The sequence below is a fragment of the Arthrobacter sp. 001422645 genome (genome assembly GCF_059816125.1).
Genome location: NZ_JCBANT010000021.1, coordinates 1 through 51,538, shown reverse-complemented (window position 1 = coordinate 51,538; position 51,538 = coordinate 1). Strand labels below are relative to the sequence as shown.

The 51,538-nt window shown below is 68.0% G+C and carries 45 protein-coding genes and 2 pseudogenes; 31 read left to right on the top strand and 16 right to left on the bottom strand.

Annotated elements, in window-relative coordinates; translation table 11 throughout:
- Window positions 1-237 precede the first annotated feature (237 nt).
- The 4 genes from AC6EUH_RS17275 to AC6EUH_RS17260 are packed head-to-tail and all read right to left on the bottom strand — an operon-like array spanning window position 238 to window position 3,559.
- The gene (locus AC6EUH_RS17275) at window positions 238-699 is read right to left on the bottom strand and encodes an AAA family ATPase (RefSeq protein ID WP_499739404.1); all 462 of its coding nucleotides are present in this window, start codon (window positions 697-699) and stop codon (window positions 238-240) included.
- A gap of 15 nt (window positions 700-714) precedes the next feature.
- The gene (locus tag AC6EUH_RS17270) at window positions 715-1,497 is read right to left on the bottom strand and encodes a spermidine synthase (RefSeq protein ID WP_499739403.1); all 783 of its coding nucleotides are present in this window, start codon (window positions 1,495-1,497) and stop codon (window positions 715-717) included.
- Window positions 1,497-2,705, bottom strand: a complete 1,209-nt coding sequence (locus tag AC6EUH_RS17265) for an aminotransferase class I/II-fold pyridoxal phosphate-dependent enzyme (RefSeq protein ID WP_499739402.1) — start codon at window positions 2,703-2,705, stop codon at window positions 1,497-1,499. The genes AC6EUH_RS17270 and AC6EUH_RS17265 overlap by 1 nt, the downstream gene beginning before the upstream one ends.
- The gene (locus AC6EUH_RS17260) at window positions 2,702-3,559 is read right to left on the bottom strand and encodes an SDR family NAD(P)-dependent oxidoreductase (protein ID WP_499739401.1); all 858 of its coding nucleotides are present in this window, start codon (window positions 3,557-3,559) and stop codon (window positions 2,702-2,704) included. Before AC6EUH_RS17260 ends, AC6EUH_RS17265 begins: the two co-directional genes overlap by 4 nt.
- 48 nt (window positions 3,560-3,607) lie before the next feature.
- Between AC6EUH_RS17260 and coaD the strand changes: the two genes are divergently transcribed.
- From coaD to AC6EUH_RS17220, 8 genes are all read left to right on the top strand, one after another.
- Window positions 3,608-4,108, top strand: a complete 501-nt coding sequence (coaD, locus tag AC6EUH_RS17255; RefSeq protein WP_499739400.1) for a pantetheine-phosphate adenylyltransferase — start codon at window positions 3,608-3,610, stop codon at window positions 4,106-4,108.
- A gap of 173 nt (window positions 4,109-4,281) precedes the next feature.
- On the top strand, window positions 4,282-4,806 hold the full coding sequence (locus AC6EUH_RS17250) for a YceD family protein (protein WP_499739399.1): 525 nt from the start codon (window positions 4,282-4,284) through the stop codon (window positions 4,804-4,806).
- A gap of 36 nt (window positions 4,807-4,842) precedes the next feature.
- A complete protein-coding gene (gene rpmF / locus AC6EUH_RS17245; protein ID WP_009356569.1) occupies window positions 4,843-5,046 on the top strand; it encodes a 50S ribosomal protein L32 in 204 nt (67 codons plus the stop codon).
- 21 nt (window positions 5,047-5,067) lie between these two features.
- Window positions 5,068-5,901 (top strand): ribonuclease III, encoded by an 834-nt coding sequence (gene rnc / locus AC6EUH_RS17240; protein WP_056426793.1) that lies wholly within the window; start codon window positions 5,068-5,070, stop codon window positions 5,899-5,901.
- 9 nt (window positions 5,902-5,910) lie between these two features.
- Window positions 5,911-6,891: a bifunctional DNA-formamidopyrimidine glycosylase/DNA-(apurinic or apyrimidinic site) lyase gene (mutM, locus tag AC6EUH_RS17235; RefSeq protein WP_499739398.1), complete on the top strand. Its 981-nt coding sequence runs from the start codon at window positions 5,911-5,913 to the stop codon at window positions 6,889-6,891.
- 131 nt (window positions 6,892-7,022) lie between these two features.
- Window positions 7,023-7,706, top strand: coding sequence for a hypothetical protein (locus AC6EUH_RS17230; RefSeq protein WP_499739397.1), 684 nt, complete (start codon window positions 7,023-7,025; stop codon window positions 7,704-7,706).
- A gap of 4 nt (window positions 7,707-7,710) precedes the next feature.
- Entirely contained in the window at window positions 7,711-9,063 is a 1,353-nt protein-coding gene (locus tag AC6EUH_RS17225) for an MFS transporter (RefSeq protein ID WP_499739396.1), read from the top strand.
- A 47-nt stretch (window positions 9,064-9,110) separates the two neighbouring features.
- Window positions 9,111-10,088 carry a TolB-like translocation protein gene (locus tag AC6EUH_RS17220; protein WP_499739405.1) on the top strand — a complete coding sequence of 326 codons (978 nt, stop codon included), beginning with the start codon at window positions 9,111-9,113 and terminating at the stop codon, window positions 10,086-10,088.
- 92 nt (window positions 10,089-10,180) lie between these two features.
- Here AC6EUH_RS17220 and AC6EUH_RS17215 read toward each other — a convergent pair whose 3' ends face one another.
- A complete protein-coding gene (locus tag AC6EUH_RS17215; RefSeq protein WP_499739395.1) occupies window positions 10,181-10,909 on the bottom strand; it encodes an SDR family NAD(P)-dependent oxidoreductase in 729 nt (242 codons plus the stop codon).
- A gap of 128 nt (window positions 10,910-11,037) precedes the next feature.
- Window positions 11,038-15,783 carry a DUF4082 domain-containing protein gene (locus AC6EUH_RS17210; protein WP_499739394.1) on the bottom strand — a complete coding sequence of 1,582 codons (4,746 nt, stop codon included), beginning with the start codon at window positions 15,781-15,783 and terminating at the stop codon, window positions 11,038-11,040.
- Between the two features lie 355 nt (window positions 15,784-16,138).
- On the opposite strand from AC6EUH_RS17210, the gene smc reads away from it, so the two are divergent.
- Both smc and ftsY read left to right on the top strand, forming a co-directional pair.
- A complete protein-coding gene (gene smc, locus AC6EUH_RS17205; protein ID WP_499739393.1) occupies window positions 16,139-19,777 on the top strand; it encodes a chromosome segregation protein SMC in 3,639 nt (1,212 codons plus the stop codon).
- 75 nt (window positions 19,778-19,852) lie between these two features.
- Window positions 19,853-21,076: a signal recognition particle-docking protein FtsY gene (gene ftsY / locus AC6EUH_RS17200; RefSeq protein WP_499739392.1), complete on the top strand. Its 1,224-nt coding sequence runs from the start codon at window positions 19,853-19,855 to the stop codon at window positions 21,074-21,076.
- Between the two features lie 119 nt (window positions 21,077-21,195).
- Here the strand turns inward: ftsY and AC6EUH_RS17195 are convergent, their stop codons facing one another.
- Together AC6EUH_RS17195 and AC6EUH_RS17190 are read right to left on the bottom strand one after the other, a co-directional pair.
- Window positions 21,196-22,884, bottom strand: a complete 1,689-nt coding sequence (locus AC6EUH_RS17195; protein ID WP_499739391.1) for a hypothetical protein — start codon at window positions 22,882-22,884, stop codon at window positions 21,196-21,198.
- A gap of 72 nt (window positions 22,885-22,956) precedes the next feature.
- Window positions 22,957-24,195: an MFS transporter gene (locus tag AC6EUH_RS17190; protein WP_499739390.1), complete on the bottom strand. Its 1,239-nt coding sequence runs from the start codon at window positions 24,193-24,195 to the stop codon at window positions 22,957-22,959.
- Window positions 24,196-24,443: 248 nt separating this feature from the next.
- On the opposite strand from AC6EUH_RS17190, the gene AC6EUH_RS17185 reads away from it, so the two are divergent.
- Complete coding sequence (locus AC6EUH_RS17185; RefSeq protein ID WP_056426777.1) at window positions 24,444-25,817, top strand: ammonium transporter; 1,374 nt, start codon at window positions 24,444-24,446, stop codon at window positions 25,815-25,817.
- Window positions 25,814-26,152 (top strand): P-II family nitrogen regulator, encoded by a 339-nt coding sequence (locus AC6EUH_RS17180; protein WP_024366371.1) that lies wholly within the window; start codon window positions 25,814-25,816, stop codon window positions 26,150-26,152. The genes AC6EUH_RS17185 and AC6EUH_RS17180 overlap by 4 nt, the downstream gene beginning before the upstream one ends.
- 641 nt (window positions 26,153-26,793) lie before the next feature.
- On the opposite strand, the gene AC6EUH_RS17175 is transcribed toward AC6EUH_RS17180, so the two are convergent.
- On the bottom strand, window positions 26,794-28,185 hold the full coding sequence (locus AC6EUH_RS17175; RefSeq protein WP_056426774.1) for a glucose-6-phosphate dehydrogenase: 1,392 nt from the start codon (window positions 28,183-28,185) through the stop codon (window positions 26,794-26,796).
- Between the two features lie 152 nt (window positions 28,186-28,337).
- Between AC6EUH_RS17175 and ffh the strand changes: the two genes are divergently transcribed.
- Together ffh and AC6EUH_RS17165 are read left to right on the top strand one after the other, a co-directional pair.
- The gene (gene ffh / locus AC6EUH_RS17170; RefSeq protein WP_056426771.1) at window positions 28,338-29,927 is read left to right on the top strand and encodes a signal recognition particle protein; all 1,590 of its coding nucleotides are present in this window, start codon (window positions 28,338-28,340) and stop codon (window positions 29,925-29,927) included.
- Between the two features lie 59 nt (window positions 29,928-29,986).
- Entirely contained in the window at window positions 29,987-30,736 is a 750-nt protein-coding gene (locus AC6EUH_RS17165) for an alpha/beta fold hydrolase (RefSeq protein WP_056426768.1), read from the top strand.
- On the opposite strand, the pseudogene AC6EUH_RS17160 reads toward AC6EUH_RS17165, so the two are convergent.
- A pseudogene (locus tag AC6EUH_RS17160) lies at window positions 30,733-31,272 on the bottom strand (phosphomethylpyrimidine synthase ThiC); the annotation flags it as partial. The gene AC6EUH_RS17165 and the pseudogene AC6EUH_RS17160 overlap by 4 nt on opposite strands.
- On the opposite strand from AC6EUH_RS17160, the pseudogene AC6EUH_RS17155 reads away from it, so the two are divergent.
- The 17 genes and pseudogenes from AC6EUH_RS17155 to AC6EUH_RS17075 all read left to right on the top strand — a co-directional run.
- Window positions 31,264-31,695 (top strand): annotated as a pseudogene (locus tag AC6EUH_RS17155) (amidohydrolase family protein); the annotation flags it as partial. The pseudogenes AC6EUH_RS17160 and AC6EUH_RS17155 overlap by 9 nt on opposite strands.
- 101 nt (window positions 31,696-31,796) lie before the next feature.
- Window positions 31,797-32,672: a VOC family protein gene (locus AC6EUH_RS17150; protein WP_499739389.1), complete on the top strand. Its 876-nt coding sequence runs from the start codon at window positions 31,797-31,799 to the stop codon at window positions 32,670-32,672.
- 495 nt (window positions 32,673-33,167) lie between these two features.
- Window positions 33,168-33,605, top strand: coding sequence for a hypothetical protein (locus AC6EUH_RS17145; protein ID WP_499739388.1), 438 nt, complete (start codon window positions 33,168-33,170; stop codon window positions 33,603-33,605).
- 215 nt (window positions 33,606-33,820) lie between these two features.
- Window positions 33,821-34,243 (top strand): 30S ribosomal protein S16, encoded by a 423-nt coding sequence (gene rpsP / locus AC6EUH_RS17140; protein WP_056426859.1) that lies wholly within the window; start codon window positions 33,821-33,823, stop codon window positions 34,241-34,243.
- Between the two features lies 1 nt (window position 34,244).
- Window positions 34,245-34,487 (top strand): RNA-binding protein, encoded by a 243-nt coding sequence (locus AC6EUH_RS17135; protein WP_056426755.1) that lies wholly within the window; start codon window positions 34,245-34,247, stop codon window positions 34,485-34,487.
- Window positions 34,488-34,616: 129 nt separating this feature from the next.
- Complete coding sequence (gene rimM, locus AC6EUH_RS17130; RefSeq protein ID WP_499739387.1) at window positions 34,617-35,213, top strand: ribosome maturation factor RimM; 597 nt, start codon at window positions 34,617-34,619, stop codon at window positions 35,211-35,213.
- Window positions 35,214-36,095 (top strand): tRNA (guanosine(37)-N1)-methyltransferase TrmD, encoded by an 882-nt coding sequence (trmD, locus tag AC6EUH_RS17125; RefSeq protein WP_499739386.1) that lies wholly within the window; start codon window positions 35,214-35,216, stop codon window positions 36,093-36,095.
- 230 nt (window positions 36,096-36,325) lie between these two features.
- On the top strand, window positions 36,326-36,685 hold the full coding sequence (rplS, locus tag AC6EUH_RS17120) for a 50S ribosomal protein L19 (RefSeq protein ID WP_056426746.1): 360 nt from the start codon (window positions 36,326-36,328) through the stop codon (window positions 36,683-36,685).
- Window positions 36,686-36,803: 118 nt separating this feature from the next.
- A complete protein-coding gene (gene lepB / locus AC6EUH_RS17115; protein ID WP_056426745.1) occupies window positions 36,804-37,484 on the top strand; it encodes a signal peptidase I in 681 nt (226 codons plus the stop codon).
- Window positions 37,485-38,474: a signal peptidase I gene (gene lepB, locus AC6EUH_RS17110; protein WP_499739385.1), complete on the top strand. Its 990-nt coding sequence runs from the start codon at window positions 37,485-37,487 to the stop codon at window positions 38,472-38,474.
- An 11-nt stretch (window positions 38,475-38,485) separates the two neighbouring features.
- A complete protein-coding gene (gene rnhB / locus AC6EUH_RS17105) occupies window positions 38,486-39,157 on the top strand; it encodes a ribonuclease HII (RefSeq protein WP_056426739.1) in 672 nt (223 codons plus the stop codon).
- Window positions 39,158-39,238: 81 nt separating this feature from the next.
- Window positions 39,239-39,565, top strand: coding sequence for a DUF2469 domain-containing protein (locus AC6EUH_RS17100; protein ID WP_056426737.1), 327 nt, complete (start codon window positions 39,239-39,241; stop codon window positions 39,563-39,565).
- Window positions 39,566-39,687: 122 nt separating this feature from the next.
- Window positions 39,688-40,044, top strand: coding sequence for a YraN family protein (locus AC6EUH_RS17095; RefSeq protein WP_056426734.1), 357 nt, complete (start codon window positions 39,688-39,690; stop codon window positions 40,042-40,044).
- Window positions 40,045-41,592: a YifB family Mg chelatase-like AAA ATPase gene (locus AC6EUH_RS17090; RefSeq protein ID WP_499739384.1), complete on the top strand. Its 1,548-nt coding sequence runs from the start codon at window positions 40,045-40,047 to the stop codon at window positions 41,590-41,592. It abuts the gene before it with no gap.
- A 77-nt stretch (window positions 41,593-41,669) separates the two neighbouring features.
- Entirely contained in the window at window positions 41,670-42,860 is a 1,191-nt protein-coding gene (dprA, locus tag AC6EUH_RS17085; protein WP_499739383.1) for a DNA-processing protein DprA, read from the top strand.
- Between the two features lie 118 nt (window positions 42,861-42,978).
- Window positions 42,979-43,905, top strand: a complete 927-nt coding sequence (locus tag AC6EUH_RS17080; protein WP_499739382.1) for a tyrosine recombinase XerC — start codon at window positions 42,979-42,981, stop codon at window positions 43,903-43,905.
- A 300-nt stretch (window positions 43,906-44,205) separates the two neighbouring features.
- Window positions 44,206-44,709 carry a DUF3145 domain-containing protein gene (locus AC6EUH_RS17075; RefSeq protein ID WP_056426723.1) on the top strand — a complete coding sequence of 168 codons (504 nt, stop codon included), beginning with the start codon at window positions 44,206-44,208 and terminating at the stop codon, window positions 44,707-44,709.
- Window positions 44,710-44,827: 118 nt separating this feature from the next.
- On the opposite strand, the gene fabF is transcribed toward AC6EUH_RS17075, so the two are convergent.
- From fabF to AC6EUH_RS17045, 6 genes are all read right to left on the bottom strand, one after another.
- Window positions 44,828-46,063, bottom strand: coding sequence for a beta-ketoacyl-ACP synthase II (gene fabF, locus AC6EUH_RS17070; RefSeq protein ID WP_056426721.1), 1,236 nt, complete (start codon window positions 46,061-46,063; stop codon window positions 44,828-44,830).
- Window positions 46,064-46,218: 155 nt separating this feature from the next.
- A complete protein-coding gene (locus tag AC6EUH_RS17065) occupies window positions 46,219-46,464 on the bottom strand; it encodes an acyl carrier protein (RefSeq protein WP_056426718.1) in 246 nt (81 codons plus the stop codon).
- A gap of 122 nt (window positions 46,465-46,586) precedes the next feature.
- Window positions 46,587-47,648 (bottom strand): beta-ketoacyl-ACP synthase III, encoded by a 1,062-nt coding sequence (locus AC6EUH_RS17060; protein ID WP_499739381.1) that lies wholly within the window; start codon window positions 47,646-47,648, stop codon window positions 46,587-46,589.
- Window positions 47,645-48,574 (bottom strand): ACP S-malonyltransferase, encoded by a 930-nt coding sequence (locus AC6EUH_RS17055; protein ID WP_499739380.1) that lies wholly within the window; start codon window positions 48,572-48,574, stop codon window positions 47,645-47,647. The genes AC6EUH_RS17060 and AC6EUH_RS17055 overlap by 4 nt, the downstream gene beginning before the upstream one ends.
- A gap of 87 nt (window positions 48,575-48,661) precedes the next feature.
- Complete coding sequence (locus tag AC6EUH_RS17050; RefSeq protein WP_056426711.1) at window positions 48,662-49,906, bottom strand: PucR family transcriptional regulator; 1,245 nt, start codon at window positions 49,904-49,906, stop codon at window positions 48,662-48,664.
- A gap of 252 nt (window positions 49,907-50,158) precedes the next feature.
- A partial coding sequence (locus AC6EUH_RS17045; protein WP_499739379.1) for a transketolase-like TK C-terminal-containing protein occupies window positions 50,159-51,538 on the bottom strand: 1,380 nt, incomplete at its 5' end.

Here is a 51,538-nt window from a genome sequence, read left to right as displayed (position 1 = left end):
GCCAGCGCAGCAACGGACGCGGTAACGGCGTCCACCGCCTCCCGGCATTCCGCACTCCACCCTGCCCTGCTTTCCACTCTCTTATGATCCCGCGAGCCACCGACAATAAAGGGGCCGCTGCGGTATTGCACTGGATGAATGATCCGCCGGACCCCGCGAGTGGTGCACTGAAAGGTACGACGGCCGTAACGCCGACGAACGGCCTCAAACGTGCAGACGCGCCTCGCGCCAGGCCGGTCACTTCAGTGCGGCAATCGCGATCAACGCAACCACCGTCTCGTCGAGCGGCCGCCTCGTGTCGAGTTCGTGCGTGGAACTGGCACGCAGCAGCGGCTCCACTTCCGCGACGTCGCGCATAATTTTCGCCCGCTCACCAGCAGACTTCCCGAAATCGTTGGTGGTCCGCGTGCGCAGGCATTCCAGGATCACTTCGCGGGGCGCGCTTAGGAGCACCACGGCGTTGAACCGGTCATAGAAGTGCCCTTGGTTTGCGACGGTGCCTTGCACAAATAGGGGACGCTGCCGCGGAGTGGACAGCAACGCCTCCATCAGGGGCTCATGCCACAACGGCTCGCCACGGTCCCACCGGATCCAGCCGCCGTCGTCCGTGTCCACCGTGTCAAAGCCGCGCCGGGCGAGTTCTGCCAGCACCGAAGACTTGCCGACGCCGGACATGCCGGTCAGGAGGATCGCAACCATCAGATCTCAGCCGGGCTAGTCCGAGATTTCGTCGAGGCCGACGCCGGACAGCACCTTCGCGGGGTGCGGCCCGCGGGCGGTGAGCGCCGCGGTCCACACTTCCGGCCAGGGCCCCTGCGTCCCGGTGAGGATGATGTTGCCGGGATAGCGGCCGCTGAACATCCCGGCTTCGGCAAAGGCGGCGACGTCGACCATCGCCCGGCGCATGGCGGCCACCTGGCTCCGGACCAGCGTGAGGCCCGGTTCGTCGCCCACGTTGACGATCAGCACCCCGCGGGGGCTCAGCTTCGCCGCCGCCTCGAGGTAGAACTCCGTGCACGCGATGTGCTCCGGCGCCTCGGGACCGGAAAAGATGTCCAGGATCACGACGTCGAAGCGCAGCTCCGGCGGCAGCTCCGCCAGGGCGTCCCGCGCGTCGCCGATGATCGTGTGCAGCTGCGTGCCGTCGGGCAGGGGGAGCTGCTGCAGCACGAAGTCCAGCAGTTCCCGTTCCAGCTCCACCGCGTACTGCACGGAGCCCGGCCGGGTGGCCTGGATGTACCTGGCTAGCGTCAGGGCACCCGCCCCGAGATGGAGCGCCGTGACGGGTTCGCCCCAGGGCGCCGCGAGGTCCACCACGTGGCCGATCCTGCGCAGGTACTCGTAGAAGATGTCAGAGGGGTCCGCCAGGTTAACGTGCGACTGTTCCGCCCCGCCGATGCTGAGCACAAAGCCGCCCTCGGTGAACTCGTCGGGCTCGATCGCGGCGTGCTGGCCCGTGGTGCGGAGGAAGCGCGAAGCGTCGGGGGTGTCCGCCATCAGAGGAGGTCGCGGAGCGTCGCGAGCCGTCCGGCGGCTTCCTGCAGGACGTCAATCCGCTTGCAGAACGCGAACCGCAGAAGGGTCCGGGTGCGTTCGGCGCCCTCGGGGTGGCAGAACACTGGCACGGGAATGGCGGCGACGCCCACCAGCGCGGGGAGCCGGCGGGCCAGGTCCAGTGCGTCGGTGATGCCCAGCGGCGCGGTGTCCACGTTCACGAAGTACGTCCCCTGCGGGGTGAAGACGTCCAGCCCCGCGGCGCGCAGTCCCTCGCTGAGGATGTCCCGTTTGAGCTGGAGGGTATCGGCGATGCCGGTGTAGAACTCGTCCGGCAGCCCCAGCCCGGCCGCGATGGCCGTCTGGAACGGGGTGCCGGAGCTGTAGCTCAGGAACTGCTTGACCGTGCGGGCGGCCGAGACGAGGTGTTCCGGGCCGCAGAGCCAGCCGATCTTCCAGCCGGTGAAGGAGAAGGTCTTACCGGCCGAGGAGATGGTCAGGGTGCGTTCCGCGGCGCCCGGCAGGCCGGCCACCGGGATGTGGCGGACACCGAAGGTGAGGTGTTCGTAGACCTCGTCGCTGATGATGACGGCGTCGTACCGGGTGGCAAGCTCGACGACGCGTTCCAGCACCTCGCGGGGGAACACGGCGCCGGTGGGGTTGTGCGGGTTGTTGATCAGCACCACCTTGGTACGGCTGCTGAACGCCGCCTCGAGGGCGTCCAGGTCCGGCATGAAGTCCGGGGCCAGCAGCGGGGCGGTGACGTGGCGGGCGCCGGAGAGGCCGATGATCGCGCCGTAGGAATCGTAGAAGGGCTCGAACGTGAGGACCTCATCGCCGGGGCCCACCAGCGCCAGCAGCGAGGCGGCAATGGCCTCGGTGGCGCCGGTGGTGACGATGATTTCGGTCTGCGGGTCCGGCGTCAGGCCGTAGAAGCGTTCCTGGTGCAGGGAGATTGCCTCGCGCAGTTCCAGGATGCCCTTGCCGGGGGCGTATTGGTTGGCTCCGGCGGCGATCGCGGCCTGGGCGGCGGCCTTGATCTCCACCGGGCCGTCCTCGTCCGGGAAACCCTGCCCCAGGTTGATGGCGCCGGTCTGCAGCGCAAGGGTGGTCATCTCCTCGAAGATTGTTACGCCGAGGGTGCCGTCGGGGGAGAGCAGGTTGGCGCCGGTCGCGGTCCGCTGCCACGGGAGGGGTGTCGGGGAGTTCATCGGGTGCCCGCCTTCTGGTCCCGGCCGGTGAACTTGTCCATGGTGGAGTAGATCCCGAAGACCTTCCCGCCCACAAAGTCCCAGGCCCGCACCGGCAGCAGGCCCCGCAGGACCTTGCCCAGTTGCGCTGTCGCCGGGGCGATCAGTTGCGGCTGTCCGGCAAGGGTGGCCCGCCAGGCCCGGTCCACGGCGTCCTCCGGAGTCATCAGCGGTGTCAGCAGCGGCCCGCGGGCGCCGTCGAACATCCCGGTGGAGATGTAGCTGGGACAGAACGTAGTGACCTTAAGGTGGCCGAAGCCCTGCTGTTCGAGTTCCAGCCGGAGCGAGTCGCTCCAGCCGATCACCGCCCACTTGGACGCCGCGTAGACGCTCATCCGCGGGTTGGACACCGTGCCGGCCGCGGAGGCGATATTGAGGATCCGGCGCGGCCGGGCGGCGTCGGCCATCATGTCCGGGAGGAACGCGTGGGTGACGTACATCGGCGCCAGCGCGTTGATGTCCATGGTCAGGGCGATGTCCCGCTCCGGGCTGTGGTCCCAGAAGAGCGCCCCCCGGACAATTCCGGCGTTGTTGACCAGCAGCGTCAGCGGACCTTCCGCCGCGCACTCCGCGGCGGCCTCGGCGATGGCCGTGCGGTCGGCGAGGTCCACCTGGCGGACGACGGCGCGCGCCCCGAGCGCGGTCACTTCGGCGGCGGTGTTCGCCAGGCCGTCGGCGTCGACGTCCCAGAGAATCACGACGCCCGCGCCCTCGCGGGCCGCTCGCAGGGCGTACAGACGGCCCATGCCCATGGCGGCGCCCGTCACGAGGACCACGCCTCCGGAAACGGTGAAGGGAAGGTTCGATGCTGACATTCAGTCATGTTATCCCGGGCTGAGCCGGCGATACGGTAGGTTCGGAGCATGAGACGCGCCGTATGCCCTGGCTCCTTTGATCCCATCCACAACGGACACCTGGAAGTCATTGCCAGGGCCGCCGGCCTCTTTGATGAGGTCATTGTGGGCGTCTCCACGAACTACGCCAAGAAATACCGCTTCACGCTCGAGGAACGCATTGACATGGCCCGGGAAACTTTGGCCTCACTGCGCGGCATCGTGGTGGAGCCGGTGGGGGAGGGACTCCTCGCCGAGTACTGCCGGCAGCGCGGCGTGGACGCCATCGTCAAGGGCCTCCGTTCCTCCTCCGACTTCGACTACGAACTGCCGATGGCGACGATGAACCGGCAGCTTACCGGCGTCGAAACGGTCTTCCTGCCCGCCGAAAGCCACTACCTCCACTTGTCCTCGACCCTGATCAAGGAAGTGTTCACCCTGGGCGGCGATGTGTCCGACTTTGTGCCCCGCTCCGTGCTGAAACGGCTGCACGCGGGCGAGCCGGTCCGGAACCAGCCGCGCAGAGGGTAAGCTTGATCGGTACTCGGCGGCCTGCTGCCGGTGCGCGGCCCTTTCCGGGGCCGGACCGCGGTGCGAACCGCCGGCGTGTCCCCGGTTTGAGTCCGTCCGGAAGATCAGGCTAAGATGGTACGTCGGTCATATGTTCAACAGGAGTTCTCATTAAACGAGATGCTAGTTCCCCCTTGGCGTTCGACGTCAAGGACCTCGGACGCAGTCCGGGAAGCATGCGGACGCTGACAGAACATGTACCCGCACCGAGTGATCTTGGTGTGGCACTCATTGGCGTGCAGAAAGGCTCGGATGTCGAGCTGGACCTGCGGCTGGAGGCCGTACACGAAGGAATTTTGGTATCAGGTACCGCGAACGTCGAAGTAACCGGCGAATGCGGCCGATGCCTGGATCCCCTTGCGTATGACCTTGAGGTCAATGTGCAAGAACTTTTCTTCTACGAGGACGCTGAGTTCTCGGATGAAGAAGACGAAGAAGAGCAACGTCGAGTCGAGCACGATCTGATCGATCTTGAGCCGGTGTTGCGGGACGCAGTTGTAACCATGCTGCCGTTCCAGCCGGTGTGCCGGGAAGACTGCCAGGGCCTTTGCTCCGAATGTGGAGTTCGCCTGGAAGACGAGCCGGGGCATCACCACGAGGTGGTAGATCCTCGCTGGGCTGCCCTAGCTGACTTGGCTAAGCCTGACCGGCAAAACTGATTTGTAAGTGTTGGACTAGAGAGAAATGAGTTAGCCGTGGCTGTCCCGAAGCGGAAAATGTCTCGCTCGAATACCCGCGCCCGCCGCTCCCAGTGGAAGGCAACCGCCCCCCACCTGGTGAAGACTGTCGAGAACGGCCAGGTCACGTACAGCCTGCCGCACCAGGCAAAGGTCGTTACCGACTCGGCTGGCACCGCGCTGTTCCTTGAATACAAGGGCCGCAAGGTCGCAGACGTCTAATCCGCCAACTGGCTGACTAAGATGTCTTCAACTGAAGAGCTTCTGAAGCGTCTCGGTGTCACTATTGACGCCGGGACGCTTCGTCTTGCGCTCACACACCGTTCCTACGCCTACGAAAACGGCGGCATCCCCACCAACGAACGCCTTGAGTTCCTGGGTGACTCCATTTTGGGGTTCTCGGTCACCGACGCTTTGTACCGTGACAACCCCACGCTGCCCGAAGGTGACCTGGCCAAGCGCCGGTCCGCCGTCGTCAGCACCCGGGCACTCGCGGGCATCGGTCGCAGCATCGGCTTGGGGGAGTACATCTACCTCGGACAGGGCGAAAAGCTCACCGAGGGCAAGAACAAGGCGTCCATCCTCGCGGACACCATGGAGGCGCTGATCGGCGCCACGTACGTCTCCAACGACATTGAGACAGCACGCCAGCTGGTCATGCGCCTGATCGGGCCGCTGCTGAAGGACGCTGCCGCGCTCGGCGCCGGCACCGACTGGAAGACGAGCATCCAGGAGCTGGCGGCCAGCCGCCAGCTGGGGACGATCAATTACGCCGTGGAGGGCTCCGGGCCGGACCACGCCCGGACCTTTGAAGCGGTTCTGCGTATCGGCGGCAACGACTACGGCACCGGCAGCGGAAACTCCAAAAAGGAAGCCGAGCAGGAAGCTGCCGCGGATGCCTGGCGCAGGCTGTCGGCGCCGTCGGCTGCGGCTACGGCTGCGGCTACGGAAGCAGTAGCTGCGGAAGCTGCCGGGGAGGACGGCTCCCCGTCCGCCGGAACCGGGCCGGGCGCAACGCCGTCCGCCGGATCCGCCGCGCCCGGCGCCCAGCAGCTGCGCTCCCAGACCGGCGCCTAGGCACGCACCGTGCCTGAACTGCCCGAGGTCGAAGTGGTTCGCCGCGGCCTGGTGAGCTGGGTGCGGGGCCGGACCATCACCGCTGTTGAGGTGGTGGATCCGCGCTCCATCCGCCGGCACGCCCTGGGCCTGGAGGACTTTGCCGGCAACCTTGAGGGCGCCCGCGTCCTGGACGTGGTCAGGCGCGGAAAATTCCTCTGGATGCCGCTGGCAGACACCCCCGCGGGCACCCCCGCGGCTGATCCCCGCGGCGGGCCAGCGGTGACCGTTCCCGCCGTCGCGCTCATGGCGCACCTGGGCATGTCCGGCCAGCTCCTCATGCAGGACGCCGGGGCCGCGGACGAGAAACACCTGAAAGTGCGCCTGCGCCTCAGCCCGGCCGACGGCATGCCGGAGCAGCTCCGGTTTGTGGACCAGCGGATCTTCGGCGGCCTGTTCCTCACCTCGCTGATCCCCACGGCCGACGGCGGCCCCGGCGGACTCGCCGAAACGCCGCTGCCGCTCATTGCCGAGGAAGCCTCGCATATCGCCCGCGACCCGCTGGACCCCTGCTTCTCCTTCGACGAGTTCTACCGCCGGCTCCGCGCCCGCAAAACCGGCCTCAAACGCGCCCTGCTGGACCAGGGGCTCGTCTCGGGGATCGGCAACATCTATGCGGACGAGGCTCTCTGGAAGGCCCGGCTGCACTTCGCCAGGCCCACGGACACCCTCTGGCGGGCTGACGCCGAGCGGGTCATCGACGCCGCCCGCGAGGTTATGACCGACGCCCTGGCGGCCGGCGGCACCAGCTTCGACTCGCTGTACGTCAACGTCAACGGCGCATCCGGCTACTTTGACCGTTCCCTCAACGCCTACGGACGGGAGGGCAAGGAATGCACGCGCTGTGCCCAGGCAGGCCGGGTCAGCTTTCTCCGGCGGGACCAGTTCATGAACCGTTCGTCTTACACGTGCCCGGTCTGCCAGCCCCGGCCCCGGAACGGGCGCTGGTAGCGGACGCCCGTTAAACAGGTAGTCCTACTCTTACGCAGCCGCTCCTCCCGCTGAAAGACTGTGGCGATGGGTGCTAGGGGAAAAACAACCATGGTCTTACCGTATGCCTGCGTCCGTGCCGGGGACAGCCGGTGAAAGCCAAGCGGCTGGTCATCGCGGGGATTGGCCTCGCCGCGCTCCTGGGAGGAGCCGCCGTCGTGCTGGACCAGATGACCGCAGACACACCCCCGGCGTCGAGCGCCGCGCCGCTGGCGCGCAGTGGCCCACAAACCGCCGGCGCCAGTGCCGCCCCGGAGGCCACAGCGTCTGAGGGGGCCGGCAAAGGAACCCCAGCCTCGCCCGAGGGGTCGGCTGAGAGCCCGGCCTCAGCCCCCGCGGGCCGCGAAGTCCTTCCCCCCGTAAGTGCCACCCCCTCCGGGTTGCCCGTGCCCTCACCACCGGCGGCCCTGGTCAGCGCGCCCCTGCCGAAGTCGGCCTCAGCCCAGGGCAAGGTAGTGGACGGGTACCCCGCGGATGTCCTCCCCTTTCCGGACGGAACGGTGTTAGTTTCGACGGCGGTGTCCCCGGCGGAGGGAACCCTGCAGGTGGCCGCCGACGCCATCGTCGGCTTGAGCCAGGACTCGGTGACAGGGCACTACCAGCAGGTGCTGGGCAGCCGGGGCTTCTGGTCCGAACCCGTCCCTGCCGCGGAGGGACAACGGGCCCTCCGGTTCGGCCGCGGTGCTGACTCCGTGACCCTCACGGCCTCCACGACGGGCACGGGAGGCACCCGGTTTATGCTCCAGGGAACTCTGCACGTGGCGGCCGGGGGATAGCGACGTGTACATCTCCATGTCGGACCGCAACGGCGGCAAGAAGGATCAGCAGCCGGTGGATTGGACCCCGGCGGGACCCGTCACAAAACCTTTCCGCCTCTCGCCGGTCATCCTCTGGCTGGGTGTGGTCAGCATGCTCACCGACGTCTCGTCCGAATCCGTCTCCGCCATCCTGCCCCTGTACATCACTGCGTTCCTGGGCCTGTCCACCATCGCGTTTGGAATTCTTGACGGCATCAACCAGGGTGCCAGCGCCATTGTCCGGATCGCCGCGGGTTATGCCTCGGACCGCACCGGACGCCCCAAGCGTGTGGCCGTCGCAGGCTACGGGCTTTCCATGGTGGCCCGGATCGGCTTGCTGTTCGCCAGCGGGTTCTGGGCCCTGACCGCCGTCGTGACGGCAGACCGCATTGGCAAGGGCATCCGCACGGCCCCGCGCGATGCCTTGATCTCCGTGTCCGCCCAGCCCGAACACCTAGCGCGGCACTACGGGGTTCACCGGATGCTGGACAACATCGGTGCGGCGGGCGGCCCGCTGCTGGCCTTCTTCATCCTCATGCTGATCCCCAACGGTTACGTCACCGTCTTTGTGGTCTCGCTGGCGTTCGCCGTTATCGGCGTCGCGGTGCTGGTCCTCCTGGTGCCGAACCTGAGCACCCGTCCGAAGGACAGGGCAGAGAAGGGCAAAGCAGAGAAGGACAAAGCAGAGAAGGACAGGGCAGAGGCGGCGGAGGTGCCGCCGGCCGGCAAACCCAGTCCTGTTTGGGGATTCCGCTGGCGCCTGCTGCGCGAGCCGGGCCTGGGCCGGCTCCTGGCTGCCGCGGGGATGCTGGGCCTGCTCACCGTGGGGGACGGCTTCATCTATCTGGTGCTGCAGGACAGGGACGCCTTTGCCGTGCAGTGGTTTCCGCTGCTCTACGTGGGCACGAACGTGGTGTTCCTGCTCCTGGCCATACCGGTGGGCCGGCTCGCGGACCGCTGGGGCAAGGCGCGGGTCTTTATCCTCGGGCACGTCGCGCTGATTGCCTGTTACCTGCTGGCCGCGGCCCCGGTCGGGGGATTCGGCCCAACCCTGGCCTGCCTGGTGTTGTTGGGGGCTTTCTACGCCGCGACGGACGGGGTGCTGGCGGCCCTGGCCAGCCAACTGACCCCGCCGGACCAACTTGCCACGGGACTCGGCGCCGCGCAGACCGTGGTGGCGCTCAGCCGGATGGCGGCCTCGGTGGGCTTTGGTGTCCTGTGGTTCGCCCTGGGTCCGGCCGTGGCGATGCTGGTGGTTGGCACCCTCCTCGCCGCCGGCGTCGTGGCGTCCTGGTTCATGCTGCGCGGTGGCCTGCTGCAGAGGGCCGCAGCTTGACCGCCGCCGTAGGCAGGGCCCGCTGGGGGATTCTCCTGGTGGTCACGATGCTGGTTATCGCCGCGGCCGGCGCCTACGCCGCGAATGCGTTCGGGCGCTTCCAGGAGAGCCGGACGGCGGCGTCGACAGTACGGGTGGCCTCCGGCGCCGCCGTGCTGGAAAAGTCCTCGGTCCTGTTCCGCAACACGGCGCCCGGCCAGGGCTACGGGACAGTCGGCGTCGTCCCCCTGTCTGACCCTGCCGGTGAGCGGTCCTTGGCGGCGGTGGCCTGCGACCGGGTCTACGGAACGCTGCAGCACATCGTCTGCCTCAAGACCAACCGCGGCCTGGTCACCAACTTCGAAGCCGTCATGCTGACCCCGGACTGGCGGCCGGCCGGGAGCTGGTCCCTGCCCGGCATCCCCAGCCGGACCCGGATCAGTCCGGATGGTTCCCTCGTCGCGACAACGGTCTTCGTCTCCGGGCACTCCTACGGCAACGGGAGCTTCTCGACGGCGACATCCATCTCCGCGGTGCAGGGCGGCTTCGTCACGGGGAACCTTGAGGACTTCACGCTCCTGGTCAACGGCGCCCGCGTCCCCGCTGCTGACCGCAACATCTGGGGCGTCACCTTCGTCCCGGGCCAGCGCGACACGTTCTATGCGACGGCGGCATCATCCGGCCGCATCTGGCTGGTCAAGGGAAGCATTTCGGCGCGCACCTTGACGGCACTCCACGACGGCGTCGAGTGCCCTTCGCTGTCACCGGACGGCACCCGGATCGCCTACAAGAAGAACACCGGGAGCCCGGTGGCCGCGCACTGGGGCGTTGCGTACCTCGATGTGGCCAGCGGGAAGGAAACCGTGCTGTCCGAGCCGCGCAGCGTCGACGACCAGATCGAATGGCTCGACGACCAGACGCTCCTCTACGGACTCGCCCGCGACGGTGCCGCCGGGGACAGCGACATCTGGCAGATCAACACCAACCCGGCGTCCCGTTCCTCGATCTTCATCGAGCACGCCTGGTCGCCGTCAGTGATCCGCTGACCAAACCACCGAACCCCCATCGGCTGCTCCGTAACTGCCGTTTTCAGCCGCCAAGGGCCGTTACGGAGCATCCGATGCAAACCGGCCTGTAGTTAGAGCCCGCCGGCTATGCGGATCGTTGCGCCTGTGGCATAGCTTGCGTCGTCGGAGAGCAGCCAGGCAACGGCTCCCGCGATTTCGTGCGGTTGTCCGGCACGGCCCATTGGGATTGTTGGTGCGATCTTCGCCGGACGGTCGGGGTCCTGATGAAAGTCGGTCCACAATGTCCCGGGAGCGACAGCGTTCACCCGGATGTTCTTGCCTGCGAGCTCCTTGGAAAGGCCGACCGTGAGTGCTTCGACGGCGGCTTTCGCCGCGGCGTAATGGACGTAGGTGCCGGCGCCGCCCAGCGTCGCGGCGGCGGAGGAGATGTTGACGATGGAGCCGCCGCCGGCCTGGCCCATCGGGCCGATGGCGTACTTAATGCAGGAGATCACGCCCAACAGGTTCACGTTGAGATCTTGGCTGATTGCCTGCAGGCTATTACCCTCAAGCGGACCGACTGCAGATGCCGAGCCGGCGTTGTTCACCAGTCCCGTCAGGGGGCCGAACGCCTGGGCCCGGTCAAAGAGCTCGACGACGGAGTGTTCCTCGGTCGTGTCGGTCTGCAGGACGAGGGCGCGTTGACCCAGGCGTCTGACATCTGCGGCCACCTCGTCGGCCGCATCGCTGTCCCGCAGGTAGGTGATCACGACGTCCTGCCCTTCTGCCGCCAACCGGCGGCAGATCGCAGCGCCGATTCCGCGGCTCCCGCCGGTGACCACGGTCAACTGGCCCGCCATCAGGCGCACCGCCGTGCAGGCGTAGGGGAGTCGGTCTCCCGGTTAGCCGCGGGAAACGCTTCGGTCATGAACAGTTCGAGGGATTCGTTGGTCATGGTCAAGGGTAGGTCGCCCACACCGGATCCGGGTCAGGGGGCGGCGGGTGCGAAGAGGATATCGACGAAATAGTTGGTGGCGTTCCAGGAGTTCGACGGCATGGAACCGCCGGCCCCGTACTCGTACCGGCCATTGTTGGTGCCGGGCGCCGTCAGGAGTCCGTTGATCCAGGGTTCCGCGAAGAACGCCGCCGTGTAGGCGTAGCCTCCGTTGGGGGCCAGGTAGGACACGACGTAGCTCTGCCCGGGCTCGAGTGCGACGGGATCAGCGAACAGGGCTGTTTGCCAGCCGGTGGCTGTCTCATCCGTGAACGTCACCTGGGCAAGTCGCTCTCCGGCGGCCGTCCACAGCGAACCGACATGTGTTCCGGTGTTGCCGGTGCCTTTGTAGAACCTCACACCCGTGGCACCGCCCGCTGCGGACACCGAGAAGGCGGTGCCGAGCTCCACGGACGACGAGTCCCCGGCGGCGGGCACTGCCGGGAGGAGCGGGCCGAACAGCGACTGCCCGGGGCTGCTGGGATTTGCCGTTGTGAACTGCCACGTGAGCGGTGCCAGCGTCGCGCCCTGGGCAGAGACGAGGTTGCCGACGCTGGCGGAGAGCACCGTGGCGGCCGGCAGCGGCTGCGCCGGCGAGAACGTGATGGTCCTGGCATCCGCCGAAAGGGCGGTGGTGCCGGCGACGGCGGAACCGTCGGCTGACAGCTCAAAAGTGAAGCCCTCCTTGATCGGCGCCGACAAAGTCACCGACGGGTCCGATGTCAGCGGGAAGCCGACGGAATCGGCCGCCGGCATCTGGGATGTCACAGTGAGCGGCGGCACCGTCGCGACGAAGTCCACGTCCACGAGGTAACTTGCGGTCGAGGAGGAGGATGGGAAATCGCCGTTGTACGTGTACGCGCCGGAGTCGAACGCCGTGCGCAGGGGTCCGCTGGTGATTCCAGAGCCGAAACCGCTCGGTACCGCCGAATAGACACCGGTGGGCGAGCGGTAGGCGGCCACGTACTCGGTGTCCGCGGCGATGTCCACCGGCTGGCTGAAGGAGGCAGTCTGCCACCCGGAGGAGGATTCGCCGGTGAACGTGACGGCGGCCAGCTGCTGCCCGTCGGCGGTGTACAGGGCCCCGGTGTGGGCGCCGGTATTGCCCGCCGATTTGTAGTACCGGATGCCCGTGACCTGGCCCGGGGAAGCGCTGGCGAACCGCACGCCCAGCGTCAAGGGCACGCCGTCGTCGAATTCCGGCAATCCGGGCGTCACGGTGTCCTGGTACAGCGAGCAGGGGCACACACCGTCGGGCCGCGGGGCCGGAACGGTGGTGAAGGTCCACGTGCCGCCGCCGAGCGGCTGACCCGTCGCCGACGTGGCGGTCAGTGTGGCCGTGTAGGTGGTGGCTGCCGCCAGGGGGGACGACGGCGTGAAAGTGACCTTGCGCGTCGGCGCGTCATAGGCGGCTGTGCCCGGAACTTCGGCGGAGTCCTCGCCGGTCAGGGTCAGCGCCGCATCCGAAGCAGGCTTGGACAAAGTGGCGGTCACCGTGGCGTTCAACGCGACACTCGACGAGCCAGGAAGCGGTGCCTGCGCGCCGGCCACGAACGGTGCATCCGGGTACTGGACCACCACGTCCACAAGGTAGCTGGCGCCGGAGCGGGCACCCGGGAAGTCATTCGTGTAGGAGTAGGCCCCGGCGTCGGAGACGGTCCTCAGGTTCCCGACGCTCAGCCCGGATCCGAAGCCGTTTACGGTCGCGGAGTAGGATCCCGTGGTGCTCTTGTACGCCACGATGTACTCGGTGTTCGCCGCCATGGCAACGGGCTGGTTGAAGTTGGCTGTCTGCCAGCCGGATGAGCTCTCATTGGCGAAGGTGACTGTGGCGAGCTGCTCGCCGGCCGCGGTGAACAGGGTGCCGGTATGGGTGCCCGTGTTGCCGGCCGACTTGTAGAAGCGGACGCCCGTGACGGTCCCTGCCGCGGTGCTTGAGAAGCGGACCCCCAGTGTCAGCGGCACACCGTCCCGGACCTCCTGGATTCCCGGGACAACCGAGTCGTCATAGAAGCTGCAGGGGCAGCTGCCCGGCGTGGGCGGAGACACCACGGTGGTGAACTGCCACGTGGTGCCGCTGGTCAGCGGGCCGCCGCTGACGGCTGTGGCACTGAGCGCAGCCGCGTAAGCTGTGCCGAGTTCCAGGCCGGCGTCGGGGGTGAAGGTGACTTTCCGCGTGGCGGGGTCGTAAGCGGTGGCGCCCGGCACCGGCGTGCCGTCCGCCGTCAGGGTGAGCTTCACACTGTCCGCGACGACGGCCTTGGACAGCACTGCCCCCACTGTTGTGGCCTGCGGGACGCTTGACGAGCCGTCCAGCGGCCACTGCCCGGACGCCGTCAGGTCGGAGGTGTCGACAGTGTCGAAGAGGGCGTCCACGAAGTAGTTGCCGTTGTTGTAACTGTTTGCCGGGAACGAACCCGGCCCGGCGTACACACCGGCCGGAGCGCTCCCGAAGCCGCCGGCGACGGTCAGGGGTGCGTCGGTCAGGCCGAAGCTGGCCCACTGGTAGTCCTTGCTGGCGTAATGGCCGTTCGGTGCGGTGTAGGAGATGACGTACTTCTGCCCGGCGGAGACGGCCACTGGCTGGGCGAAGCGCACTTCCTGCCAGCCGGTCGCCGTTTCCGACGTGAACGTTGCCGAAGCGAGCCGCTGGCCCGTGGCGCTCCAGAGCGAACCGCTATGGGTGCCGGTATTGGCTGCGCTCTTGTAGAAGCGGGCCCCGGTGATGAAGCCGTCCACACTCGGGGTGATGTTCAAGCCAAGTTCGTAGGCCTCGCCGTCTTGGGCATCCGGCACGGCCGGCACCTGCCGGCCGAAGACCGAGTACGGTCCGGTGAGCTTGAGGTTGCGGGTGGAAGGGGCGCCGATGTTGGCGCTGTCATCGACAGCGCGCACCCGGATGCTGGCCGTGGCGAGGCCCTTCTGGATGTAGGTGTAGGTCCAGGTTTGCTTGCCCTGGGCCGGGTGCCAGCTGGTTCCGCCGTCGGTGGAGACTTCGACGCCGGCGACGATGCCGCCGGTGTCGGTGGCCGTTCCGGAGACCGTGACGGCCGTTCCGTGCGGGACGGTGGTTCCCTCGGCGGGGGAGGAGATCGCAACGGACGGACCGGCCGTGTCGGTGCTGGCCGACGCCGGGGACAGGGCGGCATCGCGGGTGGCTGGCTGGGCGCCCATGTCTGCCAGCAGGTTGACCTGCGCCTGCTGCATCCGGGGATCCGCCGGCGCGCCACCGCCGTCGTGCTCCTGGTCCAGGCCCCACGTCCACTGGACCGTGCCTGCGGAGAAGACCAGCGCCCCGCTGGGCGCCCGGTACATGGTGGTGTTGTGGGTGGTGGTCCCCGGCAGGACGGAGTTGCCGAAATCCTGCATGTACTGCGGGGTTGGCCCCGTGGTGGTGGAAAGCCGGATCAGCCCCGCGGGCCTGAACCCGTTGTCCAGGTCTTCATTGGATTCGTAGCCGATGGTGTGCGGAGCCAGCTCCGCGGAGCTGCCGGCGGCGAGGGTCGCCAGGGTGGTGTTGCGCCACAGGCGCGATTTGCCTTCGGCGGCGCTGACCGTGACGGGCAGGTCCGTGAAGTTGGACACGTACATTGTCCCGGTCAACGCGTTTTCCGGCAGCCCTCCGCCGTTGGCCGGGGCGGCGTAGCGGGGATCGCGCCATGTTCCCGTCCACCCGGTGGCGGGGTCGATCTTGCCGTTGGCCCAGGTTTCCTTGTAGGACGTGATGGTGCGCCCGGCCGTGCCGTCCACGGGTGAAGGCTCCAGCCGGGTCCGCCAGTACATCTCATTGCCGGAGAGGAACTGCAGGTTCACGCCGGCGTCGCGTGCTGCCTCCACGTTGGCCCGCTGCGCGCCGGACCAGTATTCGTCGTGGCCGACGGAGAGGAACACTTTGTGGTTGAGCAGCTGCGCGCCGTTTCGGTCGGTGTCCACGCCGCTGAGGTAGCTGACGTCGTACCCGTTTTTTTCCAGGAAACGGACCAGGGGATACTCGTTGCTGAAGTAGAAGTCGCGGCCGTCCACTCCGCTGCGCGTGTTGACCGGACGGTTGTAGCTGATCTTGTAGGCCCGGCCGTTCCCGGCGCCCTGGTAGAAATTCGAACCGCCGTAGCTGTTGTAGGCCTGCCAGGTTGTGTCGGAGGTCTGGAACACGACGTCGGAATGGCTGCCGTCCGAGCGGACCACGAAGGTGATGTGGCTCTGGCCGCCGGTGTCCGGCCGGGTCAGCAGGGCGATATAGACGCCGGAGACGGCCGCCGCGGGGACCTGCCAGGTCGCGGACACCGCCCACGTCCCGCAATCGTAGAGTTCCGTGGTGACGTCAGAGAGGCACTGCGGCTGGTTCTGCCGGAAGGCAGACGGCGTGACGTCGGCAATCTTGCGTGCGCCGAGGCCCTGGTACCAGCCGGTCCGGTAGATCCCGATCGTGTAGCTGGCCGCGGTGGTGTCCACCTTGAAGCTGATGGGCTGGCCCGCGTTGACACTGATGCTGGTCGAGAATCCCTGGATGTCTGGATCGCCCGCGCCGGAGATGTCCCATTCCGACGGCGGGCTGCCGGGCTTCGAATTCTCACATGCCACGGCGTTCAGAAGCGGGGAGCAGGGATCGGCCGCGCTGGCGGCGGGCAGCAGTGCCGGCGCCGCCGCAACGGGCAGGAGCGCTGCCACGAGGGCCAACGCCAGCGGGGCGGCGACCCGCTGGAGCGCTTTCAGTGTGCGGCCGGCTGCAGAAACGGACATGTGAACTCCTGAGTGGGCGCTGCGTCGGTATCGGACCGGCACGTCATGCGCCGCCCCAGTGCCGCACCCCCCGGGGCAGCCAACCAAGTTTCCAGTTGTCCCTACACCGAGCTGCCGGCCACGCGCCATGCGCCCCTGGCAGAACACGGATCCACCTGCGTTCTGCCACGTCAGGCCGGCGTGAGCCCGCCGGCCCGAGCTGTGTCCAGCAACTCTTGGCGCCAGCCTATGGTCCGGTTCGGAAGCGCTCCAAAGGATTTCCTTGGGAAAAGCCTAAATCCGCTGAATTTGGTGCGGTGGCGGTAGATTTAGGGCAGGAACAGCCGTTTCCGCCAGCCAGGAGAACCGAAACACCTTGCACCTCAAAAGCCTGACCGTCCGGGGATTCAAGTCCTTCGCTTCGGCGACGACCTTCGAATTCGAACCAGGTGTCACCGCCGTGGTGGGCCCCAACGGCTCCGGCAAGTCCAATGTGGTGGACGCCCTGTCCTGGGTGATGGGCGAGCAGGGCGCCAAGACACTCCGTGGCGGCAAGATGGAGGACGTAATCTTCGCGGGCACGTCCGGCCGCCCGCCGCTGGGCCGTGCCCACGTCTCACTCACCATCGACAACAGCGACGGCGCCCTGCCGATCGACTACAGCGAAGTCACCATTGCCCGCACCCTGTTCCGCACCGGCGGTTCGGAATACGCCATCAACGGCGCCGGCTGCCGGCTGCTGGACATCCAGGAACTCCTCTCCGACTCCGGACTGGGCCGGGAAATGCACGTGATCGTGGGGCAGGGACAGCTGGACAAGGTGCTGCACGCCACGCCGGAGGACCGGCGCGGGTTCATCGAAGAGGCCGCCGGGATCCTCAAGCACCGCCGCCGCAAGGAAAAAACGGTCCGCAAACTCGAAGCCATGCAGGCCAACCTGGCCCGGCTCAGCGACCTCACCGGCGAAATCCGGCGGCAGCTCACGCCCCTGGGCAAGCAGGCGGAAGTCGCCCGGCGGGCCCAGACCGTCCAGTTCGAGGTCCGCGACGCGCGCTCCCGCCTCCTCGCCGACGACCTGGTCCAGCTGCAGTCGGCCCTGGCCCAGGACGTGGCGGACGAGACCGCGCTGAAAGCCCGCCGCGGCGTCGTCGGGCAGGAACTTGAGCTCGGCAGGCAGCGGCAGGCCGGCCTCGAACAGCTCGCCGCCGAGGCCACACCGAAGCTAAGCGCCGCCCGCGACAACTGGTACCAGCTCTCCGCCGGGCGGGAGCGGCTGCGCTCCCTAGGCTCGCTCGCCGAGGAGCGGCGACGGCTGCTGGGGGCCTCCGACGCCGTTCCCGATTCCGGCCGCGACCCGGACAAGCTCGATCGGCAGGCCGCTGGCGTCCGTGCGGAACAGGCCGGCCTGGAACGCCAGATCCTGGAGCGCCGCAGCACCCTGGACACCGCCACGGCCGCGAAGCAGGATGCCGAAAACGCCGCCGCCGCCGAGGACAGGCGCCTCGCGTCCCTGCTCCGCGCCGCCGCCGACCGCCGCGAAGGCCTGGCCAAACTGGCCGGGCAGGTGGGCGCCGCGCGCTCGCGGGTGGAGTCGGCGCAAGCGGAACTCGGCCGGCTCCGTGAGTCCCTCAAGGCAGGGGAGGAGCGCCGCAGGCAGGCCCAGAGTGAGTTCACGGCCCTCGAATCCCAGGTGGCCGGCGTGGAGGACGGCGAGGAAACCCTCGACGCCGACTACGAGGACGCCAGCGCCGCGCTGGACGCCATCATCATGGAGATTGACGCCCTGAAGGCTGCCGAACGTGAGGGCGACCGGGAGCGCGGCGCCCTGATTGCCCGCCGCGATGCCCTCCAGCTCGGCCTGAACCGCAAGGACGGCTCGGACCACGTGCTCGGCTCCGGGATCCCCGGGGTCCTTGGATCCCTGGCATCCATGATCACGGTGGAACCGGGCTTCGAGGCCGCCATCGCGGCGGCCCTCGGCGCCTCCTCGGATGCCGTTGTGGTGCAGGACGGTTGTGCCGCCGCCGCCGCGGTCCAGCGGTTGAAGGACGACGACGCCGGACGCGCCGCCCTGCTGCTCGCGGGGACGGACACCGCGCCGGCAGCTCCCCGCGCTGAGCTCAGAGGTGAGCTCCCCGGGAACGCCCGGTGGGCCTCCCTGCTGGTCACGGCATCCGGCCCGGCATCCGGCACGGCATCAGACAAGGAATCCGGTGCAGAGGATGCCTCCCGGCTGCCGTTGGCCGGACTGCTGGCTGGGATCGCCGTCGTCGACGGGCTGGACGACGCGGCGCAACTGATCGCGGCGCGTCCGGACCTGACCGCCGTGACCACATCCGGGGATGTCTTCACCGCGCTGACGGTCAGCGGAGGCTCCGCCAAGGCGCCGTCGCTGATCGAGGTGCAGGCCGCCGTCGACGACGCCTCTGCGCGGCTTGCCGCCGTGACCGCCGAGCTGGAACGCCAGCGGTTCGCCCTCGCCGCCGCGCAGGCCAAGCGTGCCGCGGCGCAGGACCGCGCCGATGCCGCCCTGGAACGGCTGCACGATTCGGACGCCCGGCTGGCGGCCGTCGCCGAGCGCCTGGGGCACCTGAACTCGGTGCTGCGCAGCGCCGTCGGCGAAAGCGAGCGGCTGGCCGCGTCCCTCGCCAAGGCCGAGGCCAACATCGTCAGCGAACAGGAAGCGCTCACGGCGGTAGCGGCCAGGCTGGCCGCCGCGCAGGAAGCACCGGCCGAGGAGGAGCCCTCCCCGGAACACCGTGATGCCCTGGCCCTGGCGGCGTCGCTGGCCCGCAGCGCCGAAATGGAAGCACGGCTGGCCCTGCGCAGCGCCGAGGAACAACTCACTGCCACCCGCAACCGGGCGTCGTCGCTCGAACGCGCCGCCGCCACCGAACGGCGCGCCCGCGAGGAAGCGGCTGAACGGGCCCGCCGCCGCCGGCTGCAGGCCAAACGCGCCGCAGCCGTCTCCGCCGCCGTCGGCCGGGTTATCGGCTTCATTGACGTGTCCGTGGAACTCGCCCGGCAGGAACGCGACAGTGCCGAGGAACGCAAGGAACAGATGGACGCGGAGCTGGCCGCCGTTCGGAACAGCAACGATGCGCTGGCCCGCGAGCTCGCCGAACTGACGGACTCCGTGCACCGTGACGAACTGGCCCGCGCCCAGCAGCGCCTGCGGATCGAAGCCCTCGAGCTCAGGAGCGTCGAGGAGCTGGGCCTGACTGCCGACCAGCTCGTGGCGGATTTCGGCCCTGACCAGCCCGTTCCCGTGCCGGCCGGGGAATCGGGGGACAAGTGGGCTGCGCTGCGCGCCCCGGTGGACGAGGACGGCCGCGAGATTGTGGCCGGCAAGCCCTTTGTCCGCGAGGAACAGGAGAAGCGCCTGAAGCGGGCCGAGCGGGACCTGTCCGCCCTGGGCCGGGTCAACCCCCTGGCGCTGGAGGAATTCGCGGCCCTCGAGGAACGTCACCAGTTCCTCAGCACCCAGCTCGAAGACCTCAAATCCAGCCGCAAGGACCTGCTGGACATCATCAAGGAAGTGGACGAGCGCGTCCAGAAGGTCTTCGCCGAGGCCTTCGAGGACACCGCGGCGCAGTTCGTCCGGATCTTCGCGCGGCTGTTCCCCGGCGGCGAGGGCCGGCTGGTCCTCACTGATCCCTCGGACATGCTCACTACCGGCATTGAGGTGGAGGCGCGCCCGGCCGGCAAGAAAATCAAGCGGCTCTCACTGCTCTCGGGCGGGGAACGATCCCTGACCGCGGTGGCCCTGCTCGTCGCGATCTTCAAGGCCCGGCCCTCGCCGTTCTACGTGATGGACGAGGTGGAAGCGGCCCTGGACGACACCAACCTGGGCCGGCTCATCACCATCTTCGAGGAACTGCGCGAATCCAGCCAGCTCATCATCATCACGCACCAGAAACGCACCATGGAAGTCGCCGACGCCCTCTACGGCGTCACCATGCGCGGCGACGGCGTCTCCACCGTCATCAGCCAGCGCCTCGGCGCCCAGGTCTGAGGCCCGGTCCGGCGCGCTCCCGTCGGCGTTTTCCGGGCTCCGCGACGGCTTTCCGGTTTGTGAGAAGCTAGGGGAGTGAACGACATCCTCCCTATTCTTCTGCCCATTCTCGCCGCCCTGGTGGTTCTCGGTGCGCTGATTCCGGTCCTCATGAAGACCCGGAAGAACATCACCAACTACCCCGAAAAGCGTGACGCGAACGATCCCGTGGAGCCGCGCGCCGGTGGCGGTACCCTGCTCGAGGACCGCCCCGCGCAGGCGCCGGACCGCGTGTCACCTGACGACGTAACTGTCACGGCCGACGTCGAGGGCCTGGAAACAGTCGAGGTCCCGGACAACGTGGCCGGCCTGGAAACCATTCCGGTGGAGACGCCGCTGCCGGTGGCCGGCCGCCTGATCCGCCTGCGTGAACGCCTGGTCAAGTCCAACAACATCCTGGGCAAGGGGCTGCTGGCGCTGCTGTCCGCGGACAAGATCGATGAGAACGTCTGGGACGAGGTGGAGGAGACCCTGCTGCTCGCCGACCTCGGCACCGAGCCCACCCTGCAGCTGGTTGACGCGCTCCGCGAACGCGTCAAGGTGCTGGGGACCCGCTCCCCGGAGCAGGTCAAGGCCCTGCTGCGCGAGGAACTCATCAAGCTGGTGGACCCCACGATGGACCGCAGCCTGCAGGTGGAGCGCCACGCCAACAAGCCCGCCGTCGTGCTGGTGGTGGGCGTCAACGGCGTCGGCAAGACCACCACGGTGGGCAAGCTCGCCCGCGTGCTGGTCGCCGAAGACAAGGATGTCCTGCTGGGTGCCGCGGATACCTTCCGCGCCGCCGCCGCCGAACAGCTCGCCACCTGGGGCCAGCGCGTCGGCGTTCCCACGGTGAAGTCCGACGTCGACGGCGCGGACCCGGCGTCCGTCGCCTATGAAGCGGTCAAGGCCGGCATCGACCAGGAAGTCGACGTCGTGATGATCGACACCGCCGGCCGCCTGCAGAACAAGACCGGCCTGATGGACGAGCTCGGCAAAGTCAAGCGCGTAATCGAGAAGCTGGCCGAGGTGGACGAGGTGCTCCTGGTACTGGACGCCACGACGGGACAGAACGGCCTGAACCAGGCCCGGGTCTTCGCCGAGGTAGTGAACATCACCGGCATCGTCCTGACCAAGTTGGACGGCACGGCCAAGGGCGGCATTGTGGTGGCCATCCAGAAGTCGCTGGGTGTCCCGGTGAAGCTGATCGGCCTCGGCGAGGGCGCGGACGACCTCGCCCCGTTCGACGCCGAGAACTTCGTCGACGCCATCCTGAACTAAGCTCGCCGCGGTACCTCTAAATGCCGAGGTACCTCTAAAGCAGCAGTACCGTCTTAAACCCCGCTGGCTCCCAGTTGTTGTCGAAACGACAACGACTGGGAGCCAGCGGTTTATGGTGACTAGTGCTTGAAGTTCAGCACCGTCACCGTTCCGGCCGTCAGTTTGAAGGTCTGCGTCTGTGAACCGTATTTGAAACCTTCAACGGTGGCGCGGCCGGCGAGCGGAGTCGGATCGGACTTGGCGCCGTCGATCACCGTACTGTCTTCGGCCGCGTAGCTGGGCCCGGACAGCTGGGTCATGGTTCCCGTCAGCGCCGGCCCGGGCAGTTCGAGGGTGACCTGGGTCTGGGCCGCCTTCTCCGGGTCGTTCTTGTTGACGATGACAACCGTGGTGCTGCCGTCCTTGTTCTGCAGCGCGTAGCTGTTGGACAGCCCGCCGCCCTTGCTGTCGAGGCCGAGGAACTTGCCCGGCTCCAGGTCGGCCACCATCGCCATGCCAAAGTAGTTCGCCCGGGGGGCCATCTCGCCGTTCGGCTTGAGGTAAGCGCCGCCGCTGCAGATCACGGACATCGGCGGCCCGCCTTTGCACGTCAACATTGAACTGTGGAAGCCCAGCCGGGTGATGCCAAGGCGGGCGGCATTCAACGCATAGTCCGCGGCCCACAGGGCCGTCGAATGGGTTTTGGTGGTCTGGTTGGAGCCGGGGCACGCGGACATGCCCGTCTCCGCAAGCCAGGTCTCAAGCCCGGCCGATTTTGCGGCGTCGAGGGCGTGCTTCTGATAGTCCTCGGCGCGCTGGTGGGTCGCCGCGCCCAGCAGGTTGGGGATAGTGGGGAAGGCGTTCGACTTCGAATCCTTGCAGCTGAAGAGCGGGTAGTTGTGGAACGACAGAACCTTCTTCTGCGGAAGCTCGGCGTCGATAAACGGCTTCCACCATTTCTGGTCGTACACACCGGGCCCGGAGATCACGACGCCGGGGGCGGCCGCGTGGATGGCTTCGGCATAGGCCTTGAGCTCCACGGCGTATTCCTCGATGCCATAGCTGGCCGGGCGCAGTTTTGTGTAGGCAAACCCGTTCGGTTCGTTGCCGACGGTGAAGCTCAGCAGCCTTTTGCCAAAGATCCGGGACGCGTGCTTGATCATGTCCGCGGCCCGGGCGGGATCGTAGTGTCCCAGGTCCACGGTGAGGCTGATCTTGGCGTTGGTCGCGTCCAAGAGGGTGGCGACGCGTTCCAAGTCCTGGGGGGTGACCACCTTGGCGGGGTGGGCCTTGTCTCCTTTGTAGTTTGCCGGCAGCGTTTCGCCCGAGGAGGTCCAGAAGAACCGGCGGTCGACGGCGTTGCCGCCGAAACGAAGCACGGTGTCGTCGGAGTCCTTGAGGAGCGTCACCATCGAGGCATTGGCGGAGCTCAGGGTGGGATCTGCGAGGTCGGTCGCTTCCAGCGAAATTCCTACAGTGCCCTTGTTCAGGGTGGTTCCTACGGGCTCGTTCTTGACCGTCAGCTCCAGCGGTTCCACTTTCTCCAACGGCGAGCCGGCGGGGGGCGGTGTCTGCTTGTAGTAGGTGACTGCCGGTGCCTTGCCAAGCGGAGTGGCCGGCGTGGTCTGCGTCGGCTTGACCTGGGGCGCGGCGTCGGCGTTCCCGGAGGCCTGGTTCGGGTTTCCGGACACGGTGAGCAGGACGGCGATCAGAGCAACGACCGCCAGGGCCGCGATCACCCCGATCAGCCGCAGCCTGGCCCTGCGGGAGGGGCGGGGCCTGGTGGAGGCGGGCTCCGTGCCGTTCGGCGGATGGTCAGTATCGGGCATGACGGATTCTCCAGCAGTTGTGGTTGGTTTGCACCCAGCCTAGCCAATACCGGAAGGCCCGCCGACCGCGACTCAGGACGACGGACGCTTGAACGTCTCCCGGGCCAGGAGCCAACCGGCGGCGGCCGCCACCAGGACGCCGCCCGTGACGCCGAAAGCCCAGCCGTAGCCCAGCCGGTCTGCGAGGAGCCCGGCCAGCACCGGGCCGATGATCGCGCCGGTGTCGGCCGTCATCTGGAAGATGGCGAGCACGCGGCCGCCGGAACGCTCATTACCGATCACATCGGCCATGGCCGCCTGCTGGGCCGGGCCCAGCAGACCCGAGCCAATGCCGGCCACAGCAGTGGCGAGGAGGAACCACAGCAGTTCGTGCGTGAAGCCGATGGCCGCCGTCGCGGTGCCCGTCACCAGCAGGCCGGAGATCATCAGGGGTTTCCGGCCCAGGCTGTCCGCGAGTTTGCCGGAGAACGTCAGCGCCACGGCGTTGGCCGCGGCGAACACCGCCAGGGCCCAGCCCGCCGATTCCGGCCCCGCGTTCAGGGCGGCGACAGCGAAGAGCGGCACCGTGGCCATCCGCACGCCAAAAGTGGCCCAGCCGTTGGCGAAGCTGGAGAACAGTCCCGCCCGGTACGCGCTGTCCCGGAGTGCCTCGCGCAGTTCCATTGCCGGCGCAGTGCTGCCGCCCGGGCGGGAGGCGGCCGGCACGTGGCTCAACTGCGTCTGCACCACCAAGGCGGCCAGGACCAGGGCGGCCGCGTAGACAAGGAAGGGCACGCGCAGGCCGAACCCGGCCAGCAGGCCGCCCACCACCGGCCCGCACACATTGCCGATCAGGAAGGCCGAGGCGTATGCCCCGGAGACCCGGCCGCGGCTCTCCGGCGGCGCCAGCCGGACCACAAGGGCCATCGACGCGACCGTGAACATCACCGAGCCTGCACCGCCGAGGCCGCGGAAGACCAGCAGCTGCCAGTAGTCCTGGGCGAAGGCGCAGGCCGCGGTGGATACCGCAACGATCAGCAGGCCCGCCACGTACACCGGCCGTTCCCCGAGCCGGACGATCAGCGCCCCGCCGGCGGGGGCGAACACCAGCCGCATGAACGCGAAGATGCTCACGATCACAGCGGCCGCCGTCGCGCCGACGTCGAACGTGGTGGCGAACTGGGGGAGGACCGGGGCCACCAGGCCGAAGCCGAGGGCGATGAGGAAGGCCGCGACCAACATCACCTTGATGTCGCGGGGCAGCACCGGCTTGCCGGTGTTCCGGGCAGTGGTCTGCGGCGGGGAACCCGCGGGGCGGGGGGTCTTACTCATCGTGATGGCTTCCTGGCGATGCGGGCGTGCGGGAGAGGCGGTGTTGGAACGCGTGAAACATAACCGTAACAAGAAGGATTTACACCATTTACTTCCGGGAGGTTCTTGTAACAACCCGGCAATCTAATTCCTCCACCGGCGAAACACGCCACGGACAAACTCTTCTTAGAACGCAAACAGCGTTGAGGCATGCGGAGAACTCCGCAAAACACCCAAAAGATTCGCTTCTAAAAGGGAGGACGTGCACCATGGAACTTACCGCAGGTCACGTATGGCTGATGGTGGCAGCAGCGCTCGTGCTGTTCATGACACCAGGACTCGCATTTTTCTACGGCGGCATGACGCGCGCCAAGGCTGCACTGAACATGATGATGATGAGTTTCATCTCCATCGGCATGGTCGGTGTGGTCTGGGTGCTCTGGGGCGCCTCGATGAGCTCAGGCGAGGGCTTCATGCAGATGGTGGGCAACCCGTTCGCCACCTTCGGGCTGGAGGGCATCGACACTCCTGACGGACTCATCAAGGTGGGCTACGCAGCCACCTTCGCCATCATCACCGTCGCCCTGATCAGCGGCGCGATCGCTGACCGCGCCAAGTTCGGCGCCTGGACCGTCTTCGTCCCTGTCTGGGTCACGCTGGTGTACTGCCCGCTGGCTTACATGGTCTGGGGCGGCGGGCTGTTCGGCCCGGAAGGCGCAATCGGCCAGGCTCTCGGCCCGGCGATTGACTTCGCCGGCGGCACGGTGGTCCACATCAACGCCGGTGTCGCCGCGCTGATCCTCGTGCTGATCATCGGCAACCGCAAGGGCTTCGGCAAGGACCCCAACCACCGCCCGCACAACATCCCGTTCGTGATGCTCGGTGCCGCGATCCTGTGGTTCGGCTGGTTCGGTTTCAACGGCGGCGCAGCAACGACGGCGGAGCAGGGCGGCCTGATCTGGGTCAACACCCTCGCAGCCCCCGCAGCGGCCATGCTCGGCTGGCTCATCACGGAACGCATCCGCGACGGTCACCCGACATCGCTCGGTGCCGCCTCCGGTGTGGTTGCCGGCCTGGTTGCCATCACCCCGGCCTGCGCCAACGTCAGCCCGATCGGCGCACTGTGCCTCGGCGTCGTCGCCGGTGCGGCATCCGCCCTCGCCGTCGGCCTCAAGTTCCGCTGGGGCTTTGACGATTCGCTCGACGTCGTCGGTGTCCACCTGGTCTCCGGCATCATCGGTACCGTCGCTCTGGGCTTCATTGCCCTCCCAGTTGAGGGTGTCGGCGGCGGCCTCTTCTACGGCGGCGGACTCACACAGCTCTGGGCCCAGCTCGCAGCTGCCGGTATCGCTATCGCGTACTCCGCAGTGATGACCGCGATCATCGCCTACGCCATCCACAAGACCATGGGCTTCCGGGTCTCCCAGGAGCAGGAAGTGGTGGGCGTTGACCTCAGCCTGCACGCCGAAACCGCATACGAATTCGGTGTGGGCGGTCACGGCGGAAGCTTCACCCCGCTGCACGAGCTCATCACCGGCAAGGCCCAGGGCGCAGCCACGGCAGCCCCGGCTGCCGAGACGGTGGACGCCTCGTCCAATGGCAAGAAGACCGCAGCAGCAGGCAAGGAAAGTGTGGAGGCATGAAACTGATCACAGCAATCGTCCGGCCGGAAAAGCTCGACACCATCCGCGAAGGGCTCGAAGCCTACGGCGTGCAGGGCCTCACGGTCAGCGCCGCCAGCGGCTACGGCAGGCAGCGGGGCTACACCGAGGTGTACCGCGGCGCCGAGTACAACGTGGACCTGCTCCCCAAGATCCGGGTAGAGGTCCTGGCCACCGACGAACAGGCGGACGACATCCTCGATGTCATCATCGCCAGCTCGAACACCGGCCGGGCCGGAGACGGCAAGGTCTGGACGATGGATGTGTTTGAGGCAGTACGGGTCCGCACGGGTGAACGCGGATCGGCTGCCATCTAACCAGCAGCTACGCGCCACTCAGCTTCAAACAAAACAGCGGGCCGGGAACCTGAAAAGGTACCCGGCCCGCTGTGTTGTGCCCGCTGGCTTCGGGATAACGCCCGACGGCGGGCCGCACCTTCCGCCGCTTCCCGGGGCGCCCCGGCACGCGAGTGGTCCATCGGCGCGCGGGGGTCTGGCGCGGCGTTCGACGTGCCTGGCGACGCGCGGAGTGTCCATCGACGCGCAACGGGCCCCTCGACGCGTGAATTGTCTGACGCGGCGGTATTCGGGTGTCGTCAGGTTAGTTGCGCGTCGTGGAGGGGGAATCGCGTCGCCAGGAGATGAGGTCGGCCAGCACCCGCATCTCCACGCTGCACAAACGGCCTGGTGCTGGGCGAAGTGTCCATCGACTAGCGATGTGCTTGCCGTTGCACAAAGGGCGCGGCGCGCCGCGATTGGTCCGGCGCTGCGCCAATTGTCCGGCGAGGCGTGCAGGTTCTGGCGATGCGGAAAGTGTCTGACGCGGCGGTGTTCGGGTGTCGTCCGGCTGATTGCGCGTCGTGGAGGGTGAACCGCGTCGCCAGAAGGCCCGACGCCGGCCCGCACCTGTGCACCCCCACCACCCACACCCGCACCAGCCCGCGGATGGTCGGCGCCCGTCAGTCCGCCTGCCAGCCTTCCGGCCCGTCGCTCCCGGCGGCGTACTCCTCCAGCGGGGCGCTGTCCCTGGCCCAGGCCTTGAGGACGGGCTCCAGGATCCGCCAGCAGTCTTCCGCAGTGTCGGCGCGGACGGAGAGCAGGGGGTCGCCGGTCAGGACGCCCTCCAGGACCTCCCCGTAGGGCAGCAGCTCGGAGCCGCTCAGTTCGGCCTGGAGGGTGGCGCGGTCCAGGCTGAGGACGTCGCCGGGGCCGTTCACATCGACGTCGAACTGCAGGGTGTCCGGCCCGAAGCCGATCCTGAGCTGGTTGGGGGAGTCCACGCCGGTGAAGCCCCGGGGCAGGTGCGGCACCGGCCGGAACGTCACCACGGCTTCCTTGCGTTTGAAGCCCAGGGCCTTGCCGGAGCGCAGGATGAACGGGACGCCCTGCCAGCGCCAGTTGTCGATCTCCACCACCACCTCGGCCAGCGTCTCGGTGCCGCGGGCGGCGTCGACGCCTTCTTCCTTGGCGTAGTCCGGCACTGTCCGGCCGCCGATCGAGCCCGCGGTGTACCGGGCCCGGCGGGTGCTCTTCGCGTAGGGGGCCTTGATGCTGCTGGCCCGCAGCACCGTGGCCACGGCGTCGCGGAGGTCCCGCTCATCCACCGAGGCGGGCGGTTCGATCGCCATCAGGGCCATGATCTGCAGAAGGTGGCTCTGGATCATGTCGCGCAGGGCGCCGGCGCCGTCGTAATAGCGGGCGCGCCCCTCCAGCGCGAGGTCCTCGTCGAAGACAATTTCGACCTTTTCAATGTGCCCGCGGTTCCACACCGGCTCCAGGAAGGTGTTGGCGAAGCGCAGTCCCAGGATGTTCAGCACCGTCGCCTTGCCCAGGAAGTGGTCCACCCGGTGGATGTGGTCCTCCGGGACCAGGGCGGCCAGGGTTTCATTGAGCTGGCGGGCGGACGCCTCGCTGGAACCGAACGGCTTCTCCATGACCAGGCGCGTCCCGGCGGGCACCTGGCCCGGGTCCAACGCCTCGCAGGCCAGCTGACTGACGCGTGGCGGCAGCGCGAAGTAGACGGCCACGGGCCCCTCCAGCTGCGCCAGCAGGCCGGCGAGCTGCCCGTCTGCCGTGACGTCCAGCTGGTGGTAGCTGGTGGATTCCCGGATCTGCTTCAGCTCCCGACGGCCGGACGCGCCGGCCTGGGAGGTGGCGTCGGCGAAGGACTCCTCGAGGCGCTCCAGCCACTGGTCCGGGGTCCAGTCATCCGAGCCGGCACCCACCAGGGTCAGGCCGTCGGCGCGGCCCCGGGACACGAGCCGGGCGAGGCCCGGCAGCAGGAGCCTGCCGGTGAGGTCGCCCGAGGCGCCCAGGATGAGCAGGGTTTTCACTGTTGTTTGGCTGGTCACCTAAGTCAGCATGCCATCTTGAACGCGCGTCTTGGTACCCTAGATAGTCGAGTCCCGTTGTCGAGGCGGTTCGTTCAGGCGAACTTCAGTCGCGACGCTGGCGTGCCGCACCGGCCGCCATCCGTAGATCCACTGAAAGAAGTGCACGGCGCGTGTTCAATTCACTCTCTGACCGGTTGACAGCAACCTTCAAGAATCTCCGTGGCAAGGGCCGCCTGACCGAGGCGGACGTTGACGCCACAGTCCGCGAGATCCGGCGTGCCCTCCTGGACGCTGACGTTGCCGTGCCCGTGGTCCGCGAATTCACCGGACGGGTGCGCGAGCGTGCCCTCGGCGCCGAGGTGTCCGCGGCGCTGAACCCGGGCCAGCAGATCGTGAAGATCGTCAACGAGGAGCTCGTCGAGATCCTGGGCGGTGAGACTCGCCGGATCCGCCTCGCGAAGACCGGTCCCACCATCATCATGCTCGCCGGCCTGCAGGGTGCCGGTAAGACCACCCTGGCCGGAAAGCTCTCCAAGTACCTCAAGGCGCAGGGCCACAGCCCCATGCTGGTGGCCTGTGACCTGCAGCGCCCCAACGCCGTCACCCAGCTCCAGGTGGTGGGCAAGCGCGCCGGGGTGCCGGTCTTCGCCCCGCACCCGGGCGCCACCTCCACCGAACTGGAGCACCCGGCGGGCGACCCGGTCTCCGTCGCCCGCGCCGGCGTCGAGGAAGCGCGCCGCACGCTGCACGACGTCGTGATCGTTGACACCGCCGGCCGGACCGGCGTCGATGCGGAGATGATGGAGCAGGCGCGCCAGATCCGCCGCGCCATCGTTCCGAACGAAGTGCTGTTCGTGGTGGACGCCATGATCGGCCAGGACGCCGTCAACACGGCCATGGCCTTCGACGAAGGCGTCAACTTCACCGGCATTGTGCTCTCCAAGCTCGACGGCGACGCCCGCGGCGGTGCCGCGCTCTCGGTTTCCTCCGTCACCGGCAAGCCCGTGATGTTCGCGTCCACCGGCGAAGGCCTGGACGACTTCGAACTCTTCCACCCGGACCGTATGGCCTCACGCATCCTGGACCTCGGTGACGTCCTCACCCTGATCGAGCAGGCTGAACAGAACTGGGACAAGGACGAAGCCGCCCGGATGGCGAAGAAATTCGCCGACCAGGAGGACTTCACCCTGGATGACTTCCTGGCCCAGATGCAGCAGATCCGCAACATGGGTTCCATGAAGAAGATGCTCATGATGATGCCCGGAGCGCAGAACATCCGGCAGCAGCTGGAGCAGTTCGACGAGCGTGAAATCGACCGTGTCGAGGCGATCGTCCGGTCCATGACACCGCACGAACGCGTCGCGCCAAAGATCATCAACGGCTCCCGCCGGGCCCGTATTGCCCGCGGTTCCGGTGTGCACGTCTCCGAGGTCAACGGCCTGCTGGAACGGTTTGCCCAGGCCCAGAAGATGATGAAGAAGATGGCTGCCGGCGGCGGAATGCCCGGAATGCCGGGGATGCCCGGCATGGGCGGCGGCGGAGGTGCCCGCAAGGGCGCCAAGAGCGCGCCCAAGAAGAAGGCGCGTTCCGGCAACCCGGCCAAGGCCGCGCAGGAGCTCAAGGACGCTGAGGCCCGGCGTGCCGCGGGCGCCAAGGCCCTTCCGACCGGTGCCTCGTTCGGCCAGCAGGGCGGCGACTTCGATGCCTCCCAGCTGAACCTGCCCAAGGGCTTCGACAAGTTCCTGGGCGGCGGGAAATAGGCCCTGCCGGCCGCAATGTCGCCGGCCCCGTTGCGGGGCCGGTGCCATAGGGTTAGACCATGTTCAAGCAGCGCGTAGTCTTCGTCCACGGGGCGGGCAGCTTCGGCGCTGCGGCATGGCCGAAACAGCATGGCATGGCGCTGAGCTACGACGCGCTGTTCCTGCGCCGCCACGGGTTTGACCCGGTCGCCGAGCCGCTGGAAACCGACTTCGCCGCCGATGCCGCCATCGTCCTGCGTGCCCTCGCCGACGACGGCCGCGGCGAGGCCGGCGGCCACGTCGTCGCGCATTCCCAAGGTGCCATCGCGGCGATGATGGCCGCCGTCGAACGTCCCGACCTGGTGCAGTCGCTGACCCTCGTGGAACCGGCGTGCCTCTCGCTCACCGCGGAGCTGCCGGCCACCGCGGCGCACCGGGCGCTGATGCAGCCGCTTTTCGAGGTCCGCCACCACCTGGGCGACGAGGATTTCCACCGAGAATTCGTCCGCCGGGTGTTCGCGGCCCACACCCCCGCGGAAGCGACCCTCGGCGCCCCGCGCCCGGAGGACCAGCGCGAGGCGCGCCGCCTGCGCCTGCAGGCCCCGCCGTGGGAGGCCCCGCTGCAGATCGTCCCCGGCGTCCCCACCCTGGTCCTGACCGGCGGGTGGGAACCGCTCTACGAAGAGATCGCCGGCTACCTGCGGGAGACGGGCGCCCTGCACCGCACCGCGGCGGGCGGGCACCGGCCCCAGGATTCAGCCGAGGGCAACCGGGTCATCCGCTCGTTCATCGCCGACGTCGGCCGGCAACAGCACGCGCACGCGTCCTAGCCGGTGGCAGGTCCGCCCACCGCAGGCGCCGGCAGGTAGACCTTGCCGCCCGAGGCGAGGAACTCGCTGCTCTTCGCCCGCATGCCCGCCGCCACCGCGGCCTGCGGGTCCGCCGGGCCGTTGCTGCCGGTGCCAAATTCGTCCCGGATGTCTTGGCTGATCCGCATGGAACAGAACTTGGGCCCGCACATCGAGCAGAAATGGGCCGTCTTGGCCGGCTCCGCGGGGAGCGTCTCATCGTGGAAAGCCTCGGCCGTCACCGGGTCCAGGGACAGCGCGAACTGGTCCCGCCAGCGGAACTCGAACCGTGCCTTGGACAAGGCATCGTCGCGTTTATGCGCTCTTGGATGGCCCTTGGCGAGATCGGCGGCATGGGCGGCGATCTTGTAGGTGATGACCCCGGTCTTCACGTCGTCCTTGTTGGGCAGTCCGAGGTGTTCCTTGGGCGTGACGTAGCACAGCATGGCGGTGCCGTAGCGGGCAATTTCGGTGGCGCCGATCGCGGACGTGATGTGGTCATAGCCAGGCGGTTCGTCGAACAGGGCGTGCCGATCGTCCCGACGCTGATCAACATTGCCACGTTCCCCGAGATCGCCGCCCAGGCCGAGGCCAAGTTCCCGCGCTATGCGGCGCACATGCGCGCTCTCTGGGAGCGGAGGGCCGAACGCGTCCTGGCAGCCTTCGAAGCCGGCGTCACGATCTACGCCGGAACGGACGCCGGCAGCGTCATCAAACACGGGCGCATCGTGGACGAACTCCAGGCGCTGCATGCCGCCGGACTCCCGGCCGGGGCGGCACTCGACGCCGGCGCCTGGGCCGCGCGGGACTGGCTGCGGGCGGACGGCATCACCGAGGGCGCCAGCGCCGACGTCCTGGTCTGCGCCGAGGACCCGCGCCTTCATCTGGCCACCCTGCAGAACCTGGAGAAGATCGTGCTGCGGGGGCAACTGGTCCGGTAGGAACCTGCCGGCTCCATTAGGAATAAATTGAAGCTTCAAGTAATTTATATCTATGAAGGGTCATCGACGGACGGTGGCCCCCGTAGCACCGGAGCGATGAAATGACCCCAGAAGCCAGCACCCAGGATCTCCTTCCCGCCGAACTCACCATGGGCACTGTGATGCTTAAGGTCGGCGACATGAAGCTCATGACCGACTACTACCAGCGCGCCCTCGGCCTCGACATCGTGGCCGAGCAGGACGGCGGCCTCTACCTCGGCCGGCGGCAGAAGCCGCTGGTGCACCTGGCCCCGGCGCCCGGGCTGAACCTTCCCTCCCGCGGCGAGGCCGGCCTCTTCCACACCGCCCTGCTGTTCGAGGACCAGTCCTCGCTGGCCGCCACCGTCGCCAGTGCAGCGCAGTTAGAGCCGCAGTCCTTTACCGGCAGCGCCGACCACCTCGTCAGCGAGGCCTTCTACTTCAATGACCCCGAAGGCAACGGCATCGAGCTCTACTGGGACCGGCCCCGCGACGCCTGGTCCTGGGACGGCAAGAACGTTGTGATGGACAGCCTCGCCCTGCCGCCGCAGCGCTACCTCGAGCAGCACCTGACCGAGGCGTCCCTGGCCGGCCAGCGCGAGGCGGAGGCCGGCGTCGGACATGTCCACCTGCAGGTGGGCGACGTCCAGTCGGCGCAGGACTTCTACGTCGGCACCCTCGGGTTCGAAAAGACGGCGGGCTGGCACGGCCAGGCACTGTTCGTTTCCGCCGGCGGATACCACCACCACATGGCCATGAACGTTTGGAACAGCCGCGGCGCCGGTCCGCGCCGCGACACCCTGGGCCTCGGCGAGGTGCTGATCGAAGTACCGGCCGGAGACGACCTCGGATCCCTCGCCGACCGACTCAAGACCGCCGGCGTCCAGTCCCACCACACCGGAGCCGAACTTCGCTTCGAAGACCCGTGGCGTAACCGGATCCGCGTCGCCGTCCGCTGAGTGCCGGTCTTTCCTTGCGACGCCGGCCTGCTGTACTCGGAGTGCTGGACTTTGTCGCCCTGACTTCAGGGACATGTCCAGCGCAGGAGTCAGCGAACGGACAGAGTGGGTCTATGTTCATTCGCGCAGGCCAGGGGAGGGCATGTCCCGTCCGGGCGCCGGTGTGGCTGGCAGCAACGCGGAGCATGTCCACTTTTCGCCGGCAATAACGCGGAGCATGCCCACGGGGCGCGGCCAGGAATGGACAAAGTGGCTTCATGTACATTGGCCACGGCCAGGGGAGGGCATGTCCCGTCCGGGCGCCGGTGTGGCTGGCAGGAACGCGGAGCATGTCCAGTTCTCGCGGCCAGGAACGGACATGGTGGGTCTATGTTCATTGGCCGCGGCCAGGGGAGGGCAAGTCCCGTCCGGGCGCCGGCGTGGGCTGAAGCGGCTAGGCTGAAGCGACGCCTCAAACAGCGGACCAGCGCCGCCGAACAGCTAAGGACGAGTTCCATGGGATTCACCGAAGTCTTTGTCTCCACGCACGTCGAAGCCCTCAAGCGTGCCGCCGCCCTCGACGGCGGGGCCGCTGCGGCAGCCGGGGCCGTCCGGATCGCGGACATCACCGACTTCGAAGTCGAGCGCCTGGGTGACCTTGCCGGTACTGCCGTCCACGCCTCCGGAGCCGATTACGAGCTGGCCATGGTGGATGTGGCCAGCGACTCCCTTCTCGGCGTGCCGCCGGCGATGGTCCGCGCCCTGGCCGAGCTGCTCACCTATGAGACGGAGGGCGAGGAGGTCGTGCTGGACGACGTCGCCGAATCCTGGGCCGCCGAGGAGGACATGCCTTTCGGTGCGGAGCAGGCTGCGCGCTACGTCCGGCAACTCGCCGAACTGGCCACCGCCGTCGATCCCGCCAGCAAAACCGGCCTCTACGTCTGGACTTCCTGACGCACCTGGGGCACTGACAGGCCACTGAATGGACCGGTTGCGGGTGTCAAGTCGAAATCCCGCCGCTGATCTGGCACAATAAACAGGTACTCGATCTGCGTGGCCCCTCTCTCCGCGTCTGGATCTTGTCCTTTTAGAACCCCCTAGTATGGCCCGCCCCACGGGTGCAGAACGCCGGGCTCGACCCCGTTTCAGAAACAGGAGTGACCACAAAAGTGGCCGTAAAGATTCGCCTTAAGCGCTTTGGCAAGATGCGCGCACCGTACTACCGTATCGTCGTCATGGATGCACGCTCCAAGCGTGATGGCCGTGCCATCGAAGAGATCGGCAAGTACCACCCGACCGAAGAGCCCTCGTACATCGAGGTCGACACGGACCGTGCCCAGTACTGGCTCGGCGTCGGCGCACAGCCGTCCGAGCAGGTTGCCGCGATCCTCAAGATCACCGGTGACTGGCAGAAGTTCAAGGGTCTCCCGGGCCAGGAGGGCACCTTGAAGACCAAGGCTCCCAAGGCTGCCTTTGTTGCCCCGGAAAAGGGTTCCGTGATCATCCCGGAAGCCATCACCAAGAAGGCCAAGAAGGACGACGCAGCCGAGGCTCCCGCCGACGCCGAAGCAGAGACCACCGAGGCTGAGTAAATTGCTGGCAGAAGCGCTCGAACACCTCGTCCGCGGGATCGTTGACAGTCCTGAGGATGTCAAGGTCAGTGCGAAGAACAACCGCCGCGGGGACACCCTCGAAGTGCGCGTTCATCAGGACGACCTCGGACGGGTGATCGGACGCCAGGGCCGCACTGCACGCGCACTGCGCACTGTGGTGGCAGCACTGGCGGATGGCGAGCCGGTCAGGGTCGACGTCGTCGACACCGACCGCCGCCGGTAACGCTTTCAGCAACACTTGTCTTGAGTCCGGCCCCTTCACCAGATAATGGTGGAGGGGCCGGACTGTTTTCCCCGGATTTCCGGTCATTACCAGTAGACCCAGACTCACCAACCCCGAACAGAGGAACAGATGCAGCTTCAGGTGGCACGAATCGGCAAGCCCCACGGCATCCGCGGCGAAGTAACCGTCCAGGTGCTCACCGATGCGCCCGGCGACCGCTTCGTCCCGGGCACCATGTTCGTGGTTGAGCCAGCCTCGGCCGGCCCGCTCACCATCCTCAGCGCCCGCTGGAACAAGGACATCCTGCTGCTCGCGTTCGAGGAGATTGAGACCCGCAACGAGGCGGAGACCCTGCGCGGCGCCAAGCTGTTCATCGAAACCGAAGACCTCGACGACGATGACGACGACGAAGGCTGGTACGAGCACGAGCTCGAAGGCCTGGAGGTCCGCGTGGGTGACCAGGTGGTGGGCAAGGTTTCCGGCCTCCACACCCTCCCGGTCCAGGACCTGCTGGTGGTTACCGCGACCGACGGCAAGGAAATCCTGATCCCCTTCGTGGAGCAGATCGTTCCCGAGGTCAACGTCGGAGAGGGCTATGTGCTGGTCACCCCTCCGCCGGGCCTCTTTGACGTCAACGCCGAGGAAGAGGCCAAGTCCGGCGACGCGCAGACGTCCGCAGCCGCCGGCACCTCCGGAGACCGCGCCGACGCCGGAGACAACGCCTAAATGAGGATCGACGTCGTCAGCATCTTCCCCGAATACCTGGCCCCGCTGGAACTTTCGCTGATCGGCAAGGCGCGCCAGGACGGCCTGCTGGAGCTGAACGTCCATGACCTCCGGGACTTCACCACGGACCGCCACCGGACCGTGGATGACACCCCGTACGGCGGCGGCGCCGGCATGGTCATGAAGCCCGAGCCGTGGGCGCAGGCGCTGGCCACGGTAGCGGCCGCCGGCCAGCACGCGGCCGGCGAGGACACTTCCGGGCAGGGCGCTGCCGGACCCGACGCCGCCGGACAAGCGGAAGCCGGGCCGGAAGCGTCGAAGCCGGTCCTCATTGTTCCGTCGCCGGCGGGGGAGCGCTTCACCCAGGCCGCGGCCCATGAACTGGCCGGAGAAGACCGGCTGGTGTTCGCCTGCGGACGCTATGAAGGCATCGACGAGCGCGTGATGGAATGGGCCGCCGAGCACTTCACCGTGCGGCCGATGAGCCTGGGCGACTACGTCCTGAACGGCGGTGAAGTGGCGGTGCTGGCCATGGTGGAAGCCATCGGGCGTCTGCTGCCCGGCGTCGTCGGCAACCCCGAGTCCCTCGTGGAGGAATCGCACTCGGACGGGCTGCTGGAGTACCCGGTCTACACCAAGCCTTCCAGCTGGCGGGACCGCGACGTCCCGGCCGTGCTGCTCAGCGGCAACCACGGCAAGATCGCCCAGTGGCGCCGGCACGAACAGTACCGGCGCACCGCCGAACGGCGCCCGGACCTGCTGGAGGAGTTCGACGCCGCCAAGCTGCCCCGCGCGGACCGCACCGCTTTCGCGGACCTCGGGTACGACGTCGTCGACGGTCACCTCAAGCGCCGCGCCGACGCCGTTGGGGACTCCGCCTGACCGGATTGGCTGGAAGGCCCCGGGTGTGGCAAAATTAGTCCTTGTGCCTGCTGGGTGCGAACCTGCCACAGGGGGAGCGTCACCAACAGCGCGGCACCCCGGCCGCCGCCAAGTCCTGGCGGAGCCGGATCGACAAATTTTCGGCGGGAATTTCCGGGCCGCATCCGCGCCCGGGCTTGGCCGCCGTGACCCAACGTGAAGGACCTGTGGCGTTCACCAGGAGTGAATCAATGCATATTCTCGATTCCGTAGACGCAGCCTCGCTGCGCACCGATGTTCCCGTCTTCCGTGCGGGTGACACCCTCAAGGTTCACGTGAACATCATCGAAGGCAAGAACTCCCGCGTCCAGGTCTTCCAGGGCTTCGTCCTGGGCCGCCACGGCGACGGCCTGCGCGAAACCTTCACCATCCGCAAGGTCTCCTTCGGCGTCGGCGTGGAGCGTACCTTCCCGGTGCACTCCCCGATCATCGACAAGATCGAGGTCGTCTCCAAGGGTGACGTGCGCCGCGCCAAGCTGTACTACATGCGCAACCTGCGCGGCAAGGCCGCGAAGATCAAGGAAAAGCGCGACTTCCAGACCGGCAAGTAAGACTCTTCCGGCTTTCTCCGGAGTTTTCCATCGCGGGTCCACGGACCGTGTCCGGCCAGCGCCGGAGCATCCGCAACAGCGCTGTTCACTTCAGAAAAGCGTTAGAAGGATACGGCTCATGGAACACACAAAACGCCAGCCCAGGAAACTCGGCTGGCGTTTTGTGTTGCCGGCCGTGGTCTTGGCCGTCCTCATCGGCGGGCTGGTCCGGTCACTGTGGCTCGATGTCTACTACATCCCCTCTGCCTCGATGGAGCCGCTCTTCCAGGAGGGCGACCGGATCGTTGTGTCGCGGACGGACTTCCGGGACGACCCTGTGGGCCGCGGCGACATTGTCGTCTTCGACGGACGCGGCTCCTTCGCCCCGCTGAACAGCGGCAACGGCCCCGTGCTGGACTTTCTCAGCGGCGTCGGGCACTGGATAGGCCTGTCCGGAGGCGACAACACCTACATCAAACGGGTGATCGGGCTCCCCGGAGACCGGGTCATCTGCTGCGACGCCGGTGGCAAACTCACCATCAACGGACAGCCGGTCGCGGAACCCTACCTCCACGAGGGCGACTCCCCGAGCAAACTGCAGTTCAGTGTGATCGTTCCCCCGGGCCGGCTCTGGCTGATGGGGGACCACCGCTCACAATCGGCAGATTCCCGCAGTCTTCTGGGTGCCCCCGGCGGAGGCATGGTGCCGCTGGACCGGGTGATCGGCAGACCCGTACAGATCATCTGGCCGCTTGATAGATTTACAGCAGTAGAACGGCCTCCTGAAACCACCACGACCACAGCGAAGAACGGACAGTAGATGCCCGAGACCGGACCCCGGACTCCTGATCCGCGGGGGCAGGACCAGCCCCGGGTGACCTCCTCCCCGATCCCCGCCCCGGAGGCCCCCGTGGACGGCGGCTACGGTGCTGCCCCGGACGCCCGGTCCCGCGTCACTTCCGGCCCCGACGCTACTGGCCATGGCACTTCTGACACCGACGCTTCCGGCACCGGCGCCACTGGCCCCGACGCGTCCGGCCCCGATGCCGATGTCCGGGACGTTCCGGCCGCGGGGGGACCTGCCCATGCGGGCGCCGCGTCGAAGCGGGCGCGCCGGGCGAAGGCCCGGGAGAACCACACCCCCATGTTCCTCTGGGCCAAGGAAGTGGCCACGGTGGTGCTCGTCGCGATCGTGCTGTCCTTCCTGATCAAGACCTTCCTTTTCCGGGCCTTCTACATCCCGTCCGAATCCATGGTCAACACCCTGGACGTGAACGACAGGATCTTCGTCAACCTGCTGGTCCCGGAGCCCTTCGCCCTGGAGCACGGCGACGTTGTGGTCTTCAGGGACACACAGGGCTGGCTGGTTCCCGCGGCCGCGAAGGATGCGGGCCCGTTCACGTGGGTGCAGGACGGGCTGACATTCATCGGGCTCCTGCCGGACAACTCGGAACAGCACCTGGTGAAGCGCGTTGTCGGACTGCCGGGTGACCATGTGGCCTGCTGCGACGGCGGCGGCCGGCTTACCGTTAACGGCGTCCCGCTCGATGAGCCCTACATCAACTCCGCCGAAGTGCCCCAGGTTCGCGAGTTCGACGTCGTGGTTCCCGACGGCAAGGTCTGGGTCATGGGCGACAACAGGAACCATTCGGCCGATTCGCGCGCCCACACGGACACCAACGGCGGCTTCGTGGACATCGCCGACATCGAAGGCAAGGCCGCCGTCATCGCCTGGCCGCTCAACCGCATCACCGCCCTCGACAACTACCCCGACGTCTTCCGCGACGTGCCCGCCCCGGCCGGAAAGTAGCGTCACGAGTTATGTCCGAAGCCCCCACCCTCGACTACGAGCGCCGCTTCCTCGGGTCCGGCGCCCGGCTCCTCGCCGGCATCGACGAGGTGGGCCGCGGCGCCCTCGCCGGCCCCGTCAGTGTGGGAATCGCCGTCGTGGACCTGCACGAGCTGAAGCTGCTCGCCGATGTGCGGGACTCCAAGCTGCTCAAGGTGGCGGACCGGGAACGCCTGGTACCGCTGGTCCGGAGCTGGAGTGTGGCCTCCGCCGTCGGGCATGCCTCGGCGAAGGAGATCGACGACGTCGGCATTGTCGCCGCGCTGCGACTCGCCGGCACCCGCGCCTGGCTCGCGGTGCTGGCCGCCGGCGTGACCCCGGACGTTGTGCTCCTGGACGGCAGTCACAACTGGCTCTCGCCCGAGACCCAGCCCTCCCTGTTCGACGACGGCCCGGCGGAGCCAGGCTGCGACGCCCCGGTGCACACGCTGGTCAAGGCGGACATGCAGTGCCTGAGCGTCGCCGCGGCGTCCATCCTGGCCAAGGTGGAACGCGACGGCATGATGCGCGCGCTGCACAGCGAATACCCGGCCTACGGCTGGGACGTAAACAAGGGCTACGGCACCGCCATCCACAAGGATGCCCTCCGCGCCGCCGGCCCCACGCCCTACCACCGTGTGAGCTGGCAGCTGCTCGCGGACTGACGCCGGCTCCGCGATAGTCCCGCGGGCGCCGCGGGACGTCCCGTGGCGCGCGGGCGGCGCCGGATGGTGCAAGATGGAACCATGAGTGCCGAGGACCTTGAAAACTATGAGACCGACATGGAGCTGCAGCTCTACCGCGAATACCGCGACGTTGTCGGACTGTTCAGCTACGTGGTCGAGACCGAACGGCGATTCTATCTGGCCAACCACGTTGACCTGCAGGCACGCAGCGCCGACGGCGAGGTCTACTTCGACCTGACGCTGCAGGATGCCTGGGTCTGGGACGTCTACCGCTCCGCCCGCTTCGTCAAGAGCGTCCGCGTAATCACCTTCAAGGACGTCAACGTCGAAGAACTCCCGCGGAGCGAGGAGCTCGCCCTGCCCAAGGTGGAGGGCCTCGGGAACTGATTTTGGTGGTGGCCGGGCAACGTCTGTGAACTCTTCCTCCACACCGCCACCCTCGAGCTCGGTTGCCCACATAGCGGCCTGACCCTCTGTGCTGCTTGCGCGTGGCGGCGCAGTCTGGGGTCATGAGAGCTAAGGACGTGCTGGGCCGGCGCGGGGAGGAACTCGCCGCCGGATACCTCGAAGCCCAGGGCATGCGGATCGTGGACCGCAACTGGCGGTGCTCCGAGGGCGAAATCGATATTGTGGCGCTCGACGGCGACGCGCTGGTCATCGCCGAGGTGAAGACGCGCAAGTCCCTCGCCTACGGGCATCCCTTTGAGGCCGTCGGTGTGGACAAACTGGCCCGGCTGCACCGGCTGGCGTCGGCTTGGTGCCGCGACCATGAACTCCGCATGCCGCTGAGGCGGGTCGACGTGGTCGCCGTGCTCGACGACGGTATCGGCGAGCCCGCCGTGGAGCACCTCAAGGGGGTGGGGTAGGTGGCGCTCGGCCGGACCTACTCGGTGGCCCTCGTCGGACTGAACGGCTACATCGTGGAGGTGGAGGCCGATATCGGCCAGACCCTGCCGGCATTTATCATCCTGGGGCTGCCGGACGCCTCGCTGAACGAGGCCAAGGAACGGATCCGCTCGGCCGCTCAGAACTCCGGTATTCCCCTGAGCCGCCGGAAGATCACGGCCAACCTCATCCCGGCGTCGTTGCCCAAACGTGGCTCCGGCTTCGACCTCGCCATCGCCATGGCCGCGCTGCTGGCCTCGAACGATGTCCGGTCCACGGGCCGGACAGTGTTCATCGCCGAGCTGGGCCTCGACGGCAGGCTGCGGCCGGTCCGTGGAGTCCTCCCTGCGGTGATGGCCGCGGTACGCGCTGGCTATGCCGATGTCGTCGTGGCGCAGGCGAACGCCGCCGAGGCGCAGCTGGTGCCAGGCGCCCGCGTGCAGGGCTACGCCACCCTGGCCCGCCTGGCGTTCGATTTCGGCGCCGATCCGCAGGACCTGGCCTTGGACTTCGATCCCGCGCCCGAGTCTGGCGAATCGGGGGCCGAAGCTGGAGTGCCTTCCCTGGTGCCGCCGGACATGCGCGATGTCTCCGGGCAGGGGGATGCACGGAGGGCGCTGGAGGTGGCCGCCGCCGGCGCGCACCACCTGCTGCTCACAGGTCCTCCGGGGGCGGGTAAAACGATGCTGGCTGAACGGCTTCCCGGGCTCCTGCCGGACCTGGGAGACGCGGAGGCCATGGAAGTGACCGCCATCCATTCGCTCTGCTCGCTGACCTCGGCCTCCCTGCATCTCGTGCGCCGGCCGCCCTATGAGAACCCGCATCACACGGCCACTCCGGCGGCCATCATCGGAGGGGGCTCCGGGCTGCCGCGGCCCGGGGCGGCGTCCCGGGCCCACCGCGGGGTGTTGTTCCTCGACGAGGCCCCCGAATACGAACGACGCGTCCTCGACGCGCTCCGGCAGCCGCTGGAGAGCGGGGAACTGGTCCTTCACCGGTCGGCGGGCACAGCGGCCTACCCCGCCCGCTTCCAGCTGGTTCTTGCAGCCAATCCGTGCCCTTGCGGCAAGGCCACCGGCAAGGGAGTCGACTGCATCTGCACTCCCACCGTGCGCCGGCGGTATTTGGCGCGCATGTCCGGCCCGCTGCTGGACAGGGTGGACATTCAGCTACAGGTGGAGCGGGTGTCGCTGGCGGACTTTGGCCAGCCCGCGGCGGAGGAGGATACCGCCACCATCGCGGCCCGCGTCCAGGCCGCACGGGAGCGCCAGCTCGAGAGGCTGCTGCCGTTCGGCCTGGAAACCAACGCCCAGGTGCCGGGGCGGGTCCTCCGGGGTGCCCTGCGGCTCGGCGCCCCCACTACGCGGATCCTGGACCATGCCCTGGAACGAGGGGTACTGACAGCACGCGGCTACGACCGCGTGCTGCGTCTGGCGTGGACACTGGCGGATTTGGCCCTCCATGAGGTACCGGAGGCGGACGATATCGGGCTTGCCCTCAACCTTCGGCAGGCCGCCGTCGCCGCCTAGCAGGGCTTTACGCCCATGGCGGTGCCTCGAACGCCGCAGTGCCACCACCCATCGCAGGCCCGTGAAAGGACCACACCATGACAGAGAGCGAGCGGACCGCGCGGGCGGCGTTGTCCCGGCTGTTCGAACCGCAGGACGCCGCGGGCCTCGCGCTCGTGCGCATCGCCGGGGCCGAGGACGCGTTGAGGATCGCCACCGGCCAGCTGACAGCCGGTGCCGAAGTGGAACAGGAGCTGTTCCGGCTTTTGGACGAGAACGGCTCGGGCGGTGGCTGGACGGGCCTGGGGACGGCCCGCAAACGCTGGGCGCCGAGGATCCAGGATCTTGCACCGGACCGGGACCTCACGACGATGCAGCGGCTCGGCGGACGCATGATCATTCCATCGGACGGACTCTGGCCCCGGCAACTGGCCGACCTTGGACTGCAGGAACCGATCTGCCTCTGGTGGCGCGGCATCGAGCAGGAGCTGCCTCCGGCCGCCACGTCCGTAGCGCTGGTCGGTTCCCGGGACAGCACCTCCTACGGCTCGTCCGTGACGGGGGACCTCGCGTATTCGCTGGTCCAGAGGGGGTTCACGATCATCTCGGGCGGCGCCTACGGCATCGATGCGCACGCCCACCGGGCGGCCCTGGCCGCCGCCACCTCCGGGAGCCTGCCCACCATCGCCGTGATGGCAGGGGGAGTGGACCGCTTCTACCCGTCGGGCAATGAGGATCTGCTGCGGGCCGTCGCCAACCAGGGCGCAGTCCTGGCCGAAGTTCCGCCAGGTTCGGCGCCCACGCGGTATCGGTTCCTGCAGCGCAACAGGCTGATCGCCGCGCTGGCCTCAGTGACGGTCGTTGTGGAAGCGCGGTGGAGGTCCGGCGCCCTGAACACGGCCCACCATGCGGAGACCCTGGGCAGGGCCGTCGGCGCGGTGCCGGGCTCGGTACACAGCGCCAATTCCGCGGGTTGCCACCGGCTGCTCCGCGAGGGCGGGGCAGTCTGCGTCACCGACGCGGGCGAGATCGCGGAGCTCGCCGCGCCCAGTGGCGAATCGCTGCCCGAGGTTAGGTCCGGCCCAGCGGCCATCCACGACGGACTGACCCTGGAGGACCTCATCCTGCTCGATGCCCTGCCGCTGCGGACCACCAGTTCAGTCGAAAAGCTCACCGCCGTGGCGGGACTGAGCGCTGACTCGGTCAGGGCCGGACTCGGCCGGCTTGGGCTGCTGGGCCTGGCCGAGTCGCACGGCGGCGGCTGGAAGCGGTCGGGCAAGGCAGGATGACCGGTGGGCTGAACCAGGAGGCCCGATATGGCGCAGTGCAGGAAGCATCGGCAGGGACCGACCCGCGGCTCGCCGCCGGGCTCCTTGATCGCCGGGTGAATCCTGCGAGAGTAGGGGAGTGCCCACACAGCAGATCCCGGCCGCACTGGCCACCGCCGCCCAGGGTTTCGGCCGCTACCTGGAGGCCGAACGCGGCCGATCGGCCCACACCGTGCGCGCGTACCTCGCCGACGTCGGAAGCCTTTTGGGCTTCGCGGCCTCGGAGGGAGTGGAGGATCTCGCGGGCCTGGAACTGGGAACCCTGCGCCGCTGGCTCGGCTCGCAAAGCGAATCCGGGATGTCGCGCGCCACGCTGGCCCGCCGCTCCGCCACTGCCAGGGCGTTCACGGCCTGGGCCGTCCGCGAGGAACTGATCGACGCGGACCCTGCGCTGCGGCTGAAGGCACCGAAGCGGGAGAAGTCCCTGCCCGGTGTGCTGCACCAGCAGCAGGTCCTCCGGCTCGTCGAAGGCACCGAAGCCGCTGCCGCCGAGGGTGGGCCGTTGCCCCTGCGTAACCGGGCCATGGTTGAGCTCCTCTACGCCACGGGCATCCGGGTCGGCGAACTGGCCGGCCTCGACGTGGACGACCTCGATCCCGACCGCAGGACCCTCCGGGTACTCGGCAAAGGCAACAAGGAACGCACGGTGCCTTACGGTCTGCCGGCGGCGCTCGCCGTCGACGACTGGCTGCGCCGGGGCCGGCCCGCCCTCGCCACAGAGACCTCCGGCCCGGCGCTGTTCCTTGGAGCGCGCGGCAAACGGGTCGACCAGCGGCAGGTCCGCAGCGTTGTCCACGACTTGCTGGCAGCGCTGGGGGACACCGCCGCCACCGGACCGCATGCCCTCCGGCACTCCGCCGCCACACACCTGCTCGACGGCGGTGCCGACCTCCGCGCGGTGCAGGAAATCCTGGGCCACAGCAGCCTGGCCACCACCCAGATCTACACCCATGTTTCGGTCGAGCGGCTCCGGCAGAGCTACCAGCAGGCCCATCCGAGGGCCTGAAGTCGCCACCCCGGGCCGCGCCGGCCGCCTCGAACGATCCGCGCCAGGACACCGCGCGGCGCGCCGGAAAAGACGCGCCGAATTGCACTGGCGTAATTAGGTAGGGTACGGCAGAATAAGACTCACGCCCGGCAACTTTCAAGTGTTGCTTGAAGCTCCCACGCATCAAGTCGCACGGAGAATCCGGGCAATAACTTAATAGTCTGGCCAGGACCACCGCATCACTACGGACCCGCGCAACAGACAGACATCCAGGCAGAGGTCGTTGGGGAAGACGTACCTACAGCTATGGAGGATGGAATGTCTGTTGCACTGACCCGCGGTGTGTTGTTCGTTCACTCGGCCCCGACTGCCCTGTGCCCCCACGTAGAGTGGGCCATAGGGTCGGTTGTGGACAAGCGGACGGACCTTGAGTGGACTGCTCAGCCAGCAGCGCCCGGAATGTTCCGGGCTGAGCTGTCGTGGACCGGTAACCCGGGCACGGGGGCTCAATTGGCATCGGCTCTCCGGGGCTGGGCGCACCTGCGCTACGAAGTCACGGAAGAGCCCAGCCAGGGCGTTGACGGTGGCCGCTGGTCCCACACGCCCGAACTTGGCATCTTCCACGCCGTCACGGACGTGCACGGCAACATCATGGTCTCCGAGGACCGCATCCGCTACGCCTACGAATCCGGCGCCGGCGACCCCTCGGCGGTCTACCATGAGCTGTCCCTGGCCCTCGGCGAAGCGTGGGACGAGGAACTCGAGCCCTTCCGGCACGCCGCCGAAGGCGCTCCCGTGCGCTGGCTCCACCAAGTGGGCTAAGCCTCCTCCGAAGGACCGGCAACAACACTCCATAGCTACGCCAGATGACAGATGGCGGCAATGTTCACCAAGAACATTGCCGCCATCTGTCATCTCGGCGTGCTGCGCGCGGGTCGGGCTAGATGCTCCGCACCGCGATCACGGCGTTGTGGCCGCCGAAGCCGAAGGAGTTGCTCAGCGCCGCGATGCTGCCGGACGGCAGCTCGCGGGCGGTGGTGACGACGTCGAGCGGGATCTCCGGATCCTGGTTCTCCAGGTTGATGGTCACCGGGGCCTTGCGGTCGTAGATGGCCATAACGGTCAGCACGGCTTCCACCGCACCGGAGGCGCCCAGCAGGTGGCCCATCTGCGACTTCGTGGCCGAGACGGCAACGCTGTCCAGTTGTTTGCCGAGGGCGGCCTTGAGGGCCGCGTACTCGGGCTTGTCGCCGACCGGGGTGGAGGTCGCGTGCGCGTTGACGTGCACCACGTCCTCCGGCTGGATCCGGCCGTCGAACATGGCGGCCTTCAGTGCGCGGGTGGCGCCGAGGCCCTCGGGGTCCGGGGCAGTGATGTGGTAGGCATCGGCGGTGACCGACGTGCCGGCCAGCTCGGCGTAGATCCGGGCGCCGCGGGCCAAGGCGTGTTCCTCGGCTTCCAGCACAAGGGCACCGGCGCCCTCGCCCATAACGAAGCCGTCGCGGTCAATGTCGTAGGGGCGGGAGGCGTGCTCGGGATCGTCATTGCGGCGCGAGAGTGCCTGCATGGAGGCGAACGCGGCGATCGGCATCGGGTGGATGGCGGCTTCGGCGCCGCCGCAGACGACGACGTCGGCCTTGCCGGAGCGGATCAGGTCCAGACCCATGTGAACGGCTTCGGTGCCGGACGCGCAGGCGGAGACCGGGGTGTGGGCGCCGGCGCGGGCACCCAGGTCAAGGCTTACCGCAGCGGCTGGGCCGTTGGGCATCAGCATGGGCACGGTCATCGGCAGGACGCGGCGCGGGCCCTTTTCGCGCAGGGTGTCCCAGGCGTCCAGGAGCGTCCAGACGCCGCCGATCCCGGTGGCGAAGGCCACTGCCAGCCGGTCGTGGTCGATTTCGGTGATGCCGGCGTCGGCCCATGCCTCGCGGGAGGCCACGACGGCGAACTGCGTGGAGGGGTCCATGCGCTTGGCCTCGACCCGGCTCAGGACCTCGGTCGCGGGGTTGGAAGCGCGTGCGGCAAAGTGGACGGGCAGCTCATACTTGGCCACCCAGTCGTCCTCAAGCGTGTGCGCGCCGGAGACGCCCTTCAGCGCGTTCTTCCACATCGTGGGGACATCGCCGCCAATGGGTGTGGTGGCACCCAGACCGGTAATGACTACTTTGCGTGCCATGGGATCACTCTCTGTCGGTGCGCCTGCTTTATCCGGAACCTGGGGGCGGTTGCCGGGGCCTGCGTTTGAAAAACTCTGGGGTGGTGCAGTGGATGGTGCTGCAGATGGCGCGGTCCGGGGGTGCAGCTGCGCCCCCGGACCGGGCCGAGCCTGAATTAGGCCTGTGCGCTGGCGATGAAGCTGACAGCGTCGCCGACGGTCTTGAGGTTCTTGACCTCTTCGTCCGGGATGCGCACGCCGAACTTCTCTTCGGCGTTGACGACGATCGTCATCATCGAGATGGAGTCGATGTCCAGGTCCTCGGTGAAGGACTTGTCCATTTCGACAGCCTCGGTGGCCAGGCCGGTCTCTTCGTTGACGATTTCAGCCAGGCCGGCCAGGATCTCTTCGTTGCTAGCCATTGATGGCTCCTTTTCTGGTTGTTGCCGTGGGCTGCCGGTGTGCCGGCGGCTTCGGGCGGTAAATGATTCAAACCGAGGGTTCGGTTTGCTGTGGGATTTGAAGAAAGGAAAAGCAGGAACGCCTACGGAAGCACGATCACTTGGGCACCGAAGACCAGACCGGCGCCGAAGCCGATCTGCAGTGCAAGCCCGCCGCTGAGCTGCGGGTTCTCCAGCAGCAGGCGGTGGGTAGCCAGGGGGATGGAGGCCGCGGAGGTGTTGCCGGCGTCGGCGATGTCCCGCGCGATGACGACACTCTCCGGGAGTTTGAGCTTTTTGGCCATCTCGTCGATGATCCGCATGTTGGCCTGGTGCGGGATGAACGCGGCGAGGTCCTCGGCGGAGATGCCGGCGGCGTCCAGCGCCTGCTGGGCCACCTTGGCCATTTCCCAGACGGCCCAGCGGAAGACCGTCTGGCCGTCCTGGCGCAGCGTCGGCCAGGAGGCCGCGTCCGTGACGGCGGCTTCCTCGGCGCTCAGCGCGCCGCCCTGCTTGCCCGCTGAGGCGAGCTCGCGGAGGTCCAACATCGAGTGGGTCATGCCGATCGCGTCCCACTTGCTGCCGTCCGAGCCCCACACTGACGGGCCGATGCCCGGGGTGTCGGAGGGGCCGATCACCACGGCGCCCGCGCCGTCGCCGAGCAGGAAGGAAATGGTGCGTTCGGTGTTGTCGATGACGTCGGAGAGCTTTTCCGCACCGACCACGAGGACGTACTCGGCGGCGCCGGAGCGCACCAGCGCGTCAGCCTGGGCGATGCCGTAGCAGTAACCGGCGCAGGCGGCGGAGATGTCGAAGGCCGGGGCCGGCGTCGCGCCGAGGCGGTCGGCGAGGCTCGCGGCGGCGGACGGCGTCGCGTAGGGGTGGGTCACCGTGGAGACGATGACGGCGCCGAGCTGGGAGGCCTCGATCCCGGCCTTCTGGAGGGCCTCGCGGGCGGCGCCTTCGGCCATGTCGATCACGCTGACATCGGCGGGGGCCCGGTGCCGCGTGATGATGCCGGTGCGCTGGCGGATCCACTCGTCGGAGGAGTCGATCCACTGGCAGACGTCATCGTTGGTGACGATCACGTCGGGCCGGTACGCGCCGACTCCCATGATGCGGGTGTTCTCGTGCAGGGGCGCCTGCTTCAGGGTGGGAACGCTCATGCCTGTCCTTCCAGTTCTGCGAATAGGGCCAGGGCGGCGGACAGATCGTCCGGGGTCTTGACTGTGACGGTCTTCACGCCGGGCATGCCGCGCTTCGCGAGTCCGGCCAGCGTCCCGGCTGGGGCCAGTTCAATCAGGCCGGTCACGCCGCGCTTCACGAGCGTCTCCATGCAGAGGTCCCAGCGGACCGGGCGGGAAACCTGGGCGATCAGGCTTTCGACGGCGGCGGCACCATCGGTGACCTCGGCGCCGTCGAAGTTGGAGAGCAGGGGGACCTGCGGGTTCCGCGGGTGCAGTGTGGGCCGGAGGGCCTGCAGCGCCGCGACGGCGGGGGACATGTGCGAGGTGTGGAACGCCCCGGCGACCTTCAGCGGGATGACGCGGGCCTTGGCCGGCGGATTGTCGGCGAGGGCCTTGAGCTGGTCCAGCGTCCCGGCCGCGACGGTCTGGCCGGCGCCGTTGACGTTGGCCGGGGTAAGCCCGCAGGCTTCGATGGCCGCGAGGACCTCGGCGGGGTCGCCGCCCACCACGGCGCTCATGCCGGTGGGGGCGGCAGCGGCCGCGGCCGCCATGCCGTTGGCGCGTTCGCGGACGAAGGTCATGGCTTCGGTTTCCGTCAGCACGCCGGCCAGGGCGGAGGCGGTGATTTCACCGACGGAGTGGCCGGCGAGGATCACCGGCAGGGTGCCGAGCTCGACGTCGAACAGGGACTTCGCGGCCACCAGCCCGGCGGCGACGATCAGGGGCTGCGCGACGGCGGTGTCCTTGATGGTCTCTTCGTCCGAGGTGGTGCCGTGGGCGGTGAGATCGATGCCTGCGATTTCGCTGAGGGAGGCCAACTGGCCTGCTACGGGGGGGAGTTCCAGCCAAGGGGCCAGAAAACCGGGGGTCTGGGAGCCCTGTCCAGGGCAGACGATTGCAAGCACGTATCCAGCTTTCCAAATTGCGGCGTGATTATCGGTGCATTCATACACCAAGCTCACAGGGTCACTTTGTAGGAAGTCTACAACCGCTCAGGTGCTGTTGCGCGTCGGCTGCCGTTCCGTGGCGGGCTTCGGCGGGGCCGCAAGCCGGCCAACGACGAGGGCCGTCTGGAGGACAAAGGCCTCCCGCGGCAGCAGCGGATCCCAGCCCGTGACGTCGCAGACCCGCTTGAGCCGGTAGCGCACGGTGTTGGCGTGGACGAAGAGCTCGCGGGCCGTGGCCTCCAGCGAATGCCCCAGTTCGAGGTAGGTGCCGAGGGTCTCCACGAGGCCGTTGGACGCCGCGAGCAGGGGCCGGTAGATGTTCTTGACGAGGGAGCGCCGGGCGGCATCATCGCCTGAGATCACGCGCTCCGGCAGGAGGTCATCGGCTGCCACCGGGCGCGGCGCGGCGGGCCAGGCGCGCGCGGCGGTCAGTCCCGCGAACGCGGACTGGGCAGAGCCGCTGGCTTCGAGCAGCGATCCGGCTTCGGCACCGTAGACGACCGGTCCGGGCGCGAAGAGTTCGGCGAGTTTCAGGTAGGCGGTCTCGCGGTCGTGGACGCCGCCGAGGATGAGGATGAGCCGGTCGCCCTGGATGCCGACGAGGGCGTCCTCGGCGAAGCGCCCGGCCGTGCGGCGCAGTTCGCTGACGTAGCTGGCGCTCGGTTCGGACGGGGAATTGCCCACCATAACGGTGAAGCGCTCCTGTGCCTTCCAGCCCAGGGCGGCAATCCGCGACCGCAGGGCATCGGTGTTTTCGCCGCGCAGGATGGCGTCCACAATGAGGGCTTCCAGCCGGGTGTCCCACGATCCGCGGGATTCGGCGGCGCGGGCGTAGACGTCGGCCGCGGCGAAGGCCACCTCGCGGGAGTATCGCAGCACCGCTTCACGCAGCGCGCCCTGGTCCGCCTCCGGAGCAATCACGGGGACCTGGTCCTCCACCACCTCCACGACGATCCGGATCAGCTGGAGGGCCTTCTGCAGGCTGATGGAGCGGGTGAGCTCGGTGGGCGCGGTGCCGAAGACGTCGGACAGGATCCAGGACGGGGAGCTGGGCCGTTCGTACCACGTGACGAAGGCGGCGATGCCGTTCTGGGCCACCATCCCCAGGGCCGAGCGTTCGTCGGAGTTCAGCCGGCTGTACCAGGGCAGGGATTTCTCCAGCTGGCGCAAGGTGGTTGTGGAGAGCTGGCCGACGCTCGAACGGAGCTTCTTGAGGGTTTCCACCTTCTCCGGGGGCATCGCCCTGGATGTGGGCGTGCGTTTTACAGGAGTGGTGATCGGCTCGGCCATGCATTGAGCATACGGTGCCCGCCGTCCAAGCTCCATTTGTGCAAAGGCTACAACGCGCCTTGTGCTGGATCACAGTGCTGGATCACAGTGGGGGACCGCAGCGCCGGACCACAGCGCCGGACCGCAGTGCCGGACCGCAGTGCCGGCGCCCGGCTGGACCGGCGTGCCGCGCGGGTGCGGCCATCAGGGTTAAACGACGACGGCGGCCCCCGCCTTCCGGTGGGGACCGCCGTCGTACGTTGCGGGGAGGACCTAGGAGTCGCCGCCCGCGTTGCCGGTGGTGCCGGCGTTGACGTTGTGCAGGCGGTACTTCTCGATTGCCTGGGCCGGAGCCTGGGCATCCACCTCGCCGCGGCGGGCCAGCATCTGCAGTGAACGGACAACCACGGAGTGGATGTCGTTCTTGAAGAAGCGGCGGGCTGCGGCGCGGGTGTCGGAGAAGCCGAAGCCGTCGGCTCCGAGCGAGGCGAACTCGTTCGGGAGGAACTGGCGGATCTGGTCCGGCACGGCCTTCATGTAGTCGGTGACTGCCACGATCGGACCGGTCGCGCCGGCGAGCTGTTCGGTGACGAACGGCACGCGGGCGGGCTGGCCGGGGTTGAGGAAGGCTTCTTCCTCGGCGGCCATGGCGTCGCGGCGCAGTTCGCTCCAGGACGTCACGGACCAGACATCGGCGGAAACGCCCCAGTCCTCGGCGAGGATCCGCTGGGCCTCGAGGGCCCAGGGGACGGAAACACCGGAGGCGAGGATCTGCGTGCGGGGGCCGTCAATCTTGGCGGGAGCCAGCAGGTAGATGCCCTTGACGATGCCCTCGACGTCGATTTCCGCCGGCGCCGCCGGCTGGGAGATCGGCTCGTTGTAGACCGTGATGTAGTACATCACGTTCCGCGACGGGTCGTTGTCCGCCGGTCCCGGGCCGTACATGCGGTTGAGGCCGTCGCGCATGATGACGCCGATCTCATAGCCGTACGCGGGGTCGTAAGTGACGACGGCCGGGTTGGTCGCGGCCAGGATGGGGGAGTGGCCGTCGGCGTGCTGCAGGCCTTCACCGGTGAGGGTGGTGCGGCCGGCGGTGGCGCCGATGATGAACCCGCGGGTCATCTGGTCCGCGGCGGCCCAGAAGGAATCGCCGGTGCGCTGGAAACCGAACATCGAGTAGAAGACGTAGATCGGGATCAGCGGCTCGCCGTGCGTGGCGTAGGACGTTCCCGCGGCAGTGAACGCCGCCACCGAACCGGCCTCGTTGATGCCGGCGTGCACGATCTGGCCGGAGATGGACTCCTTGTACGCCAGGACGAGCTCGCGGTCCACGGACAGGTAGTTCTGGCCGTTCGGGTTGTAGATCTTCGCCGTCGGGAAGAACGCGTCCATGCCGAACGTGCGGGCCTCGTCGGGGATGATCGGAACGATCCTGTTGCCGAACTCCTTGTCCCGCATGAGGTCCTTGAGCAGGCGGACGAACGCCATGGTGGTGGCGGCCAGCTGCTTGCCGGAGCCGCGGTTGGCGACTTCGTAGACCTTGTCATCCGGGAGGGTGACATCGGTGTGCTTGGAACGGCGTTCGGGGACGAAGCCGCCGAGGGCGCGGCGGCGGTCCATGAGGTACTGGATCTCGGGGGAGTCCATGCCGGG

Coding starts and splice junctions, on each gene's coding strand:
- coaD (WP_499739400.1), top strand. CDS start 3,608: ATGAGACGCGCCGTATGCCCTGGCTCCTTTGATCCCATCCACAACGGA.
- AC6EUH_RS17210 (WP_499739394.1), bottom strand. CDS start 15,783: ATGTCCGTTTCTGCAGCCGGCCGCACACTGAAAGCGCTCCAGCGGGTC.
- fabF (WP_056426721.1), bottom strand. CDS start 46,063: ATGGCACGCAAAGTAGTCATTACCGGTCTGGGTGCCACCACACCCATT.
- AC6EUH_RS17095 (WP_056426734.1), top strand. CDS start 39,688: ATGAGAGCTAAGGACGTGCTGGGCCGGCGCGGGGAGGAACTCGCCGCC.
- AC6EUH_RS17190 (WP_499739390.1), bottom strand. CDS start 24,195: ATGAGTAAGACCCCCCGCCCCGCGGGTTCCCCGCCGCAGACCACTGCC.
- AC6EUH_RS17065 (WP_056426718.1), bottom strand. CDS start 46,464: ATGGCTAGCAACGAAGAGATCCTGGCCGGCCTGGCTGAAATCGTCAAC.
- rnc (WP_056426793.1), top strand. CDS start 5,068: ATGTCTTCAACTGAAGAGCTTCTGAAGCGTCTCGGTGTCACTATTGAC.
- AC6EUH_RS17215 (WP_499739395.1), bottom strand. CDS start 10,909: ATGGCGGGCCAGTTGACCGTGGTCACCGGCGGGAGCCGCGGAATCGGC.
- AC6EUH_RS17185 (WP_056426777.1), top strand. CDS start 24,444: ATGGAACTTACCGCAGGTCACGTATGGCTGATGGTGGCAGCAGCGCTC.
- AC6EUH_RS17145 (WP_499739388.1), top strand. CDS start 33,168: ATGGGATTCACCGAAGTCTTTGTCTCCACGCACGTCGAAGCCCTCAAG.
- dprA (WP_499739383.1), top strand. CDS start 41,670: ATGACAGAGAGCGAGCGGACCGCGCGGGCGGCGTTGTCCCGGCTGTTC.
- AC6EUH_RS17220 (WP_499739405.1), top strand. CDS start 9,111: ATGCTGGTTATCGCCGCGGCCGGCGCCTACGCCGCGAATGCGTTCGGG.
- AC6EUH_RS17275 (WP_499739404.1), bottom strand. CDS start 699: ATGGTTGCGATCCTCCTGACCGGCATGTCCGGCGTCGGCAAGTCTTCG.
- AC6EUH_RS17195 (WP_499739391.1), bottom strand. CDS start 22,884: ATGCCCGATACTGACCATCCGCCGAACGGCACGGAGCCCGCCTCCACC.
- rimM (WP_499739387.1), top strand. CDS start 34,617: ATGCAGCTTCAGGTGGCACGAATCGGCAAGCCCCACGGCATCCGCGGC.
- AC6EUH_RS17100 (WP_056426737.1), top strand. CDS start 39,239: ATGAGTGCCGAGGACCTTGAAAACTATGAGACCGACATGGAGCTGCAG.
- AC6EUH_RS17150 (WP_499739389.1), top strand. CDS start 31,797: ATGACCCCAGAAGCCAGCACCCAGGATCTCCTTCCCGCCGAACTCACC.
- AC6EUH_RS17180 (WP_024366371.1), top strand. CDS start 25,814: ATGAAACTGATCACAGCAATCGTCCGGCCGGAAAAGCTCGACACCATC.
- lepB (WP_499739385.1), top strand. CDS start 37,485: ATGCCCGAGACCGGACCCCGGACTCCTGATCCGCGGGGGCAGGACCAG.
- AC6EUH_RS17260 (WP_499739401.1), bottom strand. CDS start 3,559: ATGTCAGCATCGAACCTTCCCTTCACCGTTTCCGGAGGCGTGGTCCTC.
- AC6EUH_RS17050 (WP_056426711.1), bottom strand. CDS start 49,906: ATGGCCGAGCCGATCACCACTCCTGTAAAACGCACGCCCACATCCAGG.
- AC6EUH_RS17270 (WP_499739403.1), bottom strand. CDS start 1,497: ATGGCGGACACCCCCGACGCTTCGCGCTTCCTCCGCACCACGGGCCAG.
- AC6EUH_RS17265 (WP_499739402.1), bottom strand. CDS start 2,705: ATGAACTCCCCGACACCCCTCCCGTGGCAGCGGACCGCGACCGGCGCC.
- trmD (WP_499739386.1), top strand. CDS start 35,214: ATGAGGATCGACGTCGTCAGCATCTTCCCCGAATACCTGGCCCCGCTG.
- AC6EUH_RS17060 (WP_499739381.1), bottom strand. CDS start 47,648: ATGAGCGTTCCCACCCTGAAGCAGGCGCCCCTGCACGAGAACACCCGC.
- rnhB (WP_056426739.1), top strand. CDS start 38,486: ATGTCCGAAGCCCCCACCCTCGACTACGAGCGCCGCTTCCTCGGGTCC.
- rplS (WP_056426746.1), top strand. CDS start 36,326: ATGCATATTCTCGATTCCGTAGACGCAGCCTCGCTGCGCACCGATGTT.
- lepB (WP_056426745.1), top strand. CDS start 36,804: ATGGAACACACAAAACGCCAGCCCAGGAAACTCGGCTGGCGTTTTGTG.
- AC6EUH_RS17165 (WP_056426768.1), top strand. CDS start 29,987: ATGTTCAAGCAGCGCGTAGTCTTCGTCCACGGGGCGGGCAGCTTCGGC.
- AC6EUH_RS17075 (WP_056426723.1), top strand. CDS start 44,206: ATGTCTGTTGCACTGACCCGCGGTGTGTTGTTCGTTCACTCGGCCCCG.